Source organism: Rhodoferax sp. U2-2l (assembly GCF_020594515.1).
Lineage (GTDB): Bacteria > Pseudomonadota > Gammaproteobacteria > Burkholderiales > Burkholderiaceae_C > Rhodoferax.
In genome coordinates this window covers 228532-273785 of sequence record NZ_JAJCTH010000004.1, presented here as the reverse complement: position 1 = coordinate 273785, position 45254 = coordinate 228532, and the positions used below count along the sequence as shown (strand labels likewise).

Sequence of the window (45254 nt, the reverse complement as noted above, 5' to 3'; positions counted from 1 at the left end):
GGCGCTGTACTCGCGCCGCCGGGGTCGCTCTACTGTCGATATTTGATTCATCATCTCCACGATCTCCTTCGTGGGGACGATGCCTGATCATCTGCATCGACTCAATATGGGATGCCCAGCCGCATACGGACGGTGAATGACGCAGCATCGTTATCTACGAGCTTTCCGCAGCTTTGACACAGCCAAATGCCGTTGTCAGCAGATGCCCTCGCCTCTGGTGTCAGCGACGCATCGAATCGAGGACCGCCTGAGGCAGCTGCGGTAATGTGTGCCGCCACGCCGATATTGAGAGCTCGCCCGGGATCAGAGTGCGGGCCAGAGGTGGGCTTGCCACAACCAGGATTGGAGCAGCATAGGTTGACTCGCTTTGCGAGCGCATCCTTTATGCTGACCGAAAAATCGTCCCTTGCCATCACTGTATTGTCGCAGCGAGTCGCGGACCGACTGAGTTGCGCCGTTGCTCGGCACCAAGAGATTTGACTGTCAGATTTTCGGTTTCGAGTTCAGGTCAGCGGACTTCTGCTTAGGGTCGTTATGGTCCGTGCCGTGGCAATGGAGCATGATGGGAATTCGGAGTCAGAACATCGAATGAAACAACTACAGATAGGTAATATGCTCTTGCCCTTTCAGCAGGTCATCAGGATCATCCTTGAGATGTGACGGCACAATTATCCTGTCATTTTCTAGCAAAATTCCATCGGAAAAGCCACGGCACACTTCGTCGAGCAAGTGCCAAGATAAGTCAGAATAGTGACGAAGTTGGGTTGTGACCCAAATCGTCGCATCTTTACGGGACTGCTCTCTCACAAGACTAAGGTCTGTGTGCCCTAGGATGTCGATCATTGCGTCCAGCTGTGTCAGTCTGGCCAATTCTGGATCGGCTTGTCGATGACGCCGCTGATGAACGTGTGTACCGCGATCGTTGACTAAAGATTCCAGTGCCACTTTCACGAACTCGGCTAAAGAGTCACCAACGGCATTCACAAACTCAGTGAAATCAGCGTCCTTTTTGTACTTTCGCTGAATGAATTTGATGAGATCAAGCAATCGACACTGAAAAATATAGACTTCGTTTAGATAGCTCTCCACCCAATAGGTCACGGTAACAATGTTTCGCTTAGGCTCTATTTGCTCCAGGGAACTTTTGGCAAGGTCACGCACCAGATCCAGGGTTAGGCATGACTGAGTGCACTCCTGGAACAGGTTCCAAAAGTCGCGTAGGAACGCAAATTCTCGGGACTGGCCGACTTCTAAAAGTTCAGTGTCCCAAGGAGAGTTGATCAATTTTCTGCTTCGCTCCTCGGCCAACTTACGAATGGCTGGGTCATTCTGCCAACGAGTAATGCCTGGCTTTCCAAGAGCAATCATGTACCGCTTAACGTAACCTGGTCGATCACGCTCCGTTGCCTCAGGTGCTGTAAGGCGCTTGGGGCAGTTCAGAACGGGGCCAGGCTGAAATCTTGATTCAAGTCCTTTGCGTGAATCTGCGGCATCCGCAAAGTGCGCAACCATGCAATCAGTTGCATCCGTAAGAAATGCCGCGCAGATTTCAAGTGTTTGGGTGATGTAAGACCTGTCTACTTCATTTTCGAGTCCGGTACCACGACCATTGGACTCCATGCGATAGAACGACATTGGCAAAATATGCAAATGCTGAGTCCATAAGCCATACATTGCGTCGAACTGACTCTTTGGGAAACCCACTGCGGCCAGAATTTCATCGCGGCCATCGATCATCAGGACGCTGCCATTCAGGCATTGGATTTGCAGCAGATCCGGCAGGGTGATGAAGTGTTCATTCGATTTCAGACGATCTTGAATCTCACTTCTTTGCTTCTCAAAGCGAGCCACGTCCGCCAAGCTACCAAGGTTGTTATGCAATTCAATCCGGCGACTGCAGTCATTGATGTTCATCACGTCAATACGGACTTGCAATTCCGCCCCTGACTTTGGAGACTTAATTAGGTAACGAAAGAGGAGAAAACCATCAAGGAGCCCGCAGGCGTAGCCTGACACTGAAGCAAAGTCCCAATTCTCGAAGTCCGAGCGGACCCAGCGCGACAGTGGGGCCACACGCACTAAGGACATCCCAGCGCTACACATTCGTGCGAACACCTGAGTTGCACAGCCCAAGTTCGGAGCAGCCATGCGATTGGCCGACGCTTGGCTGACCGCAATGGCTTCACATATCGCGACGTCGAATTTGTCCAACGCAGTCTGATAAGCACCTCGATCTACAGTGGCTGTTTTCGTCGTAGTCATTACTTACTGTGGCCTATGGCGTAATGTTTGTCCAGAGACATCTCGAAAAGAATATTTGAGTAAATTGGAAGCCGAGTTGGGCCCACCTCGTCAAAAGATTCTGAACGTCCGCTTTGTGGCGATGAATCGCAACATGTAGATTTCCGCTTTGGGTCGGCTGCAGGTCCGGGCCAACTGCCGAAATTGGCGAGTGACAGCTTTGCGGACGCGAATCCGTTAACTTGTAATTTCGAGTCACCACGCTGAAGTGACCCGCTAACCCCATGCTCAGGTTTGCGTGGGAACCTAAATACCAAGAGAGTCCTGCTAAATTCAAGGCCAATTACATATAGAAACTATATTTTGGCTGCACAACTCCATCCGCCGCGACATATTTGAGAACCTTGCCGACCTGGCGAGCAACCCGCATAGTGATCGGCTCCCCCCCGTCAAACTGCGTGTTGTTCCAGTTAAGCTTTGTCAACGCCAAAATCTCTTCGGCAAGTTTGCGAGGACTTTCATCGCCTTGTGCAATCTTGAATCGAAGCGAGCGCGGAACATACATGCCCGGGAATGTGGAGTAGTAGGGAACGCTTCCTTTTGTGTACAACACATGATTGCGATCATCGAGGCTCAGTAGCGTCCCCCGCAACGGTGGATAGCTGCCCTCCCGAAACAGTCGCGTGAAGCTCTTCTCCACCACTAGGAAATCAGCGGTATCGAGCCGCTGATCCTCGACTGCTCGATTGAAGCCTGACAACTCATCCGCGCTGAAGTTCGAGCTCTTGTGCAGGACCAAACGTGCGGGCGAGTGCTTATGCTCCCGCCGATACTCAGTGAGGGCATGAACGATTAGCGTGAACGCATCCTCACTCGACAAATGCGGAATCGGGTCGTCCTTCTTCAAGGCCACCGGCTTACCACGCACGATTACGCCTTCACCTCGTTCGTCATAGACCTGAGCCATGCTGGTCATGAGGTTAACCTTGTCCAGCGAACGATAGAAATTGATTCCGACGAAGCACGTCTTCAGGTCATTCGGATTGCGCACGATCCGCCAAGGCCGATAGTTGGCCTTGTAATACAAGGCAATATGCAGGTTCCATGCGCGGGTAGCTTCGTCTTGTAGCTTTCGCTGTCCGTCGAGCTTGTTTGTCTTTGCCCTCGCGGTGGGGTCATAGGTGGTTGGCAAAACGATCTGGATTGGTTGACCAAACTTCATGGCCGCTGCCTTCAACATGTGATGAAGATCCAGGTCAGTCCCGTAGGCCAACTCTTCTTTTTCTCCTCGAGGCGCCTCCTTGACCTTTGCTTCCTCGCTATCGTCTTCGTCGTCATCCAGCCCAACAAGCTCGGGAGGCAGCGCGACCAGCACGACAGCAGGCCGGATTTCCTCAGACAATGCTCGGACTTCACTGGTCAAGAGTTCCACGCCGCGAATTAGTGCGCCGTAATGGGCATAGTTGGATATTTCGCGTAGCTCTCGAGACGGAATGACCCTACACGATGCGTCGTCTATCTCGAAGGAGGCTTGAAACGGCGAGTGATCCCCGAAGCCCGGGAAGTCTGGGAAAAGGTTGGGCTGCCGACTTTTCTTCGCTTCAACGCCTGTTGCACATCGCTCAAGCCAGCGACGCAGACCGTCTATGGTCTGCTGAGTGCCAACGATCCCGATACGAATGCGGCGCACGTCGTCATCTGCCGTGTCAAGGGGACCATACATCTTCAGACCTTGCCTGATGTCCACGTGGCGGCCGTGACGGCCAAACTCGAGCTCTGGCTCTTCAAGGAAATCTAGTTTCATGCTTCTAGAAAAGACCGAGCGGAAGTTCGTTTCCGGCAAGTGCCGCCTCTTCGTCTCCTGCGGTCCAGGCCGCGTCATCTAGGCCGCGGTCTAACTGGAACGTCAGCGGCGCTCCAAAGCTGAGATGGGGATACGGTTCGGCAAAAAGATCTGTTGCTGGACTCAGGACCTCGGCCCACATGCCAAGCTGGCCAAGTACCGCATTGTTGCGTTCAAAGCGTTTGATGCCAGTAGTCCATTCGGCCGCATATTTGCTCGGCTTGATGGCGTCAGGCCCCGTGAAGATATAGGTGGGGCTGACCTCCAGATACCAGGCATCGCCATACTTGGCGAACTGGGCGTTCATGGCCGAATGCCTGTGTCCCATGAGGTGGCCCTTCTTCTTGTTCATCAATACTTTTACGACCTCTCGTGCGGTGAGCTTCTTCTGCCCTTGATAGCTGAGCATTGTCGGGCTTCCGGCCACCTGCGCGGGGAAGAAGTAAACATTAGATTTCTTGTCGAACAATACTCTTCCTGGCGAGGTTCGGAGGAACTGACGCAGGCAGCTGTTCAAGAGCCAGACGAATTCTCGCTGAACGACTGGGTTGTTAGATGCAGACCATTGTTCGGTAGGGAAATCTTCAACCGTTCCTCGGTCGCAAAGGAAAGAGTATTGGGGATCAGTCAGGTCGCGCACCGTCAACACCTGCTTGCTGCGGACCACGTTCTCGAAAGTCAACTCCCGTCCCTTTAGGGCCTGCCCCATCGCTTTGGGTTGATGGTGCGGCGTCTCCGCCAAGAACAGACGGGACGGCAAAGATTTGACGGGAATCAGGTTGCTGACTAGACGCTCACGGCGCCGCAATGCGATACCTCGGGCGCCTTGGGCCTGTGTTCGGACAAGCTCAGCAAGCCCTAAAGCCGCGCTGTCGTCGAGCCGGTCCCGGCTCTTGACGAAGTGGAATTTGCGCTCTCGAAGCTGCCCAGAAGGATCGCGAACAGGGAGCCAATAAACCTCGTTCGTGGGAGGCCTCGACACGATAAGGATCACCGGGACGTTGTGCTGCTGCCAGTAGTCCACATCACGCTGTTGCGCCCGGTAATCAAAACCCTCTTCGGTCTCGCCCTCGAAGTTGGAGACGGCCTTGCTTTGAACTTTGAGCGACAAACCCGAAACCACACCTGAGGCGGGGTCTCGGATCTCAATCTCACCGTCAATGCCTGTGTCGTGCTGAGACGTCGGTCGCCAGACATAACCCATCTTGGAGACGGCGAGGCTGATGAGGGAGGTCCCTTGTTCACCGAGCAGTTGTTGATCCGTCAGCTTCTTGCCTAGCATCCTCTTTCCGTCTCCCCAGATGAATTTATGAGCAGGCTGCTGTTCCGAAACAGTTGGCTGGGCCATGTGTACATAAATGAGCTATGGGCTCACTCTACCGCATATCTGGAGACAATTTGGAATCAGTGCGCTCGATCCGGTCCGTACAGTGTCTGGGCGTCACAAAATAGGCGTATCGACAAATGCGTGTTATTGCTATTTGGCTATGGACATGAACTTTAGCAGCTAGTACATTAACGGCCACGGCAAAGCACTGAGTCGTCGAACCAAGTTGGTGCCATAGGTTGGTGCGATTTGACTAGCATAGGCGGCTAATCCGAAGAGGTAGTTCTTCCTGCCAGCAATAGCTGAAAAACCGCGCCGCTCAGCATGCTTACGCGGCCACTGCCAAAGCCCTGAATCGCGAGATCTCGCCATAGGCTAAAACGCGGGGGTTCTGCGTTGCGACGGGGAAGCGGCTCACAACGAAATGCTTGATCGTCGTTAGGCCCAGCTCCCCCAGAAGCAAGTGCTCGCGACTGCGCTCCTTCTCGAGAGCCTTCCGGTAGGCCCGGTCAAGGGAGCCGTTGTAGCGGACGAATCTTCGCACGTCGGCCTCGATTCGCTGCAAGTCGACGAGGTTGTTCTTGCACTGGACGTTGTAGATCACACCATCGAGTGTCGCAACGACGTCGAACTCGGCGCGCCCCATTCTCTTGATATCCGTGACGTCGAACCCTTGGGCCAGCAGCGCTGATTTGACCGACTTCTCGAAGATGAACCCGGAGCGGATCTGATATCGACGAATTCGGTTCAGACAGACATTCTTCCAATGGTTGGCAAATCGACCGAGCAGGGTGATCGAAGTGACGAGGTCGCCGCCGACGCGCGTTAACGGCGCGTAAGTGCTGGTGTTTTCGACGTAGTCGGCACCTTCAACGACAAGTGCCTTTTTGAGGGAGTCGAGCAACTTCTGCTCGGCGCAAAGTTCGTCGAAGCGCTTGACCGTCAGCCGAACGAAATACTCATCAACAACGAGAGGAAGCAAGCTGCGGATGAACGCGGCCAACTGGCCATATGACGTCTCGTGTAGGTTGAATTCCGCGTACGCCGCGGCGATGAACGCTAGATTGTTCTCCAGCTCGGCCTTGGAAAAGATCAGTCTTCGGTTCACTGGGACACGCTTGACCCCGGTGAAGTCGACGTCGGTCATTTCAGTGATGGAAGTTCGCTCAGGCTCCAGGAACAATAAGTCCAGTCCGTTGAAACTGTGGCTTGCCAAGATCCCCACCTCATCGACGTCCAAAGCGAAGTCAGGGTGCACCTGGGCCAGCATCAGGTTGTGATGCATCGACGTTGTCCCCAGGCCGGCGGTCTCGATCAGGTACAGGAACTGATTGAGGCCGTCCAGCTTTTGCAGCCGCTGAGTTCCCTGGCAAACGCCGGGAATCGTGTGAAGGAGGGCCAGCAGATGCCGTCGGCGGGACTGCAAGTAGCCGATGGCCGTGCCGACGGTCGCAATTTCCCGAGCTGCAGGCAGCTTGTGCGCCGCAAACGAGGTGGCGATGGCATGCAGCTGAATGAGCGTGTGCACCAGCCGTTGTGCTACCAAGCGGGAGAAGCGGGACTCCAGGCCTGCTTTGATGGTTGGAAATGCCTGGAGCACGCCGCCCATGTCAAGCAGGGCCAAACTCACAATCTCTTCGAGGAGCGGCTCGCCACACAGTTCTCCCGGCAGGTTGATCAGCTCTTCGATACCGCGGAAGGTCGAGAACCAGACCTCGAATGTGCTTCTCGGCTCGAAGGGCGCCAGGGACGATTCGATGCAAACTCGCGAAAAGGCAAGCGCCCGCATGGCCTCGGCCTGCGCGGCAGCGCCCGTCAATCGTTGTCCTGCCATCCGTCGGATCCTCGGGTAATGCACTTAATCTTTGCCCAGCGCCTTCTGGGAATTGAAGCCGCCTAATATAGAGTAGAACCGCCACAAGGAAGGGGGCCTTCGAGCGCATCGCTCCGGTGGCCGCTGACGTGCGGCTTGCCGGCAGCTCCCAGAATGACTTATAGGCTCGCTCCGCCGCTAGAAGTCGGCAGAAGAGGGATTACATTCCAGACGGGGAGATCAGCTGCCGCTGGCGAAAGCACCCCGAGAGGCCCGAAACCAAGTCGTCTTGCTCATATGACCCATACCCAAACGCTCGATCCGGCCCAAGAGATCCGCATTGAGGCGGTGCACCGCGGCTTCCTGTACCAGCATTTATATGCCGCCGCGTGTCTTCTTACTTTAGGGCAGATCGGCGCGACTTCCGTGATGGTCGAGCGTGACGAGGACATCGAACTCGTCACGTCGGCGGGGCGAACCTACATCCAGGTCAAGACGCGCGGCAAGCCATTCATTCCGGCGGACATCAAATCGGCTCTGGAACGATTCGACGCGCTGCGGCAAGAGCACCTGCAGGGCCGGCGGCCGGGCCGAGTGACGTTCGTAGTGGTGGTCAACCGCGCCTTAGGACCATCCTTGGTTAAACAGGTCGAGACTGGAAAGCTGGCAGGCGACGTTGAAATCCTGTGGCCTGGTCGCGAATGTTCTGGTGACCTTGGTCAACTTCCGCCTGCTTGGGCGGACATTGATGAGGCAGTATCATGGTGTGTTGATCGAGCCACGACAGTGCCGCTCGCCATGCTAGCACCTGATTCCCTCGTGTGGAAACTGGCTGGACGCGTCCAGGCTGCGGCCGCCGGGGAGGCACCCCATGCGGATCACACCTTCGTGATCGCGGATTTGCCGTCGCTATTCGACCAGATCCTGATTCAGCTGCAGGACTTCCCTGCGCCGCCGGAGCAGTACCGTCCACAGGAGAACGAACCTCAAATCGACCCGAGTTCCCGGGTCCGAATCATTTCCGGCTTCTCTGGCTCAGGGAAGACCGCATGGGCGTCACAGACGGCCACCTTTAGCAGCCACAACTGCGCGTACTTCGACTGCTCGGAGACGCCGGGGGAGGCCCTCGCCCTCGCGCTGGTGCGCGAACTGGCTGCCAAGTTGGCTGGCGCCGGTTCGGATGCGGCGCGCAAGGTCTTGCTGCCGGGCGCCACCGGTGTCGAGTCGCTGCGCCAGCTGGACATCTATCTCAAGCACGAGGGACTCTCGCCGATCGTCGTGCTGGACAACGTGCATCGTGTTTCGGCAGAGAGCCTCAAGCGCATGGTCGATGTCACGTTTGCGCTGAAGTTCGTGCTCCTGGCGCAACCGCTGGGGACATTGGCCGAGATCGAAGCGCTTCTGGGCCTGAGGCGAGAGCCGCTGAATGGGTGGGGTGTCGACGATGTTGCGGCGGCGGCCTCTGCGTGGGGATGTCGAGGTGATGCGGCCACTATGGGGCGTATGAAGACGCTGACGGCTGGCATGCCGCTGTTCGTCAGGAGTGCCGCGACGATTGCTCGCGAAGAGTACGGAGGGCGCATCGACCAGATGTGCGACGCAGTCGACGCGTTGACCAACCTGACCCAGACCGCGCAAGAGGTCATCCTGGCGAAGGTATTCGACGCGTTTCCCCACGCCGCGCAACAGACGATCGCGGTGCTGAGCCTGTCCGATATTGGCCTGCTACCAGCCGAGATCAACAAGCTGCTGGACGCGGCCCTTGAGATGGACGAGCGAGCGGTTGCTGGCGTGATCCGGGCATTGCGAGCCGCTGGGGTCGTGGAGATCTACGGCAACAAGGAGATCCGACTGCATGACGCCATCCGTGTTGTCGGGAGTCAGCACCTGTCAGGCATGCCCGCAGAGGTCGCATCACGGGCTCGCGTTGCCCTCAAGGACCTGATGGTCGAGGCGTTCGAGCGTAATCGCAACACGGCGCGCTTATCGCTCTACACGCGGTTGCTGCTGGCGACAGGGGACGTCAAGACGCTGGTGGACCTCGTCGGGGAAGAGATGTTCCATGAGATGGGCGTTGCCGTAGAGGTCTGGCACGACCTGGAGGCACTGATCGCCAAGGACGGGTCAGATCCGGAGCAGCGGTATTGGGCTCTCGATGGCCTTGTCTTCTCGGACATGAAGCTCGGGCGCATGGATCGTCTGGCTCCTAGGTTGGCGGCGATGGAGCAATTGATCGACAGCGGCGTGCTCGGTGAGGACGAAGTTCTGTCCTTCCTGATGAAGCGCATGCTCCATTTCTCGAATCAAGGTGACGAAGAGGGGGTTCGGCGCGCGATTCGCGAGCTGGACAGCCGATTGCCGGACAAGCCTGTCCACCGACGTGTCTTCCTCTACAACGCGGCAGCGGCGCTCTTTCGCCTTGAGTGCTACGAAAGCGCGATGAGGGTGGTCGAACAGGTGATCGACGAGACGTTCTCGGTTCTCGGCATTCGGCCCGAGCAGGTTCTCGGCGCGAAGCAAGCCGCGCTCTGGGCGCTTATCAACAAGCCGGGACGAGATCACGCGGACATCAAGCGACTCGCGGATGCGCTCGAACTCAAGGCCATGGTGGCGGGCAAGTTGCATGTGCTCGCGCCTTTCGCGCGAATCCATGCCATGAAGTTCTACGCCATCGCCGGCGCCATCGACTCGCTCATACGTGTCGGACAAGACCTCGCTGACGAGTTCGTCGCACGACATGATTTCCTGGGCGCGCGTGAGATTCTTGAGCAGCACGTCATGCCAGTGGTCGTGAACAACCAGATGCTGAACCGGCACTTGGATGTCCGCGCGCAGTATGCGGTCGTTCTGGCCTACTGCGGCAACTACTCAGAGGCCGAGAGGGAGATGGAGCGGCTTCAGGCTTATGCGACCGGCCTGGCACCCGAGGCTCGCATGACCCTCGCGAACCAACGTCAGCTGATCGCGGAAATCAAGGCCAATCCGATACCGCCGTGGCGCTCGGGAGGGCATGCTCAGGCAATCAAAAGGAGCAAGCCGATTTCCGCCGGGGTCAAGATCGGGCGCAATGAACCCTGCCCTTGCGGTTCTGGCAAGAAATTTAAGAAGTGCGGCTGCGTGTTGGCGTCGACTTAAATTAGACCCTCCGTGAGGGTCGACCCTAAATTGACTCAGTTGTTTCACCTACCCCGCCCGAGATATCCACAAATGGGCGGCGGTTCGAGGTTGCCCTCGGCTCCGTTAAGGACGCAAACCCGTCAGCTACCTAGATGTGGTGGCACCCCAATCCTATGACTGCTTTTGGGCCATAAGTTCGGGAGTCTGTACTTCCACTTTGGTTCGGTTGTGTGAATTGGTAATGTTCCCGTCTAGGACCGCAATCAGCCTTGAAGAGTCACAGGCCTGAAGGTTGAACAGTTTTTCGGGCGGCCGACTGTTGAAGTCCAACACGCAAACATGCAAGATGAATCGACAGGATTGTGCCGTCCGATGGAAATGCTGGAATCATCAACGATGGCAAGGCGTTTTGAGAATATGTTCTATGCCTGAACATCACCAGTGAATAGCATATTCATGTGTTTCAAGAATTTGCAAGGTGAGCGAAGGACACTCTTTGTGACATTTCCCAAAGATCAATTTTGAGAATTTGTTATCAACAACGTAAAAAAAAATGGCTGAAAACAAGACTGGTGAATGGCTTGAGTATGCATGGAAGTGGCGAAAGCCTTTGTGACTGTCATGTCTAGGCGTTATGGTCCATTGACCCAATGCGGCGTGCTGAGCACTTTTTGCGAGAGGTGACTTCTAGAATGACTTGAGGGGCTATGACGCTGGATCAGTTTGCCAGAGTTGGTGTTGGTGTGTGACGACATGCAACAGGTTTGCATAGTTGCCGTCTGTCTGATGCCTGTTTCCAAAAGTCTCTTGTGTTCGTCAATAGTTCAGGGTATGCATCATGAAATACAGATTGCCAGAGCTTGATATTCCCTCCGATAACCCTTTCCTGAATGACGCACTGGACCGAAAACCTCTGGTTGAATTTTTGGCAGGTTTGATTGCTAGGCTGGAGGGACCGTTTGTACTTGCTTTGGATTCACCGTGGGGTACAGGCAAAACCACCATTGTCAAAATGTTGCAAGCCAAGTTAATGGCCGACCAATTTCAGTGTGTCTATTTCAATGCATGGAAAGTTGACTATGTCACTGATCCATTGGTGGCGTTGGTTTCCGGGCTTGATGACATCCACCTGAATGACGATGGCGCTGAGTCTGAATTCAGGTGCCACTTGAACACTGTCAAAAAGATTGCCTCTGCCGTCGCCAAACGCGCTGTCGTTGCAGGGGTCAAAGTCGCAACACTTGGGGTTCTGGATATTGAAGAAGACTTTGAGAAGGTGGTTGCTGACGCGACAAGTGAAGTGGCTGGTAACCTAGTTGACGATTTTCAAAAAGAAAAGCGAGCGCTTGAGAAATTCCGTGAGGAGGTCGAGAAGGCCGTTGAATTGCTGAAAGCGGCTGGTCAAAAGGAGACGCTCGTCTTTTTTATCGACGAGCTGGATCGCTGCCGACCCACATTTGCGATCGAGATGCTCGAACGCATCAAACATCTTTTTGACGCACCCCATATCGTTTTTGTGCTATCTGTTGATAAGTCGCAGCTTGAGGCGAGTACTGCCGCTGTGTATGGTGAAAAGATCAATGCGCCCGAGTATCTACGACGGTTCATCGACTTGGAATACGGGATTCCAATGGTTGAAACGAAAAGGTTTACCCAAACTTTGCTGACGCGGTTTGAGTTGGACTCCGCTTTTTCCAAGCGCAACGGTGAGCAAACACGATACGACAAAGACAATTTTGTAGATACGTTCACAGAATTGTCTGATGTTCACAACATGTCACTTCGGGCACGTGAGCGTTGTATTGGCCGCCTTTGCATCGTGATAGAGCAGACTCCGCCAGACCACTATCTTGATCCCATTTTGCTTGCCTTTTTGATGGTTCTGCGCTTGAAGAATATTGACCTTTTCAGGCGACTTTGTTCTGGCATTGACGGTCCTGAAGAAGCGATGCAGTATTTGTCGGGCTTGCCCGGCGGTGTGCAATTTGTAGCGAATCGATCTGGCTTGTTGATTGAAGCCTACCTGATTGCAGCTGATCCGAATAAGGAGCGAAGTGAAGCCCGTCATCTCGCCTTAAAGCGACAAGTTGATGAACTTGACGAGTCAGACCCACCGGTAGTGAAGTTCCGCGCGCGTGAGCTAGCAGCTATTCGACGGCATATCTTTTCAGGGTTTCGTACTTCAGTGAGTTTGGCGGGTGTAGCAGGCAAGATTGACCTGACCGCTTCGGTGCGGGATTGAGGACCTGGGCGCGCCATGAGCACCAATCGCTATCAAGCCAGTGGGGTTGAAGTCGAGTTCGAACCCGGCTCACGCGGGCGTGTACTGCGCAACCGTTTGGGCATTACACGTGTGCGTGACATGAATCTGGCGGAGTCACAGGCACTCGAAATTGCGCAAGACTTGGCCCTGGACCGATTTGATGCTGAACATCGGTTTACCGCTCAGGATATCTGCGAACTGCACACTTTGTGGCTGGGCCCCATCTACCCATGGGCCGGTGAATACCGCTCAGTTGACATCGGCAAGGGTGGTTTTCAGTTCGCCCATGCACGCCTTATTCCAGGGCTGATGGCGGAGCTGGAACGGGGAGCACTCAGCAAACACACACCGTGCCGCCTCGCAGACGCCGCTGCTTTGGCGCTGGCCTTGGCTGAGGTACATGCGGAGTTGATCCTGGTGCATCCATTTCGCGAGGGCAATGGCCGCTTGGCGCGCTTGCTGGCTTTGTTGATGGCGTTACAGGCTGGCCTACCGCCGCTGGATTTCAGCCCTATGCTGGGGCGGGGGCGACGCATCTACATTGGTGGGATTCATGCCGCCATGGGGCGAGACTACAGGCCGCTGGCGGCCATGTTCGAAAAAATTATCGTGCGTTCGAAGCAGCGCGCTGCTGCCAAAAAGCCGTAAAACCTTCCTGGGTGGCAGGTGCGTTGGCTTTGGCTTTTTCAGCAAACGGGGCGCAAATACCTTCAACCGCAGATGACGTTTTGGCAGAAACTCGCAGCGCAGCGTTGCGTGCCGCTTCGGTGCGACTGCGCAGGTACGGGTTGGTTTCTTTGAGCGTCATGCAGCAATGGTACACGCACATCTCGGAAGAAGAATGCGCTTTAGCACAAGCTATGGTGCTATCAGGCACTAGGTCAATGAACTGGCCATAGACCCCAGCACACCCACCGCCAACACCATCAGCACCCCACCCGACACCCGCTCCAGCCACGGCAGTGTTTTGCAAAATCGGCTGAGAACCCTTGTATTTCCTATCGCTACCGCTATCAAAATGTCCCACAGTAGCACCACACAAAACATCCACAGGCCGTAGCCGATCTTGACAGCCGGGCTGCTGTGGCTGGCACCCACCACGGTGGCCAGGCTCGCATAAAACAGCGCGTTCTTCGGGTTCAGGACACCCGACACAAAACCCATGCCGGCGCCGCGCCACCACAGGCGGGTCGCCGCTGCGGGTTGTCCGGTGCGAGCTGCCATCGGGCGCAACGGGCTATGGCCCGCATGGCGGATGAACATCACCCCCATGTACAGCAGGTACAGGCAACCACACAGCTGCAGCAGCATGAAGAGGGCGTTGCCCGGCTGCAGAACAGCCACCCCGGCAAAAGCCACCACGATGAACACCCCGTTGGCCAACGCGATGCCCAGGCAGACCCCGCTGGCCACGCGCCACCCGGCTGCCATGCTGGTGCGCGCAACCAGGAAGAAGTCCGGCCCGGGCGACAACAAGGCCAGAAAATGGGCCAGGGCAAGCATCACAAACGACTGGATCATGGTCCAACTTTCTCAAGAGCAAAACCCTGGAGTCTGCAGACCGCCGTCGCCAATGTCTTGAAGAAAATTGCGCCCTTGGGTGTCGGGCGCAGCCCCGCCACTAGGCCTTGTAGCGCCCGGGTGTCACACCCACATGGGCCTTGAACACACGCTGAAAATGCCCTTGGTCGGCAAAGCCCAGTCGGTAGGCGATGTCGACCAACGGCTCACCTGCACGCAAGTGATGGCGGGCCTGGATGATGCGTTGGTTCAGTTGGTAGGCATGCGGGGTCAAGCCGGTGGCGCGGCGAAAGGCGCGGATCAGCTGGTAACGGCTCATGTTGGCCATCTTGGCCAGTTCGGTCAACGAGATCAGGGCATCCGCCTCATGTTGCAAATGTGCCAGAAGAGGCTGCAATTTGTTGCGGCTGTACGAAGCCAGGGACGGCGGCGAGGCTGGCTGTCCATAGCTGGCGCAGTCACCCAAAAACGCGATCAGGGCAATTTCCTTCTCTGGCGCGCTGGCTTCAGAAAACAAAACAGCATTGAGCTGGCAGAACCGTGCGTAGACACCGGCATCCTGGGTCAGCCACACCTCCTTCAACTGGAGCAGGCCGGATTCCTGCCACAGCGCCTGCAGCCAACTGGCGTCAAGATGCAGCATCTGGTAGCTCCAGGCCAGGTTGGGCAGGGGATTGCAGGCATGGACATGGGTGGCTGGCACAAACACAAGGGTGCCGGGCTGGATGACAGACGGCCCGGTGCCCGCGCTGGTGAAACGGCTCGAGCCCTGGTCCACCGCCCCGACGGAAAAGCTCGGGTGGCTGTGGGCTTTGTAACAGGCGCGGCTGTGGCAGGCCCGGCGGCTCTCGGCATACGGCAGGGCCGGGTCACGCCAGAACTCGGCGCTGGCGGGAGAGGGCGTGGCAGGGGGGCGGGCCATCACGGGTCAGCAGGCCTCGCAAGCTTGCACCGCGCTGCTGGTTTCCCGGCGTGTGCGCTCGGTCAAAAACTCCAGGAACACACGGGTGCGTTCGGGCAAGAACTGGCGGCTGGGCAAGGCCGCATAGAGGGCCAGGCGGCCGGTGATCCAGGGGCGCAGCACCCGGATCAGTTGGCCACTCGACAGGTAGGGTGCGGCCAAATCCACCGCCACCGAGGTGATGCCCGCACCATCCAGCGCCGCACGCATCAGGGTGTCGGTGTGGTTGCTCCATAGAACGGGCTGCACGGCCACATCCAGCACCTCGTCCTGGCGCGCCGAGTTGAACAAACGCCAAGTGCCTTGTGGTCGACCCGCCATGGTCAGGCGCAGCACCTCATGGTGGGCCAGGTCTTGCGGAACCACCGGCACATTCTTGCGCTGGATGTAGGCGGGTGAGGCCACCAGAATGGCTTCGGTGGAGGAAATCTTGCGGGCAATCAGGTCGGCATCAAAGTCCGCCTCGGTGGGCAGCAAGCTGATGTCGTAGTCCTCAATCGGTGGCTCCTTGAACGAGGCCACCTCGATGTTGAGCTGGATCTTCGGATGTAACTGCCTGAAATCTGCAATCAGTGGCGCAAGCACATGGGTGGCCAACACCGGTGGTGCCAACACCCGCAAGATGCCTTCAGGCTCGTGTGTTTGTGAGCTGGCCAGGCTGTCGGCGTCATCAATGTCCTGCAGGATGAGGCGCACCCGCGCCAGATAGGCTTCACCCGCCACGCTGAGTGACAAACGCCGGGTGCTGCGGTGTAACAAACGGGTGCCCAGATGGTCTTCAAGATCAGCCACCAGGCGCGTCACCACCGCAGGCGAGATGTCGAGAGCACGTGAGGCAGCCGCAAAGCCACCTTCGTCGATGACTTTTTGAAAAACCCGCATTGACAGTAAACGGTCCAAGGTGCACCTGAATGGCATTTCAAGGCCTTGATTATTTCTTAAATAGCAATGTATCAGTGACAAATAGGCTATTTTTCTTCTTAAACAGAAACTTTACAGTTCATCCCATCGACGAAACACCTTCAACACCGTGTTTCGAAGAACCCGGACAGACCTCAAAAAATTGTCTGCCGGCATTTTTAAACTCTTTCAGGAAATACATCATGAACCGCAAAACACTCTCTGCTCTGACCCTCTCTTTGGCTGCTTTGGTGGCTGGCAATGCCTTCGCTGCCGACGCGTCTGCCCCCAAAACACGTGACCAGGTCCGTGCTGAATTGCTGGAAGCCCAGCGCACCGGCAACATCCTGGCACAAGGCAATTCGGGCAAGTTGCTCAACGAGTTGTACCCCAGCCAATACCCGGCCAAAGCCGTGACCCAAGGCAAAACCCGCGCCCAAGTGCTGGCCGAGCTGGCAGAAGCGCAACGCACGGGTGACATCGTGGCCAGCGGCAACTCCGGCAAATTGCTCAATGAGCTGTACCCCAGCCAATACCCGGCCAAGGCTGTGACACCCGGCGTGACCCGCGCCCAAGTGCTGGCCGAGCTGGAACAAGCCCAACGCCGTGGCGACGACTTCAGCAAGCTCTACGGCCACAACTAAGTTGCCCGTGGCCGATCTGGCCACCGGGCCTGGGGAAACCCAGGCCCATCAAGGGTTCATTGTTTCGAATTTGGAACAGTATTTCCCGAATCAGCTGTTTATCAAAACATATCGCCAAAAATAGAATCAATGAACCCTCAGCACCACTGTGCTGGGTTTTTCACCCAACCCGAGTTTTCACCATGAAATTACTGCACATCGACTCCAGCATCCTGGGCACCTACTCTGCTTCGCGTCAGCTCACCGCCGAGGTGGTGGCACAGTGGCTCAAGGGGCACCCTGACACCACGGTGGAATACCTGGATGTGGCGGCCAATCCAATCAACCATTTCGGCGCCGATGCGCTGGCCATCAAAGGTGTGGCCCAAGCGGAGCCGACCGAGACGCAACGTGCTGAAAACGCGCTGTCCGAGAAGCTGGTGAGCCAGTTTCTGGCGGCAGACGTGATTGTGGTGGGCGCGCCGTTTTACAACTTCTCGATCCCGACCCAGCTCAAGGCCTGGATTGACCGCCTGGCCCAGCCGGGCCGCACCTTCGCCTACACCGAGAAAGGCCCAACGGGTCTGGCCACCGGCAAGACGGTGATTGTGGCTTCGACACGCGGTGGCGCTTATTCCACCAGCGACGGCGGTCAGGCCATGGAGCACCAGGAAAGTTACCTCAAGGTGGTGTTCGGGTTCTTTGGCATCACCGATGTGCGCATTGTTCGCGCTGAAGGGCTGGCCATGGGCGAGGCCGCCAAAGCCGCCGCGATGAGCGCGGCGCAAACCGAGATCAGCTGCGCGGCCCACTAAACTGTCTGTGTTTCATGGCTTGCCGCGTTGCTTGCGGCAGATTCACAGAGGTCTTCAACGTGCTCAGAACCCTTTACACCCTGTCCACCCAACGCCGCTCCTGGCTGCTGCTGGCAGCCCTGGCGCTGGCGCTGGATGGCATCGCCCTGTTTTTGCAGCATGTGTTGCAGGTCGAACCCTGCAACGAGTGCATTTACATCCGGGCCGGGGTGCTGGGCATCGCGCTTGCCGGGCTGATCGGTGCCTTGGCGCCCCGCTATTGGCCGATGCGGCTGCTGGCCTTGGTCGCCTGGGTGGGGGCCTTGGGCTGGAGTTTGTCGCGTGTGGTGTTGCTGCTGGACCTGGAGCGCATCGTGGCTGCTGGCGGCGACGCCAGTTGCAAACGTTTCAAGGGGTTTCCGGACTGGCTACCGTTGGAGCAGTGGCTGCCGAATGTGTTTGAGCCACGGGCCACGTGTGGCGAGGTGAGCTGGACCTTTCTGGGCGGGTCGGTCACGTTCTGGATCGGGATCGCTTTGGGTGCCATGGCCGTGTTGGCTGCGGCGGTGGTGGTGGCGCAGGCATGGCCCCCAAAAGAGCGGTAAATCGGCGAGCACACCCGCCACTCAGTTGAGTGGTCGCGGCTGTTGTTTGCGCGCCAAGCGTGATCTGCTGACCAAAACCCTGTGCCCGCCACTCAGTTGAGTGGTCGCGGCTGTTGTTTGAGCTGCTCCATCAGCGCATCCTGCTGGCCGCCCTGTGCCAGATGGCTCTTGTACCAGACCGTCAAAATGCTCGTCACCACCGGGCCAGGGTTTTGACACACCTTGTCAAAGTCCAGGCCGTTGATGTGGCAGATCAGCTTGACCAGATCCATGTCCAGATCAATGGCGTCGTCCGCGCAGCGGCGCAGCTTGAGGTCGGCAAACGCATACCCTTCGGGTAGTTTGAGGGTCAGCAGAGCATCTGTGGGCATGGTGCAATCACAAGTTAACAGGCTCCCATTGCTGCTTATTTGGTAGCTATAGAGCTATTTGATAAAAGGGCTACAGCCCGAAAGGTGCATGATACCGCCAAAAATACCTCGATCCCTGACCAGCGCAGCCGGTACAGGCCGGTGTCAGACCCGGGCTTGTGTCGACCCGCGCACCAGCAGTTCACCGCGCAGCACCACGCGGCGCACCGAGCGGTCCGGGGCGGCCACCCGCTGCAGCAACAGGCGCAGCGCGGTCTGGCCGATTTCATCGGTGGGCTGGCGGATGACGGTGATGTCCGGGGTGACCAGGCGGGTCCAGGGCAGGTCGTCAAAACCGGCGATGGCGATGTCGGTGGGCACCGTCACACCGGCGGCCTTGACCGCTTCGGCCATGCCCAGCAGCACCAGGCCACTGCTGGCCACCAGGGCATCGGGGCGCGGCTGGCGTTGCAGCAGCACCTCGGCCACTTCACGGGCGCGCTCGCTGCGCGGGGCGATCGGCTCGGCCTCGGGCGCCAGGCCTGCAGCGGCCATGGCTGCCAGGTAACCCTGATGCCGCTGCGGCCCAGTGGAGCCAACTGAGCCATACAGAAAGACGATGCTGCGCAAGCCCTGCGCAATCAGGTGCTCGGTCAGGCGGTAGGCGGCGTCAAAGTTGTCCAGCACCACCGCGTCGGCGTTGGTGTCGCGCTCGCAGCGGTCCACCAGCACCAGCGGAAACGGGTAGCTGGCCGGGCGCAGGCTGCTCAAAATAGCCAGCGTGGGCGAGAGGATGACGCCGCTGACGTTTTCGTCGCGCATCATCTCCAGGTAAAAGGCCTCTTTTTCGGGGTCTTCATCGGCGTTGCACAGCAGCACCCGCAGGCCGTTCTGGTAGGCCACGTCTTCCACCGCGCGGCTGATCTCGGTAAAAAACGGGTTGCGGATGTCGGAGACGATCAGGCCCAGCGTGTCGGTGCGGCCCGAGCGCAGACGCCGCGCCGCCAGGTCGGGGCGGTAACCCAGTGATTTGACGGCGGCGTTGACCCGCTCGCGCGTCTCCTCGCTGACGCCCGGCAGCCCCGAAATCACCCTGGAAACCGACGCCGTTGACACCCCCGCCTGCTTTGCCACATCCACAATCTTGACCATCACGCCTCCGAATCTGCCATGTAATCGATTGCACGCATTGTGCCTCAGAACCCTCAATTTCACCCATTTTGACGTTTTTCTCGCCGATGATTCAGGGTAAACCCTAGCGTTTTTGCTGCAAAAAAGCGCAGAATACCGCAAATTTTGGTCGACAATCAAAATGTAAACGATTACATTCATAACCACAGAACCTGTGAAACGCACCCTAACCAGCAAGGAGACACGGATGGAAACCATGACAACCGCCTGCATCAAACTGAATGCCCGGGCCAGCAACAAAACCGAAGCGGTGCGCCTGGCCGGCCAACTGCTGGTGGACGCGGGTTACATCGCTTGCGACTATGTGGAGAGCATGCTCAAACGCGAGGAAGTGGCCAACACCTTTCTGGGCGCGGGCGTGGCCATTCCGCACGGCATGGTGGAAGACCGGCACCACATTCATCACACCGGCGTGGCGGTGGTGCAGTTTCGTGGCGGCGTGGCCTGGAAAGACGGCGACCAGGCGCAGCTGGTGGTGGCGATTGCCGCCAAATCGGACGAACACATCGTGCTGCTGCGCCGCCTGACGCGCCTGATGCAGCGGCCCCAAAGCATCAACACCCTGGTCACCACCAATGACCCGCAACTCATCGTCAGCACCCTGGCCGACGAGCCCGTGCCGGTGGCCGCACCGCCCGTTGACGTGCCCGAGTGGCCCGCCGACGCACACACCGACTGGACGCTGGACTACCCCAACGGCCTGCACGCCCGCCCGGCCACCCGCTGGGTCGACACCGCCAAACGTTTTGCCTGCGACATCCGCGTCTACAAAGCCCAGGAGTTTGCCGACGCCAAGGCGCTGACCGGCCTGCTCTCGCTGGGTGCCACCCGGGGTGACAGCCTGCGTTTTGCCGCCCGTGGCCCGGACGCCCGCCGCGCGGTGGACGCGCTGCTGGATGTGGTGCGCGCCTTGTCTTCTGAGGAAAAAGCCGACGCCGAGCGCGCCCGCCGCAACGCACTCGCCGCCCGCCGCAGCAGCCCCGACTGGCTGCCCGGCAGCAGCCCGCAAGCCATCTACGGCATTGGCGCCAGCCCGGGCCTGGCCATTGGCACGCTGGTGCGCCATGTCAGCCACCAGTTTGACGTGCCGGACCGCCCGGGTGACGTGGTCGCCGACGGCGAGGCGCTGGAGGCCGCGCTGCTGGCCATCGGCCAGCAACTGCAGGCCTTGGAAGCACAGACCCGCACCCGTCTGGGCGCCACCGAGGCCGCCATCTTTGCCGCGCACCGCGAGCTGATCGCCGATGCCGACCTGCTGCGCGATGCCATGGCCAGCATCCTGCGCGGCCATGGCGCGGCCTGGGCCTGGCAAAACGCCTTGCAGGTCCGCGTCGAGAAACTGCAGGCCGTGGCCGACCCGCTGCTGGCCGCGCGTGCGCTGGATTTGCGCGATGTAGGCGAGCGCGTGCTGGCCCACATGCTGGGCATCGAGCGCCAAAGCCTGGTGCTCAATCAGCCCACCATCCTGGTGGCCGACGACCTGACGCCGTCTGACACCTTGCAGCTGGACATGAAATTTGTGGTGGGCCTGGCCATCAGCAGCGGCGGGCCGACCTCGCACACCGCCATCCTGGCGCGCACGCTGGGCCTGCCCGCCGTGGTGGCCGCTGGCAGCGCCTTGCTGGCCGCACCGGAAGGACAGGTCGCGGTGATCGACGGTGGCCTGGGCGCGGTGTATCTGGAGGTGTCGCAGGCCGATCAGGACGCCGCCGCCGCGGTGATTGCCCGCCAACTGGCCACCCGCAACGCCTTGCGCGAGAGCCGCTATTTGCCCGCTACCACCACCGATGGCCACACCGTGGAAGTGGCGGCCAATGTGGCCAACGCCAAACAAGCCAGCGTGGCCATCGAAGCAGGTGCCGAGGGTGTGGGTCTGATGCGCACCGAGTTCCTGTTCCTGGAGCGCACCACCGCCCCGGACGAAGAAGAGCAGTACCGCGTCTACCGCGACATGACCGAAGCCATGGGCGGGCGCACGCTGATCATCCGTGCGCTGGACATTGGCGGCGACAAGAAGGTGCCCTACCTGAACCTGCCCAAGGAAGAAAACCCCTTCCTGGGCGTGCGTGGCGCCCGCCTGCTGCTGACCCGACAAGACCTGCTCTACACCCAGCTGCGGGCGCTGTACCGCGCCGCCGCCCACGGCCCGATCCGCATCATGTTCCCGATGGTGACGCACACCAGCGAGATCGAAGCGCTGCGTGAGCACTGTGAACGTGCCCGCGCCCAGGTCAACGGGCCGCAACTCAAGATCGGCATCATGGTCGAGGTACCTGCGGTGGCGGTGATGGCGGACAAGTTTGCGCCACTGGTGGACTTTTTCTCGGTCGGCACCAACGACCTGACCCAGTACACCCTGGCGATTGACCGCCAACACCCGGCGCTGGCCGCGCAGGCCGACAGCCTGCACCCCGCCGTGCTGGACCTGATCGCCCGCACCGTGGCGGCTGCCAAAAAACACGGCACCTGGGTCGGCGTCTGCGGCGGGCTGGCGGGTGACCCGCTGGGTGCCCGCATCCTGACCGGCCTGGGTGTCGATGAACTCTCGATGAGCGCGCAGGATGTGGCCGCCGTCAAAGCCACCCTGCGGGGTGATTCTTTCACCGCCATGCAATTGCTGGCACAACGTGCGCTGGCCGCTGGCAGCGCTGACGAGGTACGCGCACTATGAACCCCTCACTGCACAACACCCCTCCCCGCGTGATCGCGGTGGCCCTGAATCCGGCGCTGGACCACACGTTGGAAGTCAACAGCTTGCGCGTGGGCGAAGTCAACCGCGCCCTGCGCATGCAGGTGGACGTGGGCGGCAAGGGCATCAATGTGGCGTCTTGCCTGGCCGACTTTGGCATCCCCAGTGCCGTCACGGGCCAGATCGGGCGCGACAACGCGGCCCAGTTCGAGACCCTTTTTCACGCCAAAGGCATCGACAACCGGTGCTTTTACCTCGATGGCCTGACCCGCATCAACACCAAGGTGGTGGACGCCTCCACCGGCGACACCACCGACATCAACATGCCCGGCCCGACGCTGGAGCCCGAAGCCATTGAAGCGCTGATGGTGCGGCTGCTGGCGCGCATGGACGGCCTGGTCAGCCCGGGCAGCTGGGTGGTGGCCTCCGGCAGCCTGCCGCCCAACTGGCCGGCCGACACCTACGCCCGGCTGATCACCCATGTGCACAGCCTGGGCGCCAAGGTGCTGCTGGACGCCAGCGGCGCCGCGCTGGCCGCGGGCCTGGCCGCCGCGCCCGACATCATCAAGCCCAACCGCGCTGAACTGGCCGAGCTGATTGGCCACGCCCTGACCGACACCGCCTCGGTGGTGGCCGCGGCGCGCGCGCTGCTGGCCCGGCCCAACGCCCCCGGTACGGTGGTGGTGTCGATGGGTGGCGAAGGCGCCCTGTTTGTGACCCGGCAAGACGCGCTGCTGGCCCACCCCATTCCCACCGAACTCATCAGCACCGTGGGCGCGGGCGATGCGATGGTGGCCGGCATCGTGGCGGCGCAGATCGCCGGGCTGGCCTTGCCCGAAGGCGCCCGCCTGGCCACGGCGTTTTCAGCGGGCAAGCTGGCCCGACTGGGGCCCCATTTACCGTCCCCGGACACCGTGCGGGCGCTGGCCCAAATGGTGCACATCAGCTCCCTCGGCTGACCCAGCCGCCACCTCCTCCTCCAAGCAAAAAGGAACCACACCATGGCAAAACTAGTCGCCGTGACCGCTTGCCCCACCGGCATCGCTCACACCATCATGGCCGCCGAGGCCCTGCAGCAGGCTGCTGACCGCACCGGTCACAGCATCCAGGTTGAAACCCAAGGCTCGGCCGGTACCCGCAACACCCTGAGTGCCGACGACATCGCCGCCGCCGACGCGGTGATCATTGCCGCAGACACCCAGGTCAGCACCGAACGTTTTGCCGGCAAAAACCTGTTGGAAGTGGGCACCGTGGCCGCCATCCGCGATGCAGAAGCGGTCATTCGCCGCGCGCTGGACCAGGTCCAACCCGCCGCCGCAGCCACCGCGGCACCCGCCACTGTGGCCAAGGTGCGTGACCCGGCGCTGCCACAGATTGTCGCCATCACCTCCTGCCCCACCGGCATCGCCCACACCTTCATGGCCGCCGAAGGCCTGGAGAGTGGTGCCAAAGCCAACAACTACAGCATCAAGGTCGAAACCCAAGGCTCGGTCGGTGCACAAAACACCCTCAGCGCGGCTGACGTGGCCAACGCCGAGATCGTGCTGATTGCCGCCGACACCAATGTGGACATGAGCCGCTTTGCCGGCAAACGCATTTACGAGACCAGCACCAAGGCCGCCATCAAGGACGGCGCCGAGGTGGTGCGCACCGCCATGAAAGAGGCCAAAGTGGCCAGCGCCGCCACTGGCGCAGCCTACGCTGACCAGGTCAAGGCCGCCAAGGCGCAGCAAAGCGCCAGCCGCACCGGTGCCTACAAACACCTGATGACCGGTGTGTCGTACATGATCCCGTTTGTGGTGGCCGGTGGTCTGTTGATCGCCCTGGGTTTTGCGCTCGGCGGCATTTACGTCTACGAAGACGCCAACAAGGGCACACTGGCCTGGACGCTGTTCACGATTGGCGCCAAGAGTGGTTTTGCGTTGATGGTGCCGATTTTGGCGGGCTTCATCGCCCACTCGATTGCCGACCGACCCGGCCTGGCCCCGGGCATGATCGGCGGCATGATCGCCGCGTCCATCGGTGCCGGTTTCATCGGTGGCATTGCGGCGGGTTTTCTGGCCGGTTACACCGTCAAGTTCCTCAACGACAAGATCCAGCTCGGGCGCAACCTGGACGGCTTGAAGCCGGTGCTGATCCTGCCGCTGCTGGGCACCGCCATTGTGGGCTTGCTGATGTATTACGTGGTGGGTGAACCGGTGTCAGTTGCCCTGGCTGCCATCACCACCTGGCTCAAAGGCCTGCAAGGCTCCAATGCGATCTTCCTGGGTCTGCTGCTGGGTTCGATGATGGCCTTTGACATGGGCGGCCCGGTCAACAAGGCGGCCTACGCCTTTGCCACCGGCCTGATCGCCAGTGAAGTTTATGCCCCGATGGCCGCTGTGATGGCCGCCGGTATGACCCCGCCCCTGGCGCTGGCCCTGGCCACCGTGCTGTTCAAGAACCGTTTCACCGTCGATGAGCGCGAGGCTGGCAAAGCCACTGCCGTGCTGGGCATTTCCTTCATCACCGAAGGCGCCATTCCGTTCGCCGCCAAAGACCCGCTGCGTGTCATCCCGGCGCTGATGATTGGCTCGGCCGTGGCCGGTGCGCTGTCGATGGTGATGGGCAGCGAGCTGCGTGTGCCGCACGGTGGTGTGTTTGTGCTGCCGATCCCCAACGCCGTGACCCACCTGGGCGCCTACCTGCTGGCCATCGTGGCCGGTACCGTGGTCAGCGCCCTGGCGCTGGGCGCACTGAAGAAGCCACTGGCCTCAGCCACCGCTTAACCGCTACCGGCAACAACTTGGCCCCGAGGTGCTGTGATCCGGCGCCTCGGGGCCTTTTTGTTGGGCGCAGCCCGGCTTGAAGCGGCTCAGTCATCCGCGGCGTACGCGCTCAGCACCCGCTGCGCCACCAGGTCCAGCGCGGGTTTGACGTTGCCTTGTTTGTCGGTCCAGGCCTTGGGCGTGAGGCTGCCCGCCAGCGCCACCGAGTCGCCATCACGCAAGCCCAACAGCGCAGCACAGGGCGCATCGTCAAACGCAATCACGTTGACGATCAGGTTCTCACCGTCACCCGCCTGCGCCCGCACCTTGGCCACCACAAAGCGGCTCTCGCCCTTGCCCGTGCGCTGCTCCGGGTCACCCAGCAGGCGGCCTGCGATCAAACCATCGATCATTCTTTATCCCTTCAAAAACTGGCTCATGGCCTGATGACATCCCGGCGGCCACGCCAGCCAGTCGGGTGGTTTGAGTATGCCCTGAGTACACATCCATGCCAGGATGCTTACGTCACGTCAATGACGTACGATCCATCCGTACTGCTGTATGCATATTGAAAATAAACTGCCATTAACCTTGAATCGTTATATGTTTCATGGCACATTCGGTATGCATATTGCATATAAATACCCATGCGTTCATCTGGCATTCAATCCCGCCTAGGCCATGCACAATGGTCGCTCAAGCCGCAAGACCTGGCCATGGCCTTCAAGCTGGTGTGTCTGGCCGGGCAAAAGCTGTCCTACCTGGCGCTGGCGCAGAGCATGCACATGTCGCAGTTTGAAGCCCATGCCAGCATGGCAAGGCTTCGTGCGGCTCGTTTGTTGACCGAGGTGAACGATGCCCCCGCACTGGTCATGGCGGCATTTCGGCCACTGGTGCTTTGGGGTGCGCCCTACTTTTTCCCGGCGGTGCGGGGCGAAGTGACCATGGGTTTTCCGACCGCCTATGGCGTGGAACCCCTCAAATCAAAAGTGCTGTTTGCCGATGAACTGCCGCCTGTGTGGCCGCATGCCGATGGCACCACGCGCGGCAGTGCGCTGCTGCCGCTGTATCCCAAGCTGCCGCTGGCCGCCCGCGCTGACCCGCCCCTGTACGAGTTGCTGGCCCTGTTTGACGCCTTGCGCATGGGCCAGGCGCGTGAACGCGAGCTGGCCCGCCAACTGCTGGAAGAGCGATTGCGCTGATGGCTGCGCTGAACAACCCCCATCTCGCCATTCTGGAACTGGTGGCACAGGCGCTTGGCCCCGTCTGTGACAGCGTGATTTTTGTCGGCGGCTGCGCGACGGGTCTCCTGCTCACGCAAGAGCGGCCAGACCGCATCCGCATGACCGAAGATGTCGACATCGTGGCTCAAGCCCTGACCGTACATGATTACCACGCGATCGAAAAACAAGTGCGCGCCCGTGGCTTTTGCAACGATATGCGCCCCAAAGCGCCCATTTGCCGGTGGGTGTACCAAAACGTCACCCTAGACCTGATGCCCACCGTGAAAAACATCCTGGGCTTTGCCAACCGCTGGTATCCACTGGCGCTGGAAACTGCCCAGCCGATGACGCTGCCTAGTGGCAAAACCATCCGGCTCATCTGTGCACCGGTGTTCATAGGGACCAAACTGGAGGCCTTCAAGGACCGAGGCATTGATGCCCATGGCAAGCCGGATTTTCTGGGCAGCCATGACCTTGAAGACATCATCACCGTGGCTGACCGGCGGCCTGAGTTACTGGCGGAATGCCTCGCTGCGCCGCCCGGCTTGCGCGCCTATCTGGCGGCAGAATTCCAGGCGCTGTTTGCCAACCCTGAGTTTGAACAAGCGCTGTCTGGCCATTTGCCCGGTGATGCCTTCAGCCAGCAACGCGCCAAACCACTCGTCAACACCTTAAGCGAACTCTGCAAACTTTCATCATGACCTCAACCCTCTGGCAACACCCCATTTCCGTCGAAGCCATCACCGCCCTGAGCGCCAACACGGCGGTCAGCCATCTGGGCATTGAGTTCCTGGAAGTGGGCGACGACTTCATCACCGCCCGCGTGCCGGTGGATGCGCGCACGCGCCAGCCATTTGGCCTGTTGCACGGCGGGGTGAGTGTGGTGCTGGCCGAAACGCTGGGCTCGGTGGCGGCCAATTACGCCTGCCCGAGCGGGCACCAGGCTGTCGGCCTGGACATCAACGCCAACCACCTGCGTGGCGTGAAAAGTGGCTGGGTCACCGGCACGGCGCGAGCGGTGCACATCGGGCGCACCACCCAGGTCTGGCAGATTGATATACGCAATGACGCGGGCGAATTGACCTGCGCCTCACGCATCACCATGGCGGTGCTGGCGCCCAAGTAGTTACGCTGTCAGGCCAGATCAAAGCGGTCGGCGTTCATCACCTTGGTCCAGGCGGCGACGAAGTCCTGCACAAACTTGGCCTGGTTGTCGTCCTGGGCGTAGACCTCGGCGTAAGCGCGCAGGATGGCGTTGGAGCCAAACACCAGGTCCACCCGGGTGGCCGTCCACTTCACAGCACCAGTCTTGCGGTTCACGATCTGGTACGCATTGCGGCCGGTGGGCTTCCAGGTGTAGGCCATGTCGGTCAGGTTGACGAAAAAGTCGTTGCTCAACACACCTTCACGGTCGGTGAACACCCCGTGCTGGCTGCCACCAAAGTTGGTGCCCAGCACGCGCATGCCACCCACCAGCGCGGTCATCTCATGCGCGGTCAAGCCCATCAACTGGGCGCGGTCCAGCAGCAGTTCTTCGGCGGTAACCACGTAGTCTTTTTTGAGCCAATTGCGAAAACCGTCTGCCACAGGCTCCAATGCGTCGAACGAGTCGACATCAGTCATGGCTTGCGTGGCGTCACCCCGGCCCGGCGCAAACGGCACGGTCACGTCAACACCGGCTGCACGCGCGGCCTGCTCGATGCCGGTATTGCCCGCCAGCACAATCACGTCGGCCAGGCTGACGCCGCTCTCCTGCGCGATGTTGCCCAGCACGGCCAGCACCCGGGCCAAGCGCGCCGGCTCATTACCGTCCCAGTCTTTTTGCGGGGCCAGACGGATGCGCGCACCGTTGGCACCGCCGCGTTTGTCTGAGCCGCGGAAGGTGCGGGCACTGTCCCAGGCGGTGGCAACCCGGTCGCTGATAGACAGGCCGCTGGCCAGGATCTTCGCCTTGATCACCGCCACGTCATAGTCGGTGCGGCCAGCGGGCACCGGGTCTTGCCAGATCAGGTCTTCGGCGGGTACTTCAGGGCCGATGTAGCGGGCTTTGGGGCCCATGTCGCGGTGGGTCAGCTTGAACCAGGCGCGGGCAAAGGTTTCCGAGAAATACGCCGGGTCTTTGAAGAAGCGCTCCGAGATCTTGCGGTACTCGGGGTCCATTTTCATGGCCATGTCGGCGTCGGTCATGATGGGGTTCAGGCGGATGCTGGGGTCTTCCACATCCACCGGTTTGTCTTCCTCACGGATGTTGATCGGCTCCCACTGCCAGGCGCCAGCCGGGCTCTTTTTGAGTTCCCAGTCGTAACCCAGCAGCAGCTTGAAATAACCGTTGTCCCATTGGGTGGGGTGGGTGGTCCAGGCGCCTTCGATGCCGCTGGTGACGGTGTCGCGGCCCACGCCACGGCTGGTGTGGTTGTTCCAGCCCAAGCCTTGTTCTTGCAGCTCAGCCGCCTCGGGCGCAGGGCCCAGATTGGCTGCGCTGCCCTTGCCGTGCGCCTTGCCCACGGTGTGGCCGCCCGCCGTGAGGGCCACGGTTTCTTCGTCGTTCATGGCCATGCGCTCAAACGTCACGCGCACGTCGCGGGCGGTTTTGAGTGGGTCGGGTTGGCCGTCCACACCTTCGGGGTTGACGTAAATCAGGCCCATCATCACCGCGGCCAGCGGGTTGTCCAGGTCGCGTTCGCCAGAGTAGCGACTGCCTTCGCTGCCGCTCTTGGCCAGCCATTCTTTTTCAGAACCCCAGTAGGTGTCATGTTGCGGGTGCCAAATGTCCTCGCGGCCAAAGGCAAAGCCGAAAGTTTTCAGGCCCATGGATTCATAGGCCACGTTGCCCGCCAGCAGCATCAGGTCGGCCCAGCTGAGCTTGTTGCCGTATTTCTTTTTGATGGGCCAGAGCAGGCGGCGCGCCTTGTCCAGGTTCACGTTGTCGGGCCAGGAGTTCAGCGGTGCAAAACGCTGGTTGCCCGTGCCACCACCGCCCCGGCCATCGGCCGTGCGGTAGGTGCCCGCCGAGTGCCAGGCCATGCGGATCATCAGGCCGCCGTAGTGGCCCCAGTCGGCAGGCCACCAGTCCTGGCTGTCGGTCATGAGGGCGCGCAGGTCGGCCTTGAGTGCCGCCACGTCGAGCTTTTTGACTTCTTCACGGTAGTTGAAGCCCGGGCCCATCGGGTTGGTCTTGCTGTCGTGCTGGTGCAAGATGTCTAGGTTCAGCGCGTTGGGCCACCAGGCCATGTTGGATTTGCCGGTGGCGGTGTTGCCACCATGCATCACCGGGCATTGGCCGGCAGGGGTCGGGTTGTTGTTGTTCATGGTCATCTCCTTATGGGTGGGTCAACTTGGCTTTGCAAGCCAGCCGTCAGTGTAGAGACCCTCGGGCGCGCGCATGATCGTTTTTCCAAATCGTCGCCATAGGGTCAGCGCGGCTGGAGCCGCAGCAACCTGCCCTGAGCACTGTCCGTCAGCAAGTAGATCAGCCCATCCGGGCCCTGGCGCACGGCGCGAATGCGCTCGCCCAGGTCTTGCAGCAATTTCTCTTCACCCGCCACCTGGCCGCCCTGCAGCGTGAGCCGGGCCAGGTATCGAAATTTCAGCGCGCCCACCAGTAAGCTGCCCTGCCACGCCCGGCCATACCGCGCACTGGTGACAAACGCCATGCCAGACGGGGCAATCGACGGCGTCCATTGGTACACCGGCTGCGCCATGCCGGGGTGCGTCTGGAGACCTTGGCCAATGGGCCCGCCACCATATTGTTCGCCGTAGGTGATGACCGGCCAGCCGTAGTTTTTGCCGGGTTGGGGCCGGTTCAACTCGTCACCGCCTTGCGGGCCATGTTCAACGGTCCACAGCGCACCGTCCGGGCCCCAGGCCGCACCTTGCACGTTGCGGTGGCCCCAGCTCCAGATCTCGGGCAGCGCACCGGCCTGGCCCATGAGCGGGTTGTCGGGCGGGATGCGGCCGTCTTTGTGGATGCGCACCACCTTGCCATGGTGGTTGTCCAGCGTCTGGGCATCGTGCATGCGGTGGTACCGGTCCCCCAGCGTCAGGAACAGTTTGCCGTCGGGGCTTTCCACAATACGGCAACCAAAATGCGCGTTGCCTGACACCTTGGGCTTCTGACTGAACAGCACCCGCACGTTGTCCAGACGGCTGGCGTCGTCAGACAGCCTGGCCGACGCCAGCGCGGTGGACGACACATTGCCGCCAGCCCCGGGCTCGGTGTAACAAAAGTAGAGCGTGCGGTTGACGGCAAACTGGCTGTCGGCCAGCACGTCCAGCAGCCCGCCCTGGCCTGCCGCGTGGATCGGCGGCAGCCCGGCGATGGCCGGACCCACCTGGCCGGTGAGCGTGACCAGCCGCAAGCGCCCGGGCCGCTCGGTCACCAGCAGGCGTTGCGCGTCAATGAACGTCAACCCCCAGGGGTGCGCCAGACCCCGGGCCACCACGTCTGGCTGCGGCTTGGCCCCGGCGGCGGCGGGCGCTGACCCTGCGACCACGGTCGGGGCCACCTGGGCGTTGGCCGACAAGGCACCCGCGGCGGTGCACACCCACCACACCAAAAGCTGCTTCGCCGTCATGTTTGCCCCCTCCGTACTACTCGGTTGTTCGAAGCAGCCCCTTCATCTGCCCCTGCGCAATCACGTGGCCGTGGGCGGCTGCCTTGGCCAGCCACATCATGCCCAGGTTGTCATCCTGCGGCGCGCCTTGGCCGTGGATATAGCAATGGGCCAGCCACTGCATGGCATCCGGCTGGTTTTGCTGGGCCGCCAGCTGAAACCAGTAAAACGCGGCTTTGGGTTTGCCCGCGATCAAAAAAAACTGTCCCATGTCGTTTTGCGCCCCGGCATCACCCGCGTCCGCCAGGCAGGCCAACTGCTTGTCTTGCGGCGCCATGGCCACACCCATATAGGGTTCAACGTCATCCCACAACAGCATGGCCCGGCCACGCCCATCGTCCGCCACACGGGTCACCTCGGCCGCCGTCACACGCCGCCACCAGGTGCGACGGCTCAGGCCGGTGATGGCGCTGGCGGAATCGATGCTGAGGGTGGCTGAAGGCATGCGCTGGATGATATGCCAGCAGCCTCAGAGTGCCGAGGGTGTGTGCCCAACGCAGTTTGTCACAGCAATACCCTGTGCCAGACCCACCCTGGCATCGCCCGGCACAGTGTGACGCTGTGACAGCGTGGCCCATGAAACGGCCAAAACACGTTCGATGACACAGAAAACCCCAAAAAATGTGGCATTGGCAGACTTTTTGGGCAATTGGCAGAGTGGCACAGAAGATGCTGTAAAGACTGCGTGCCCGGTGTCTTTTTTCTTAACTTCTGGAGTTCAACATGAAACGTTCCATGCGTGCCGTACAAAAGGGTTTCACCCTGATTGAGTTGATGATTGTGGTGGCGATTATTGGTATCTTGGCGGCGGTGGCGCTGCCGGCTTATCAGGATTACACGGTGCGGGCCAAGGTGTCTGAAGTGATTTTGGCTGCTTCAGCAGCAAAGGTTACGGTTGCCGAAGCAGCAGCTGCCGCAGGGGGTACGTCAATGCCGAGTGCTGTATCCATCGAATCAATGTCATCGAAGTATGTCGCCAAAACTGAGTACGCAAATGGTGTAATTACTGCAACAGCTCAAGGCGACTCGAATATTAGTACCAAAACAATCACGATGACAGGCACGCTCGCAAGTAATGGTCAAGTTACTTGGGTATGTGGAGGAGATATTCCTTCAAAGTATCGCCCAGCATCTTGCAAATAGTATTAAATATGATTTTCTTAAAAGCCCCCGTTTAGGGGGCTTTTTTATTTCATGCCTAATAAGATATTTTCAGTCAGCACAACTACTTTCATTTGAAAAAATTTAAAACATGAAAGCACTGAACGAATTTATCCATAAATTGACAATTATTGACGTATGGGCGTTGCTTATCGCACTAGGCTGGCTCTTACCCAATCATTATTTACCTTGGATCACTTTTCACACTGACGGATGGATCGCCTGGATGATGGCAATAGCCGGGGCAGGCCTAATTTTTCGGATTCGTCATGAAGTAGAGTGGACGAGTTTAATTGCATGTACAGCATTAACAGCAACTATACCAATATTACAATACGCGACCGGATTGTTACCATTTTCTGGCCAAGCTTGGGTTAGCAGCGCCTATCTAATCGGTTTTACAATCTGCATATTAATAGGTTATCGCTGGGAGAAGATTTTTTCCGGGCAAGCTGCAAATTCTATTTTTATAGCCATTTCTTTCGCCTGTCTCATTTCTGTTGGTATGCAGTTATACCAATGGCTTTCGCTTGATGGTCTAGATCTTTGGATTGTTTATATGGCTGGCAATAGGCCATTTGCGAACTTGGTACAACCCAATCAATTAGCGACTTTTTTATTCTGGGGACTAGTATGCACTGGTTGGTTTACGCATAGAAATAAAATTAGCATGTCAACCGCTGTTCTAATGTCAATGTTTTTTTTATTTGGCATTGCATTGACAAGATCGCGCACTGCAACATTTGCAATTATCTTTAGTTTGGCAGCTGCTTGGCATTGGCGTGCTCTGTGGTATTCGAAGATCAAATTCCAAATACTAATTGGTCTTTTGTTGTTTTTTGTAGCGTCTCAACTTTCCATTGGATTTATTAGCAATGCACTTTTGCTAAGTCAACCTTTCGATGAAATCGCCCGAATCGCTGGGACCGGCTTACGACTAGACGCCTACAAACTTTTTGTTGATGCGGCGATGCAGCGTCCGATCTTTGGATATGGTTGGACTAATTTGGGTGCTGCACAAATGTTGGTTGCAGAGCATCACGTACAGTTAAACGGCATATTTCAACACACCCATAATTTATTTCTTGATTTGATATTATGGGCAGGTATACCCATTGGATTAATTTTAAGCGTATTTTTATTACATTGGTTTTACATTCAGTACAAAACGGTCGTTACCGTTGAAGATGCCTTGCTTTTATTATTTGTTGGCTCCTTCTGGTGGCATGCAATGCTTGAGTTACCGCACCAATATGCATACATGTTACTGCCCATTGGAATAATAATGGGAACTCAAGAAGCGAGGACTCGAAAGTTAATATTGTTTCGCACCCATTATTTGACTTTCACGTTTTTGTGGGCTGTAACAACTGCATTACTGACATTTATTACTTATGATTATTTTAAAATGGAAGCTGATTTTCAAGCATTAAGGTTTGAGCGCTCTTACGGAATGCAGAAACCAGTTAAAGTTCCCGAAACCTTTGTGCTCTCACAACTAGAAGCCTTTATCAAAATGGGGAGAATGAAAGCACGTCCAGGTATGAGTCACGAAGATATTGAATGGATGCATAAAACTGCCGATTCGTTTCCAAGTCCAGCCAACCAATATGCCTATATCGCAGCACTAGCATTAAATGATCAGCCTGATTTGGCTAAAAAACGGATGAGAATTTTGCAAAAAGTGATGTCAACTGTCGATTACGAAGAATTAGGAAATATATGGAAATCGCAAAGCAAAGTAAATTTAATACTATCTAAGACGGAGTGGCTCCCGGTTGTAAATCAGTAGAATTGGGATTAGACTCATATGATAATTGGGGCCAGATTCCAATTAATTCAGCTTACCCAACCAGTAATTGATTGGGGTCAGATTCCAATTCATTCATGACATGGCGCCACGACCACCCCTGCGCATGAAAGACGGTTGTCATGGCGTCCCCGGATCGAGTCCGTCGTTTCAGCACCCGCAAGCCATGCAGTCCGAAGTCATGGATGCCGGGTCGTAGCCCGGCATGACATGTCAAGACGGCATCAAAACCGGAATCGCCTTGCGCCCATGACGGCGGTACACCACAAAGTCGCTGTCCAAAGTGACCACCCGGCACGGGTCATACAGCTCGGACATGCGCACCAGGCAGGCATCTGCCAAAGAGGCTGGCGCGTTGTCATATTTTTCAAACAAGGCGCGGACCGTACTGACTTGTTCTGCCAATGACATGGCGACTCGCACCACACCACGCTCGACAAGCGCCAGCGCGCGTCCCGGGTCAAACCCCGCTCGCGCCAGCAAAAAGCAGGTTTCGGCTACCACGGCTTCACAGGTTAAAAACGGTGCCGGGTATTGCGCAAACTGCGCCTTGGCCCAAGCGTGGTAGCGGTCACCGCTGCAATGCAAGGCCACCCAGGGCCCGGTGTCCAGGATGAGGTGGCTGCTCATACGCTGCCAAAGCCACGCAAATGTTCGGGGTTGCTCGACAGATCAACCGGCCCGCCGTTAAAGCACCCCACCAGTTCACCCGCTTGGTCCAACGCCGAGACAAACGGCTCGGCGCCTTGGCCGCGCGCAAGAAAGGCCTGCAGCGCCTGACGCACCAGCTCCGATTTGCTGATGTGTGCTTGCTGGCTCATCCGGATCAAGTCCTGCTCCAGCGTCTCGGGGATTTTGATGGTCAAGGTATTCATGCGCCAGATAATACCGCGCGCCAGCTGGTATGACTGGCGGGCAGGTGACCTCAAACAAAGAGTCCGGAATGACAGCCGAAGATGGCCACGTCAACTTTCATGGCAGCAAGGCCACCTCCGGCGTCAGGATGAATTGGGGTCAGATTCCGATTCATTCCTGGCGACCAATGACACTGGGGTGAATGGTGGAGCGGCATCAAGGAGGAGCCCGCAGGGCGGGGGACAGCCGCGTAAGCATTCGCCCCAGTGTCATCGGTTTTCACGCACCCATTCCATGCCTTGACGTCTTATCTTCAAAGGGTTCTACGCGATCTTTTGATAGCCAGATTACTCAAGCCACAGCACCCGCACGCTCATCCGGCCCCGGCGGAACCTCAGGCGTGAGCACCGGGCCGTGGCCGCTGAAGCGGTCCAGCGCCAGGTAGATCACCGGGGTGATGAACAGCGTGATGGCTTGTGAAAACACCAGCCCGCCCACCACCGCCAGGCCCAGCGGCTGGCGCAGCTCGGCGCCCGCGCCAATGCCCAGCGCAATCGGTAGCGCGCCCATCAGTGCCGCCATGGTGGTCATCATGATCGGCCTGAACCGCAAGATGCACGCCTCGCGGATCGCCTGCTGCGGCGTCATGCCGTGGTGGCGCTGCGCGTCCAGCGCAAAGTCGATCATCATGATGGCGTTCTTTTTGACGATGCCGATCAAGAGCAGGATGCCGATGGTGGCGATCAGCGTCAAATCTTGCCCAAATAACATCAGCGTGGCCAGCGCACCCACGGCGGCCGAGGGCAGGCCCATCAGGATGGTGATGGGGTGGATGTAACTCTCATACAGCACGCCCAGCAGCACGTAGATGACCAGCAGCGCCGCCAGCACCAGCACCAGCTGGCTGCCCTGTGAGCTTTTGAACACCGCCGCATCACCGCCGTAGGTGCTGATGATGGAGGACGGCATCTGGATGGCGTCGCGCGCGGCGTCGATCTTGGCGGTGGCATCACCCAGCGCCACGCCCGGCGCCAGGTTGAACGACACCGTGACCGCCTGCAACTGGCCGACGTGGTTGATGGAGGTGGGCCCCACCGTGCGCTCCACCGTGACAAAACTCGACAGCGGCACCAGCGCGCCGGTGGATGCGCGCACGTAGATGCCGGCCACCGCGCTTTCGTCCTGCTTGGCCTGCGGCGCCACTTCCATGATCACCTGGTAGCTGTCGGTGGGCAGGTAGATGGTGGAGACCTGGCGCTCACCAAAGGCGCTGTAGAGCGCGCTGCGGATGGCCTCGATGGACACGCCGAGCGCGTTGGCGCGGTCGCGGTCGATATTGATCTGCGCCTGCAGGCCGCGCAGCTGGGCGTCGCTAGTCACGTCGCGAAACAGCGGGTCGTCACGCAGGCGCTCTTGCAGTTTGGTGGCCCAGTCGTTGAGCTCGTCGGCGCGCACACTTTGCAGGATGTACTGGAACTGCGCCTTGCTGGGGCGCCCGCCGAGCTGCAGGTTTTGCGTCGGGCGGATGAATATCTTGATGCCCGGCACCGCGTTCACCTTTTTGCGCAGGCCGTCCACCACCTGTTTCATCGGCGGACGCTCGCCCTGCGGTTTGAGGGTGATGAACATGCGCCCGGTGTTTTGCGCGCCGCTGCCGCCGTTGAACGAGTTCACCGCGGCCACCGCCGGGTCGTTGCGGATGATCTGGGCGGCACGCTCTTGCAGGCGCACCATTTCCTCAAACGAGGTGTCCTCACCGGCCTCGGTGCTGACCGACATCTGGCCCAGGTCTTCCTCGGGGAAAAAGCCTTTGGGGATGACGATGGTCAGCCAGACGGTGGCCACGATGGTGGCGGTGGCCAGGGCCAGCATGGCCCAGCGGTGGGCCAGCGCCCGGTCCAGCCAGCGGGTGTAGCTGGCCAGCATGGCGTTGAAGCCGCGCTCAAACTGCCGCACGATGAAGCCGGGGTGTTTTTTATGCGACTCATCGGTCAAAAAGCGGCTGGCCAGCATCGGCACCAAGGTGAGCGAGACAAACGCCGACACCACAATGGCCAGCCCCACCACCACCGCAAATTCGTGAAACAGCAGGCCGATCACACCGGGCATGAAAAAGATCGGGATGAACACCGCAATCAGCGAGGTGCTGATGGAAATGATGGTGAAACCCACCTCGCGCGCACCGCGCAGCGCGGCCTGGAACGGCGGCTCGCCTTTTTCCACGTGGCGGATGATGTTCTCCAGCACCACGATGGCGTCGTCCACCACAAGGCCCACCGCCAGGGTCAGGCCCAGCAGCGAGATGTTGTCCAGGCTGTAGTTCAAGCCCCACAGCAGCGCCACAGCGCCGATCAGTGACACCGGCAGTGAGAGCGCCGGAATCACCGTGGCGACAAAACGCCGCAAAAACAGAAAGATCACCAGCACCACCAGCACCACCGTGCCCAGCAGGGTCAGCGTGACATCGTGCAAGGCCTCGCGCACCGACAGCGAGCGGTCGTTGATGGGGGTCAATGACACCGACTTGGGCATCTGCGCCTGCAGCCCCGGCAAGGCGGCGCGCACCGCGTCCACCACCTGCACGGTGTTGGCGCCGGGCTGGCGCAGGATGGCCAGCGTGGTGGTGGGCTCACCATTGAAGGTGGCCCAGCTCTTGGTGCTCTCGATGCTGTCTTCCACCTGCGCCACATCGCGCAGGCGCACCGGGTTGCCGCCTTTGACGCTGATGATCAGCTCCGCAAATTCGGCGGCGTTTTTGAGTTGTTGGTTGGCCTGCAGCACCAGGGTTTGTTTGGGGCCTTCGAGCGTGCCGACCGGGGTGTTGACATTGGCCGCACGCAGCGCGGCTGCCACTTCATCGAGCCCCAGGTTGCGCGCTGCCAGCGCGTCGGGCTGCACCCGCACCCGCACTGCGTAACGCTTGGCGCCAAAAATGTTGACCTGGGCCACGCCGTTGAGGGTGGACAACGTGGGCGAAATCAGGTGCTCGGCATAGTCCTGCAAATCGGACGGCGCCAGCGACGGGGAACGCAGCGAGATCAGCAGCACCGGCGCGTCGGCCGGATTCACCTTGCGGTACGACGGCGGGTTGGTCATGTCGTCGGGCAGGGCGCGCTGGGCGCGCAGCAGGGCCGCCTGCACGTCCACGGCGGCGACGTCGATGTTGCGGCTTTCGTCAAATTCCAGCGTCAGCGAGGTGTTGCCCAAGGTGCTGGTGGAGCTGATGGTTTTCAGGCCCGGCACGGTCTGGAACTGTTTTTCCAGGGGCAGCGCCACCGAGGTGGCCATGGTCTCGGGGCTGGCGCCGGGCAGGCTGGCGCTGACGCTGATCACCGGCGTGTCGTAGCTGGGCAACGCGGCAATCGGGATGCTGCGGAAAGCAATCACCCCGGCCAGCACAATGGCCAGGTTCAGCAGCACCGTCATCACCGGACGGCGGATGAAGAGTTCAGACAAGTTCATGGCTGGCTGGCCTTGTTGGCAGCGGCCTCAGCCAGGCCTGCGCCGTTACCCGCACCACCGGGACCTTTACCCATACCGCCGCCGCCTGCACCCTTGGCACCAGAGGCCGCGCCTTCAGCTGGCCGCACCACCACGGCGGCGTTGGGCCGCAGGTTTTGCCGACCGTCCAGCGCCACCTCTTCACCAGGCTTGACACCTTCAATGGCAGCGTCACCCCCCTCGGCCTGCAGCAGCTTGACCGGGCGCATGGTGGCCACGCCGTCGGCAATCACATACACCAGGGTACCGCGCGGCCCCTGGATGAGGCTGGCCTGCGGCACCACCACCACATCGCGCAAAGTGGCCACGGTTTGCGACACCTCGACAAAGGCGCCGGGCCAGAGTTTGCCCTGCGCGTTGGCAAACACCGCCTTGGCCTTGACCGCGCCGGAACTGGCATCGACCAGGTTGTCCATGAACTGCAGGCGGCCTTGGAAGGTGCCGCCTTGGTCCGCCAGGGTGGCGGTGACGACCGCGCCGCCGTCTTTCAAGGCCGCCAGCGCGCTGGACAGGTCACGCTGCGGAATGCTGAACGCCACACCGATCGGGTCGAGCTGGGTGATGGTGACCAGCGGCGTCTGGTTGGCCAGCACCGCGCTGCCGGGAAACACCGCCACCGCCCCGGCGCGCCCGGCGTGCGGTGCGGTGATGCGGGCGTAAGACAGCGCTACCTGGCTGGCGGTCACGGCCGCTTGATCGGAGGCCAGCGTGGCCAGCCAGGCATCCACCTGGGCCTGGGCGGTGTCGACCGCGCCTTGTGACACAAAAGCTTGCGCCAGCAACTGCTTAGCGCGTTCAAGTTGGCGTTTGGCGTCGCTCAGGCTGACCTGGTCTTTGGCCAGCTGCGCGCGCGCCTTGGCCAGGTTGGCCTCTTCAGTGCGGGCGTCCAGCGTGAACAGCAATTGCCCGGCTTTGACAAACTGGCCTTCCTTGAAATGCACCTGGCGCACGGTGCTGGTGATCTGCGGCTTGACATCCACACTGGTCAGCGAGACCACCGTGCCGGTGGTGTTCAGGGTGACCGCCATGTCGCGCTGCTTGGCGGAGGTGGTGGTCACCGACACCGGTGGCGAGGCACCGGGGCCGCCCGGGGCGGGCGTGCTGGTGGGGGAAGAGGCCGGCGTGGCGGGTTGGTCAGAACAGGCGGCAAGCGCCAAGACCAGCGCGCTCAGGGTGAAAAGTGCGCGCAAGGGAGGGCGAAAAATGTTCATGGCCCATGATAATTCAGGCCCCCCAAGGCCCATGCCGTGCCACTTTGAACACCCTGCAAAGCTCTTGTAAAGTTACCCGCGCCTGCGTGCGGACCAGGCCAAGTTAATCGGGGGCGGCTTGTTTGAGGCGTTCGCTGCGCCAGTACACGTCGTCACCCACGCTGGCGTCGGTGCGGTAGCGGTTGAGCACGCGGGCCAGCACAAACATCAGGTCGGACAGGCGGTTCAGGTAGTGACGCGGTGTGTCTTTGAGCGCGTCTTGGGCACCCAGCGCCACCACCGCGCGCTCGGCCCGGCGCGCCACGGTGCGGCACACATGCGCCAGCGCAGCAGCGCGGGTGCCGGCGGGCAAAATAAATTCTTGCAGCTTGGGCAGGGCGGCGTTGTGCTCGGCCAGGGCCTCGTCCAGCGCCAGCACGGCCTCTGACTTGAGCAGCTCAAAGCCGGGGATGGACAGCTCACCGCCCAGGTTGAACAGCTGGTGCTGAATCTCCACCAGCACGCTGCGCACCGCCTCGGGCATGGGCTCGCACAGCAGCAGGCCGATGTGGGAGTTGAGTTCATCGACATCGCCCATGGCGTGCACGCGCAGGCTGTTTTTGGAGACGCGGGTGTTGTCGCCCAGGCCGGTGGTGCCGTTGTCGCCAGTGCGGGTGGCGATTTGTGTGAGTCTTTGTCCCATGGCGGTGTCCTGGTTTCTCGTGGCGTCGGTGCAGGCTGGGCAGCCCGGGACGCAGCGGTTGGTTTGGAGGCGCGATTATCACGGCCTCAGGCCGCGACCCACATCAGCGGGCTATTTGCACAAACCCAGAATACGCTCCTGCTGCGAACAGGCCTTCACCGGGTTGGCCGGGGCACTGAGCGCCGGCCTCGATTGGCTGGCAATACAGGTGCGCAGTTCACGCGTGGTGGGCCCGTAGTAAAACCAGCCGCGCCCCAGGTCAGGCAGCGCCAGGTCCACCTCACGCCACTTGGGGTGGCCTTTGTCCTGCAGCAGCGAAAAATTCTGGCACAGCGAGCGCGCAAAGTTGCGCAGGTAGCTGCCCGCGCCCTGCAACTGAAAATCGTAAGTGACCAAAAATGCCTTGACCGCCAGCGCCGGCAGGTCCGCCGCGAGCAGGTTGGGGTAGTTGCTGGCGCGCACGCTGGTCGAGAAGTAGGTTTTGAGCACCGCTTCGCTGGACGCGTGCGCGGGGTCAAACTTCAGCAGCTTGATCAGTTTGCGCGACTCGGGCTTCATGTCGACCAGCAGTTTGGCTGGCTGACCCGCCACGATGGCCACCACGTCCACCGACTGGTCGGTGACCAGCTTGGCCAGCGCCTCTTCGTTGGACAGGTAGCTGGCACGGGCATCGGGCAGGCTGCTGCCAAACATGGCGCGGTACAGCGTGGCCGAGGTCAGCGCCGTGCCGCTGCCCAGCTCTCCGGCGTTGATCTTCGCGTTCTGGATCTCGTGGATGTAATTCAGGTCCGAGTCGGCCCGGGCGATGAAATAGATTTCTTCGTTGTACAGCGGCAAGATCACCCGCGTGGGCCGGATCATGTTGCCCGCGGCGACGTTGCCGCTGGCGGCCATGTCCAGAAACGACTGGTACACGTCAGACTGCACCAGCGCCAGCTTGACGCCTGGCTCATAGCGCAAGCGCCGAACATTCTCCGCCGACCCGGCCGAGGGCACGGATTCAAGCTCGATGCCCGCGGCGGGTGCCACAAACTGCGCCAGATCGCGCCCGATCTTGATGTAGGTGCCGCGCTCGGACGCGGTGACGATCTTGTAGGCCACCTCGGCCAGCGCTGCAGGCGCCTGGCAAAGCAGGCCAGCCAACAACACGGTTGCGCATGCAATGTTTCTCATCTTCAGGTGCCTCCAGGTCAATTTACGGGTTACACAAGCCAAGGGTGGCGAGATCGGGTGAGCAGTCTTGGACGAGCGGTCGCGCCCGGCGGGGGATGGGCGGGGTGTCGACCACCGGCGCGGGCCGCGTGACGGGTGCCGCCGCTCTGACGGGTACTGGCCGCGCGGCCAGCTTGGCAGCAGGCGCCTCGGCGACGGTGGTGGGTGCGGTGGGGACCACCTCGGGTGGCTCAAGCGGTTCAACCGGCTGAACCGGCTCAAGCGGTTCAGCCTGCGCCGCCTGGGCTGCCTGCTCGGGCGGTGAAGGGGGCTCAGACAGGGATGGCGGCGGTGAGGTCGCTGTTGCAGATGTTTCCATGACAACCGGGGCCATGGGCACACCGGCCTGCCGTGGCGCGGTGGTCACCGGTCGCTGGTAAAAAATGGCAAAAAGCGCGGCCAGCACCACCAACGACACGCCAATGCCCGGCACCAGCCAGCCACTGCGCGATGGGCGCGTCTGCAGCAACATGTCGGCGGCCATGGCGCCTACCGTCAGCTGGCGGTACGTCGAGCCGGGGCGCTGGTCAGGGTGGGGATGCATCGCCTTGGCACCCGCCACACTGGCCTCGATCCGGGAGGCATAGTCCAGCGGATCACCATACGCCACCGGCTTCAGCAAAGTATCCAGATCCGGGACGATGACCGGCACCGGGAACGGTGTACCGCATTTGTAGCAACTCTTGGCATGGCGGCTGTCCACCGCGCCGCACTGGCCGCAGGGCTGCAGATCCAGCTGCGAACCACATTCATTGCAGAAACTGGCCGCACCCGGGTTGACATGGTTGCAGAAAAGGCACCGAAGAAGTGGCATCGAGGACGTCCTGAAGGGCAGAGTTCAGTTTAGCCACCAGTATGGCCAGCCGTCAACCGCATGCCTGTGCGACAGCGCACAGACGCTGCACGGTTCTGACACGAATGCCGATAATCGCCGCCTACCACGGAGACTCCATGAACGCACCCCTGACCAGCGGCCACCTGTTGCCCCACACCCACCCGCGCGACGTGCCAGCCGCACTGATCGATGCGCTGCGCCAGCGCTTCGGTGCCCAGTTGTCCACCGCCCAAGTGGTGCGCGAACAACATGGCCGCGACGAATCGGCCTTCAGCGTGGCACCGCCCGAGGCGGTGGTGTTTGCCGAATGCACCCAGGATGTGAGTGACGCTGTCAAGCTGGCGGCGCAGTTCAAGGTGCCGGTGATTCCGTTTGGCGTGGGCTCCTCGCTGGAAGGGCATTTGCTCGCCGTGCAGGGCGGCATCAGCCTGGATGTGAGCCGCATGAACCAGGTGCTGGCCATCGCTGCCTGCGACCTGACGGTGACGGTACAACCCGGCGTGACGCGCACCCAGCTCAACGCGGCGGTCAAATCCACCGGCCTGTTTTTCCCGATTGACCCTGGGGCGGATGCGTCGATAGGCGGCATGGCGGCCACCCGCGCCAGTGGCACCAACGCCGTGCGCTACGGCACCATGCGCGAGAACGTGCTGGCGCTGGAAGTGGTCACCGCGCAGGGCGAGGTCATCCGCACCGGCACCCGGGCCAAAAAGTCATCGGCCGGTTACGATTTGACGCGCCTGATGGTGGGCTCTGAGGGCACGCTGGGCATCATGACCGAGATCACCGTCAAGCTCTACCCGCTGCCCGAGGCGGTGATGGCCGCCATCGTCAGCTTTGACAGCCTGGCAGACGCCGTCAACACCACCATCCAGATCATCCAGATGGGCGTGCCGATTGCCCGTTGTGAGCTGCTGGACGCGACCACGGTGCGCATCGTCAACGGCTATTCCAAACTGAAGCTGCGCGAAGGCGCGATGCTGCTGATGGAGTTTCACGGCTCACCCGCCGGGGTGCAGGAGCAGGTGGACACCGTGCAGGCGATAACCGACGAGCACCACGGCCACGCCTTTGAGTGGGCCCAAACCCCCGAAGAACGCACCCGGCTGTGGACCGCGCGGCACAACGCCTACTTTGCCGGCGTGCAGTCGGTGCCGGGCTGCCGCGCCATCACCACCGATGCCTGCGTGCCCATCTCGCGCCTGGCCGATGCGCTGCTGGACTCGGTGACCGAGGCGCAGCAGAGCGGCATCCCGTACTTCATGGTCGGCCATGTGGGCGACGGCAACTTTCACATGGGTTACCTGATTGACCCCGACAACCCCGAACAACGCGACGCCGCCGAGGCGCTGAACCACCAACTGGTGGCGCGTGCGCTGGCGCTGGGCGGCACCTGCACCGGTGAACACGGCGTGGGCCTGCACAAGATGGGTTTTCTGGTGGAAGAGACCGGCGCTGGCGCCGTGGCCATGATGCGTGCCATCAAAAACGCGCTGGACCCCGACAACATTCTCAACCCTGGAAAGATTTTTGCGCTATGAAACCCCTGATCCGCCTCTTTTTCCGCGGCCTGCGCGTGGTGCTGGGCCCGTTCATGCTGATGTTTGAAGTGCTGAGCCGCCAAAAACCGGTGCAACGCACGCCCGCGCATCAGGCCCAGGTGGACCAGGATTGCGAGCGCCTGGTGCTGTACCACTTCAAAACCTGCCCGTTTTGCATCAAGGTGCGCAAGGAAATGCACCGCCTGGCGCTGCCGATTGCCAAGCGCGACGCCCAGCATGACGCCCACAACAAGGCCGACCTGATCCAGGGCAGCGGCCGCGACCAGGTGCCGTGCCTGAGAATCACCGACGCCACCGGCCTGGTGCAATGGCTCAACGATTCGGGCGCCGTCATCGCTTACCTGAACCAGCGCTTTAGCGTCACGGCCTGAGGCACCGGGTGACATGGGCGCCATGCCGCTGGATTTCTGGACCTCCTCGCTGCTGCTGGCGAGCGCCGCGTTTGCCGCGGGCGTGCTCAACGCCATTGCGGGTGGCGGCAGTTTTCTGACGCTGCCTGCGCTGGTGTTTGTCGGCATCCCGCCGATCATGGCCAACGCCACCAGCGCGCTGGCGGTAAGCCCCGGCTACCTGGGCAGCACGCTGGGCTTTCGTGACGAATTACGCGCGCTGCCGATGCCGCGCCTCAAGCGCGAGATGCTGATCGCCTCCGCGGGCGGCGTGGCAGGTGCCTTGCTGCTGCTGGTGACCCCGGCCAAGGTGTTTTCTGTCATCGTGCCGTGGCTGCTGCTGTTTGCCACTGTGCTGTTTGCCTTTGGTCCGACCCTGGCGCGCCGGGCCATGGCGGCCTCCAAAACTGGCCAGGGGCTGGACCGGTGGCGTGAGCCGGGCCTGGTGCTGACCTGCATTTATGGCGGCTATTTCAACGGCGGCCTGGGCATCTTGCTGATGGCGCTGTACGCCGCCACCGGCGAGAGCCGCATCCACACCGCCAATGCGCTGAAAAACCTCAATTCACTGGTGCTCTCATGGCTGTCGGTGGCGGCGTTTGTGGTGGCCGGGGCGATTGCCTGGCGTGAGGGCGTGCTGATGATGGTGGCCGCCACGGCGGGCGGCTTCATGGGGGCGCGCTGGGCCAAAAAGCTGCCGGTTCAGTGGGTCCGCATCGGGGTGATCGTGACCGGGCTGGTGATGACCGCAGTGTTTTTTGCGCGTCTGGGCTGACAGCCGTCAGACCGTCCGCGTTGCGCCTGCAGGGTCGACTTGGCGCCGCAACCACCTACACCGTGTTTGACCCGAACATGGCGCCTATCGCCTGCGCGTTGGCCGCACACAGGCCGCGCTCGGTGATCAGGCCGGTCACCAGCCGCGCTGGCGTCACATCAAACCCGGGGTTGGTGTGGGTGGGGGTGGTGGCCGGGCAGATGCGCACGGTGGTGACCACGCCATCGGCATGCCAGCCGCTCATGTGCGAAATTTCGGCGCCGTCGCGGTCTTCGATCGGGATCTCAGTCACACCGTCTTGCACCGTCAAATCCAGCGTGGGCGAGGGCATGGCCACGTAAAACGGCACGCCGTTGTCAAACGCCGCCAGCGCCTTCAGGTAGGTGCCGATCTTGTTGCAGACATCACCCTGCGCCGTGACGCGGTCGGTGCCGACGATG

38 protein-coding genes (1 of these 38 running past the window's edge) are annotated in these 45254 nt (G+C 60.3%); 17 read left to right on the top strand and 21 right to left on the bottom strand.

The annotated features are described in order from the left end of the window. Window positions 1–597: 597 nt before the first annotated feature. The 4 genes from LHU53_RS05835 to LHU53_RS05820 all read right to left on the bottom strand — a co-directional run bounded on the left by LHU53_RS05835 (window position 598) and on the right by LHU53_RS05820 (window position 7245). Window positions 598–2211: a hypothetical protein gene (locus tag LHU53_RS05835; protein WP_227331232.1), complete on the bottom strand. Its 1614-nt coding sequence runs from the start codon at window positions 2209–2211 to the stop codon at window positions 598–600. 373 nt (window positions 2212–2584) lie between these two features. Beyond that, window positions 2585–4045: a hypothetical protein gene (locus LHU53_RS05830; protein WP_227331230.1), complete on the bottom strand. Its 1461-nt coding sequence runs from the start codon at window positions 4043–4045 to the stop codon at window positions 2585–2587. A gap of 4 nt (window positions 4046–4049) precedes the next feature. Then, a complete protein-coding gene (locus LHU53_RS05825; RefSeq protein WP_227331228.1) occupies window positions 4050–5432 on the bottom strand; it encodes a DUF4365 domain-containing protein in 1383 nt (460 codons plus the stop codon). Between the two features lie 307 nt (window positions 5433–5739). Then, window positions 5740–7245 carry a hypothetical protein gene (locus LHU53_RS05820; protein WP_227331226.1) on the bottom strand — a complete coding sequence of 502 codons (1506 nt, stop codon included), beginning with the start codon at window positions 7243–7245 and terminating at the stop codon, window positions 5740–5742. 276 nt (window positions 7246–7521) lie between these two features. On the opposite strand from LHU53_RS05820, the gene LHU53_RS05815 reads away from it, so the two are divergent. The 3 genes from LHU53_RS05815 (at window position 7522) to LHU53_RS05805 (ending at window position 13252) form a co-directional block, all read left to right on the top strand. Beyond that, complete coding sequence (locus LHU53_RS05815; protein WP_227331225.1) at window positions 7522–10359, top strand: ATP-binding protein; 2838 nt, start codon at window positions 7522–7524, stop codon at window positions 10357–10359. A gap of 820 nt (window positions 10360–11179) precedes the next feature. Continuing rightward, complete coding sequence (locus tag LHU53_RS05810; protein WP_227331223.1) at window positions 11180–12583, top strand: P-loop NTPase fold protein; 1404 nt, start codon at window positions 11180–11182, stop codon at window positions 12581–12583. A gap of 15 nt (window positions 12584–12598) precedes the next feature. After that, complete coding sequence (locus LHU53_RS05805; RefSeq protein WP_227331217.1) at window positions 12599–13252, top strand: Fic family protein; 654 nt, start codon at window positions 12599–12601, stop codon at window positions 13250–13252. A gap of 228 nt (window positions 13253–13480) precedes the next feature. Here the strand turns inward: LHU53_RS05805 and LHU53_RS05800 are convergent, their stop codons facing one another. The 3 genes from LHU53_RS05800 to LHU53_RS05790 form a co-directional block, all read right to left on the bottom strand. Next, window positions 13481–14125 (bottom strand): LysE family translocator, encoded by a 645-nt coding sequence (locus LHU53_RS05800; RefSeq protein ID WP_227331216.1) that lies wholly within the window; start codon window positions 14123–14125, stop codon window positions 13481–13483. A 100-nt stretch (window positions 14126–14225) separates the two neighbouring features. After that, the gene (locus tag LHU53_RS05795) at window positions 14226–15047 is read right to left on the bottom strand and encodes an AraC family transcriptional regulator (protein WP_227331215.1); all 822 of its coding nucleotides are present in this window, start codon (window positions 15045–15047) and stop codon (window positions 14226–14228) included. 6 nt (window positions 15048–15053) lie between these two features. Next, the gene (locus tag LHU53_RS05790; RefSeq protein ID WP_370632228.1) at window positions 15054–15968 is read right to left on the bottom strand and encodes a LysR family transcriptional regulator; all 915 of its coding nucleotides are present in this window, start codon (window positions 15966–15968) and stop codon (window positions 15054–15056) included. A 221-nt stretch (window positions 15969–16189) separates the two neighbouring features. Here LHU53_RS05790 and LHU53_RS05785 point away from each other — a divergent pair, with 221 nt between their 5' ends. The 3 genes from LHU53_RS05785 (at window position 16190) to LHU53_RS05775 (ending at window position 18008) form a co-directional block, all read left to right on the top strand. Next, window positions 16190–16630, top strand: a complete 441-nt coding sequence (locus tag LHU53_RS05785) for a DUF4148 domain-containing protein (RefSeq protein ID WP_227331213.1) — start codon at window positions 16190–16192, stop codon at window positions 16628–16630. A gap of 182 nt (window positions 16631–16812) precedes the next feature. Further along, a complete protein-coding gene (locus tag LHU53_RS05780) occupies window positions 16813–17424 on the top strand; it encodes an FMN-dependent NADH-azoreductase (RefSeq protein ID WP_227331212.1) in 612 nt (203 codons plus the stop codon). A 59-nt stretch (window positions 17425–17483) separates the two neighbouring features. Continuing rightward, the gene (locus tag LHU53_RS05775) at window positions 17484–18008 is read left to right on the top strand and encodes a disulfide bond formation protein B (RefSeq protein ID WP_227331211.1); all 525 of its coding nucleotides are present in this window, start codon (window positions 17484–17486) and stop codon (window positions 18006–18008) included. A 92-nt stretch (window positions 18009–18100) separates the two neighbouring features. Here the strand turns inward: LHU53_RS05775 and LHU53_RS05770 are convergent, their stop codons facing one another. Together LHU53_RS05770 and LHU53_RS05765 are read right to left on the bottom strand one after the other, a co-directional pair. Continuing rightward, on the bottom strand, window positions 18101–18379 hold the full coding sequence (locus LHU53_RS05770) for a hypothetical protein (protein ID WP_227331209.1): 279 nt from the start codon (window positions 18377–18379) through the stop codon (window positions 18101–18103). A gap of 144 nt (window positions 18380–18523) precedes the next feature. Then, window positions 18524–19510 (bottom strand): LacI family DNA-binding transcriptional regulator, encoded by a 987-nt coding sequence (locus LHU53_RS05765; protein ID WP_255631922.1) that lies wholly within the window; start codon window positions 19508–19510, stop codon window positions 18524–18526. Between the two features lie 226 nt (window positions 19511–19736). Here LHU53_RS05765 and ptsP point away from each other — a divergent pair, with 226 nt between their 5' ends. Genes ptsP through LHU53_RS05750 form a run of 3 tightly spaced genes read left to right on the top strand, consistent with a single transcriptional unit; the run spans window position 19737 to window position 25006 of the window. Beyond that, window positions 19737–22220, top strand: a complete 2484-nt coding sequence (gene ptsP, locus LHU53_RS05760; RefSeq protein ID WP_370632227.1) for a phosphoenolpyruvate--protein phosphotransferase — start codon at window positions 19737–19739, stop codon at window positions 22218–22220. Continuing rightward, on the top strand, window positions 22217–23197 hold the full coding sequence (gene pfkB, locus LHU53_RS05755) for a 1-phosphofructokinase (protein WP_227331206.1): 981 nt from the start codon (window positions 22217–22219) through the stop codon (window positions 23195–23197). The genes ptsP and pfkB overlap by 4 nt, the downstream gene beginning before the upstream one ends. Before the next feature lie 42 nt (window positions 23198–23239). Then, a complete protein-coding gene (locus tag LHU53_RS05750; RefSeq protein WP_227331204.1) occupies window positions 23240–25006 on the top strand; it encodes a PTS fructose-like transporter subunit IIB in 1767 nt (588 codons plus the stop codon). 86 nt (window positions 25007–25092) lie between these two features. On the opposite strand, the gene LHU53_RS05745 is transcribed toward LHU53_RS05750, so the two are convergent. Next, window positions 25093–25398, bottom strand: a complete 306-nt coding sequence (locus tag LHU53_RS05745; RefSeq protein ID WP_227331202.1) for a single-stranded DNA-binding protein — start codon at window positions 25396–25398, stop codon at window positions 25093–25095. Window positions 25399–25632: 234 nt separating this feature from the next. Between LHU53_RS05745 and LHU53_RS05740 the strand changes: the two genes are divergently transcribed. Genes LHU53_RS05740 through LHU53_RS05730 form a run of 3 tightly spaced genes read left to right on the top strand, consistent with a single transcriptional unit; the run spans window position 25633 to window position 27334 of the window. Continuing rightward, a complete protein-coding gene (locus tag LHU53_RS05740; RefSeq protein ID WP_227331200.1) occupies window positions 25633–26187 on the top strand; it encodes a hypothetical protein in 555 nt (184 codons plus the stop codon). After that, a complete protein-coding gene (locus tag LHU53_RS05735; protein ID WP_227331198.1) occupies window positions 26187–26909 on the top strand; it encodes a hypothetical protein in 723 nt (240 codons plus the stop codon). The genes LHU53_RS05740 and LHU53_RS05735 overlap by 1 nt, the downstream gene beginning before the upstream one ends. Continuing rightward, window positions 26906–27334 (top strand): hotdog fold thioesterase, encoded by a 429-nt coding sequence (locus LHU53_RS05730; protein ID WP_227331197.1) that lies wholly within the window; start codon window positions 26906–26908, stop codon window positions 27332–27334. The genes LHU53_RS05735 and LHU53_RS05730 overlap by 4 nt, the downstream gene beginning before the upstream one ends. An 8-nt stretch (window positions 27335–27342) precedes the next feature. Here LHU53_RS05730 and katG read toward each other — a convergent pair whose 3' ends face one another. The 3 genes from katG to LHU53_RS05715 all read right to left on the bottom strand — a co-directional run bounded on the left by katG (window position 27343) and on the right by LHU53_RS05715 (window position 31266). After that, window positions 27343–29517 carry a catalase/peroxidase HPI gene (gene katG, locus LHU53_RS05725; RefSeq protein WP_255631921.1) on the bottom strand — a complete coding sequence of 725 codons (2175 nt, stop codon included), beginning with the start codon at window positions 29515–29517 and terminating at the stop codon, window positions 27343–27345. A 104-nt stretch (window positions 29518–29621) separates the two neighbouring features. Beyond that, window positions 29622–30782 carry a PQQ-dependent sugar dehydrogenase gene (locus tag LHU53_RS05720; RefSeq protein ID WP_227331194.1) on the bottom strand — a complete coding sequence of 387 codons (1161 nt, stop codon included), beginning with the start codon at window positions 30780–30782 and terminating at the stop codon, window positions 29622–29624. A gap of 16 nt (window positions 30783–30798) precedes the next feature. Beyond that, the gene (locus tag LHU53_RS05715) at window positions 30799–31266 is read right to left on the bottom strand and encodes a tetratricopeptide repeat protein (protein WP_227331193.1); all 468 of its coding nucleotides are present in this window, start codon (window positions 31264–31266) and stop codon (window positions 30799–30801) included. 278 nt (window positions 31267–31544) lie between these two features. On the opposite strand from LHU53_RS05715, the gene LHU53_RS05710 reads away from it, so the two are divergent. Together LHU53_RS05710 and LHU53_RS05705 are read left to right on the top strand one after the other, a co-directional pair. Beyond that, window positions 31545–31964: a pilin gene (locus tag LHU53_RS05710; RefSeq protein ID WP_227331191.1), complete on the top strand. Its 420-nt coding sequence runs from the start codon at window positions 31545–31547 to the stop codon at window positions 31962–31964. 109 nt (window positions 31965–32073) lie between these two features. Beyond that, on the top strand, window positions 32074–33774 hold the full coding sequence (locus LHU53_RS05705) for an O-antigen ligase (protein WP_227331190.1): 1701 nt from the start codon (window positions 32074–32076) through the stop codon (window positions 33772–33774). A gap of 231 nt (window positions 33775–34005) precedes the next feature. Here the strand turns inward: LHU53_RS05705 and LHU53_RS05700 are convergent, their stop codons facing one another. The 7 genes from LHU53_RS05700 to LHU53_RS05670 form a co-directional block, all read right to left on the bottom strand. Then, a complete protein-coding gene (locus LHU53_RS05700) occupies window positions 34006–34422 on the bottom strand; it encodes a type II toxin-antitoxin system VapC family toxin (RefSeq protein ID WP_227331188.1) in 417 nt (138 codons plus the stop codon). Next, window positions 34419–34667, bottom strand: coding sequence for a ribbon-helix-helix domain-containing protein (locus tag LHU53_RS05695; RefSeq protein ID WP_227331183.1), 249 nt, complete (start codon window positions 34665–34667; stop codon window positions 34419–34421). Before LHU53_RS05695 ends, LHU53_RS05700 begins: the two co-directional genes overlap by 4 nt. Window positions 34668–34998: 331 nt before the next feature. Beyond that, window positions 34999–38109: an efflux RND transporter permease subunit gene (locus LHU53_RS05690; protein WP_227331182.1), complete on the bottom strand. Its 3111-nt coding sequence runs from the start codon at window positions 38107–38109 to the stop codon at window positions 34999–35001. Then, on the bottom strand, window positions 38106–39359 hold the full coding sequence (locus LHU53_RS05685; RefSeq protein WP_227331181.1) for an efflux RND transporter periplasmic adaptor subunit: 1254 nt from the start codon (window positions 39357–39359) through the stop codon (window positions 38106–38108). Before LHU53_RS05685 ends, LHU53_RS05690 begins: the two co-directional genes overlap by 4 nt. A gap of 103 nt (window positions 39360–39462) precedes the next feature. Next, a complete protein-coding gene (locus LHU53_RS05680) occupies window positions 39463–40041 on the bottom strand; it encodes a cob(I)yrinic acid a,c-diamide adenosyltransferase (RefSeq protein ID WP_227331180.1) in 579 nt (192 codons plus the stop codon). A gap of 111 nt (window positions 40042–40152) precedes the next feature. Continuing rightward, window positions 40153–41214, bottom strand: coding sequence for a TAXI family TRAP transporter solute-binding subunit (locus tag LHU53_RS05675; RefSeq protein ID WP_227331179.1), 1062 nt, complete (start codon window positions 41212–41214; stop codon window positions 40153–40155). 22 nt (window positions 41215–41236) lie between these two features. After that, a complete protein-coding gene (locus tag LHU53_RS05670; RefSeq protein WP_227331178.1) occupies window positions 41237–42067 on the bottom strand; it encodes a zinc ribbon domain-containing protein in 831 nt (276 codons plus the stop codon). 137 nt (window positions 42068–42204) lie between these two features. Between LHU53_RS05670 and LHU53_RS05665 the strand changes: the two genes are divergently transcribed. Genes LHU53_RS05665 through LHU53_RS05655 form a run of 3 tightly spaced genes read left to right on the top strand, consistent with a single transcriptional unit; the run spans window position 42205 to window position 44814 of the window. Beyond that, a complete protein-coding gene (locus tag LHU53_RS05665; protein ID WP_227331177.1) occupies window positions 42205–43629 on the top strand; it encodes an FAD-binding oxidoreductase in 1425 nt (474 codons plus the stop codon). Continuing rightward, a complete protein-coding gene (locus tag LHU53_RS05660; RefSeq protein WP_227331176.1) occupies window positions 43626–44021 on the top strand; it encodes a glutathione S-transferase N-terminal domain-containing protein in 396 nt (131 codons plus the stop codon). Before LHU53_RS05665 ends, LHU53_RS05660 begins: the two co-directional genes overlap by 4 nt. 13 nt (window positions 44022–44034) lie before the next feature. Then, window positions 44035–44814 (top strand): sulfite exporter TauE/SafE family protein, encoded by a 780-nt coding sequence (locus LHU53_RS05655; RefSeq protein ID WP_227331173.1) that lies wholly within the window; start codon window positions 44035–44037, stop codon window positions 44812–44814. A 55-nt stretch (window positions 44815–44869) separates the two neighbouring features. Here the strand turns inward: LHU53_RS05655 and mtnA are convergent, their stop codons facing one another. Then, window positions 44870–45254, bottom strand: partial view of an S-methyl-5-thioribose-1-phosphate isomerase gene (gene mtnA / locus LHU53_RS05650; RefSeq protein ID WP_227331171.1) — the 3' portion only. It continues 710 nt past the right edge of the window; 385 of the gene's 1095 nt are visible here — the last part of the coding sequence; its start codon lies off the right edge, out of view; it ends in the stop codon at window positions 44870–44872.

Coding starts and splice junctions, on each gene's coding strand:
- LHU53_RS05750 (WP_227331204.1), top strand. CDS start 23,240: ATGGCAAAACTAGTCGCCGTGACCGCTTGCCCCACCGGCATCGCTCAC.
- LHU53_RS05790 (WP_370632228.1), bottom strand. CDS start 15,968: ATGCGGGTTTTTCAAAAAGTCATCGACGAAGGTGGCTTTGCGGCTGCC.
- LHU53_RS05825 (WP_227331228.1), bottom strand. CDS start 5,432: ATGGCCCAGCCAACTGTTTCGGAACAGCAGCCTGCTCATAAATTCATC.
- LHU53_RS05805 (WP_227331217.1), top strand. CDS start 12,599: ATGAGCACCAATCGCTATCAAGCCAGTGGGGTTGAAGTCGAGTTCGAA.
- LHU53_RS05735 (WP_227331198.1), top strand. CDS start 26,187: ATGGCTGCGCTGAACAACCCCCATCTCGCCATTCTGGAACTGGTGGCA.
- LHU53_RS05785 (WP_227331213.1), top strand. CDS start 16,190: ATGAACCGCAAAACACTCTCTGCTCTGACCCTCTCTTTGGCTGCTTTG.
- pfkB (WP_227331206.1), top strand. CDS start 22,217: ATGAACCCCTCACTGCACAACACCCCTCCCCGCGTGATCGCGGTGGCC.
- LHU53_RS05830 (WP_227331230.1), bottom strand. CDS start 4,045: ATGAAACTAGATTTCCTTGAAGAGCCAGAGCTCGAGTTTGGCCGTCAC.
- LHU53_RS05695 (WP_227331183.1), bottom strand. CDS start 34,667: ATGAATACCTTGACCATCAAAATCCCCGAGACGCTGGAGCAGGACTTG.
- LHU53_RS05675 (WP_227331179.1), bottom strand. CDS start 41,214: ATGAGAAACATTGCATGCGCAACCGTGTTGTTGGCTGGCCTGCTTTGC.
- LHU53_RS05810 (WP_227331223.1), top strand. CDS start 11,180: ATGAAATACAGATTGCCAGAGCTTGATATTCCCTCCGATAACCCTTTC.
- LHU53_RS05780 (WP_227331212.1), top strand. CDS start 16,813: ATGAAATTACTGCACATCGACTCCAGCATCCTGGGCACCTACTCTGCT.
- LHU53_RS05795 (WP_227331215.1), bottom strand. CDS start 15,047: ATGGCCCGCCCCCCTGCCACGCCCTCTCCCGCCAGCGCCGAGTTCTGG.
- LHU53_RS05740 (WP_227331200.1), top strand. CDS start 25,633: ATGCGTTCATCTGGCATTCAATCCCGCCTAGGCCATGCACAATGGTCG.
- LHU53_RS05745 (WP_227331202.1), bottom strand. CDS start 25,398: ATGATCGATGGTTTGATCGCAGGCCGCCTGCTGGGTGACCCGGAGCAG.
- ptsP (WP_370632227.1), top strand. CDS start 19,737: ATGGAAACCATGACAACCGCCTGCATCAAACTGAATGCCCGGGCCAGC.
- LHU53_RS05720 (WP_227331194.1), bottom strand. CDS start 30,782: ATGACGGCGAAGCAGCTTTTGGTGTGGTGGGTGTGCACCGCCGCGGGT.
- LHU53_RS05800 (WP_227331216.1), bottom strand. CDS start 14,125: ATGATCCAGTCGTTTGTGATGCTTGCCCTGGCCCATTTTCTGGCCTTG.
- LHU53_RS05670 (WP_227331178.1), bottom strand. CDS start 42,067: ATGCCACTTCTTCGGTGCCTTTTCTGCAACCATGTCAACCCGGGTGCG.
- LHU53_RS05655 (WP_227331173.1), top strand. CDS start 44,035: ATGGGCGCCATGCCGCTGGATTTCTGGACCTCCTCGCTGCTGCTGGCG.
- LHU53_RS05730 (WP_227331197.1), top strand. CDS start 26,906: ATGACCTCAACCCTCTGGCAACACCCCATTTCCGTCGAAGCCATCACC.
- LHU53_RS05680 (WP_227331180.1), bottom strand. CDS start 40,041: ATGGGACAAAGACTCACACAAATCGCCACCCGCACTGGCGACAACGGC.
- LHU53_RS05690 (WP_227331182.1), bottom strand. CDS start 38,109: ATGAACTTGTCTGAACTCTTCATCCGCCGTCCGGTGATGACGGTGCTG.
- LHU53_RS05815 (WP_227331225.1), top strand. CDS start 7,522: ATGACCCATACCCAAACGCTCGATCCGGCCCAAGAGATCCGCATTGAG.
- LHU53_RS05685 (WP_227331181.1), bottom strand. CDS start 39,359: ATGAACATTTTTCGCCCTCCCTTGCGCGCACTTTTCACCCTGAGCGCG.
- LHU53_RS05700 (WP_227331188.1), bottom strand. CDS start 34,422: ATGAGCAGCCACCTCATCCTGGACACCGGGCCCTGGGTGGCCTTGCAT.
- katG (WP_255631921.1), bottom strand. CDS start 29,517: ATGAACAACAACAACCCGACCCCTGCCGGCCAATGCCCGGTGATGCAT.
- LHU53_RS05715 (WP_227331193.1), bottom strand. CDS start 31,266: ATGCCTTCAGCCACCCTCAGCATCGATTCCGCCAGCGCCATCACCGGC.
- LHU53_RS05705 (WP_227331190.1), top strand. CDS start 32,074: ATGAAAGCACTGAACGAATTTATCCATAAATTGACAATTATTGACGTA.
- LHU53_RS05660 (WP_227331176.1), top strand. CDS start 43,626: ATGAAACCCCTGATCCGCCTCTTTTTCCGCGGCCTGCGCGTGGTGCTG.
- LHU53_RS05765 (WP_255631922.1), bottom strand. CDS start 19,510: ATGGTCAAGATTGTGGATGTGGCAAAGCAGGCGGGGGTGTCAACGGCG.
- LHU53_RS05665 (WP_227331177.1), top strand. CDS start 42,205: ATGAACGCACCCCTGACCAGCGGCCACCTGTTGCCCCACACCCACCCG.
- LHU53_RS05770 (WP_227331209.1), bottom strand. CDS start 18,379: ATGCCCACAGATGCTCTGCTGACCCTCAAACTACCCGAAGGGTATGCG.
- LHU53_RS05710 (WP_227331191.1), top strand. CDS start 31,545: ATGAAACGTTCCATGCGTGCCGTACAAAAGGGTTTCACCCTGATTGAG.
- LHU53_RS05820 (WP_227331226.1), bottom strand. CDS start 7,245: ATGGCAGGACAACGATTGACGGGCGCTGCCGCGCAGGCCGAGGCCATG.